Raw genomic sequence first — 57,671 nt, forward strand, 5'->3', positions numbered from 1 at the left:
CGGCGGCTTGGGTGGGCAGTCGTGTCTATGGGGTGGAAGGGCTATTTATCGGCATTGCGCTTGGCAATATTCTTGGTGGGCTACTGGGCTACTTGTTTGCGCTTCGTGAGAGGAAGTCGGTGTTGAAAGAAGGTTCTAGAATCCTAGGTCCTAGGTCCTAGAAAAAACAGATTACAGATTACAGAAAAGAACATCTCCCGCAATCAAAGAAAAAACCATTATTTATCAACAAGATAGCCACAATCACATCTAGGACCTAGGATCCTATAACCTAGGACCTTACTGTATTCCGTAAGCGAAGCGTTCCGTAATTTGTCATCCGTAACCCCTAACTCAATACAACAAAAAATGCCGTTTGCGATTAAGCAAACGGCATTCAATAATTGAGTTCAATACAAAGCGAATCGACTGCTTAGAATAACTCTTCTGCAACTTTGTAAAGGTCGTTGCGCACTGGACGCTTCATGTTTTCAATCGCATCAATAATATCGTGATGAACCAGTTGCTCTTTCATGATACCCACACAACGACCGCCGTGACCATCTTTCAATAGATGAACCGCGTAGTTACCCATACGAGAAGCGAGTACACGGTCAAACGCAGTCGGACGACCACCACGTTGGATGTGACCAAGTACCGTAGCACGCGTTTCACGACCCGTCGCTTCTTCAATGTCTTTAGCCAATTCATTCGCATCCATCATCAGTTCTGTCAGAGCGATGATCGCATGCTTCTTACCTTTTGATATGCCGTCTTGGATGTTGCTAATCAGCTTCTCTTTATCAAGACCTGTTTCTGGCGTGATAATGTACTCACAACCACCAGCGATAGCAGACATTAGTGTTAGATCACCACAGTGACGACCCATGATTTCAACAATAGAAATACGCTGGTGAGATGAAGAGGTATCACGCAGGCGGTCAATCGCATCAATCACCGTATTAAGTGCGGTTAGGTAACCGATAGTGTAATCCGTACCCGCAATGTCGTTGTCGATTGTACCCGGTAGGCCGACACATGGATAACCCATTTCGGTCAGTTTCTTCGCGCCCATGTAAGAACCGTCACCACCGATAACAACGAGTGCATCGATACCGTGTTTTTTCAAGTTCTCAATCGCTTTTTCACGCACCGCTACTTCTTTAAACTCAGGGAAACGTGCAGAGCCTAGGAAAGTACCACCTTTATTGATCACGTCCGAAACGCTAGAACGATCCAGCTTTTGGATACGATCTTCGTAAAGACCTAAGTAGCCATCGTATACACCGAAAACTTCCAATCCTTCAGACAGTGCTGTGCGAACCACACCACGAACTGCAGCGTTCATACCAGGTGCATCACCACCACTTGTTAAAACACCGATCTTCTTAATCATGCTCACCCTCGATCTTTGGCAATAATTTGTATAATTTTCTTCAAGGCCCCTTGTTAACAAGCAACCTGCATAATCCAGAACTGTGCGTTATGTTACATTTCCTCTGTAGGAATACCAATGAAAACGCACATATTTATGTAACTTTTCTACTTTTGTAACTTTGTATCCAAGCAACGTCTCAATGCTTGGTCCTGCGAGAATATGTGGGATATTACAGGTTATCTCAACAACTTCGTTGATTCACATCAGTATCACGATTCTTATAAAGCATTGATGGAAAGATAGTCAATAGATACCAAGATAGCCAATCAATAGCGGGTTTTCACCCACCAGGCTGCATTCGTTAGCATTTACCAATCTTGGACTTTCTGCTCTCTCTCTGGACCTAATATCACCGAAAATGGATCCTGATGAATCAGTATGTCCGCTTCCGGAAATAATGCTAATAAACTATCTTCGACTTTATCAGCAATCCGATGTGCTTCAATTAAACGTAAGTTATCATCCAACTCCAAGTGCAGCTGAATAAAGCGGGTCGGTCCTGACATTCTTGTGCGCAACTGGTGTACGCCAAGCACGCCCTCTACGCTCAAGCACTCAGTACGAATTTGCTCTAACTCGGTATCGGGTAGCTTTCTATCAAGTAAGGTCTGAGTTGCCTTACGCACCATTTTATATGCGCTAAAAAGAATAAAGATTCCGATACCAATCGCAAACACGGCATCGGCCTGCTTGACCCCAAAATAGCTCAGACCGAGTGCAACCATAATCGCGGCATTCATATACAGATCGGTTTGATAATGCAAAGAGTCTGCAGCAATGGCCTGGCTTCCGGTCATACGTACCACGTGTTTTTGGAACAGCACCAGACCAAAGGTCAAGATCATCGCGAACAAGGAGACATAAACGCCTAACTCCGGAGCCTGCAATTCATGAGGTCGGAAAAAGCGATCGACCCCATTGAGGATCAAAAAGACAGCGGAGCCGGAGATGAACATGGCTTGAGCAAGGGCGGCCAATGATTCGGCCTTACCATGACCAAAAGTATGCTCCCTATCCGCAGGTTGTAATGCATAACGAACCACAAACAAATTGACAACAGAGGCTGCTATATCAAGCATTGAGTCAATGAGGGAAGCCAGTAGACTGACCGATCCTGTTAGCCACCAAACAATGACTTTCACAATCAGGAGTAATGTCGCCACAATCGTCGCCATCCATGCGGCTGTCGTGACTAATCGCGTATATTGGTGTTTCATAATCAAAGAGTTAACTTAAACCATGTTTCGAGTATACCTTGTAAACGAGAGAATGAGTATGAAATAACCAGATCAAAAAAGGCAGCCTAACAAGCTGCCTCTCAATCTTACCTATTCACGTCATCGCTTATATCGCTAGTTCGCTTGACGTTTTTCCATACGTTTTTGCATTTTCTCACCGCATTCTTGCCGACGCTCATTTTGCAGTTTAACAAATTCTGCTTTTTGTTCCGGAGTCAGAACGCTAAGCATTTGATGTCTTTTTTCCAACATTCTGACTCGATGTTCAGTCTGTTTTTCTACCATTTCTTTTGCCAAAGCAGTCGCTTGTGCTTCATCAAAGTTGTCCGCTAGTAACAGTGATTGCATTTTTGCATGGAACGCCTGACGCTCTGCTCTACGCGTTTCACGGTCTGCTGAATTTTTTCCTTTTCGCTCGGCCCGGTTTGTATCACGCAGCGATTGTAGCTGATCTCTTTGCGCATCCGTCAAATCCAACTGACGCATAATGCCACGCTCCATACCTGGCCCACACTCGTCACGTGGGCCTTTATGGTGATCTTTACCGCCGTAGGCAAATACACTTGCAGTACCCAAAGTAAGTGGTAGAACAACGGCAGCTAATAGAAGTTTCTTGGTCGATTTCATAATTCATTCCTTACACAAGTTAGGCTTGCTTCTGGGCTGTTCTCCCAGTGCTTGAGTTTAGAATAAGACTTGTTAGGTAAAGTGGCGTATAGGCAGCGTAAAGAATCGTAAAGAGTGAGATTGGCACGCTTCGCTGCCCTCAATTCCAAGGTAATATAAGGTCAGTAGATAAATGATGACAGGGTCCCCTAATGGCACATATTCTTTTGATTGATGACGATGTAGAGCTAACCAGTTTACTTAAAGAAGTACTGAGCTTCGAAGGGTTCCAAGTCAGTGAAGCCAATGATGGCGAGGCCGGTTTAGCGGTACTGAATAGCGATATTGACTTGATTTTACTGGATGTCATGATGCCCAAACTGAACGGGATGGAAACGCTAAAACGCTTGCGTGAACATTGGGAAACACCAGTATTAATGCTCACCGCTAAGGGAGAAGAGATCGACCGCGTGATTGGCTTAGAGCTGGGCGCCGATGATTACTTACCCAAGCCTTTCAGTGACCGTGAATTACTCGCCCGTATTCGAGCTATCTTGCGTCGTACCAACACAACCGGTAAAGACAGCAAAACCAGCGACTGTATTGAGTACCAAGAGCTGCACCTCTACCCGGGTAAACAAGAGGCGTACTGCGATCAAGAATTGCTCGACCTAACCGCAACAGAGTTCGCTTTGTTGGCGCATTTTGTCCAACATCCGGGCCAAATACTCACCAAAGAAACTCTGAGTTTAGATGTGCTTGGCAAGCGGTTAGCGGCGTTTGATCGCGCTATCGATATGCATGTTTCGAATTTACGTAAAAAGCTCCCCGATCAAAAGAATGGAAAGCCGCGCATCAAAACATTACGCGGACGCGGCTACATGCTGCTTGAGGAGGACTAATGCCCCTGTCTCGTTTTAAACTGCCCAACGTCAACACCTTGTACGGACGTATTTTTGCCATTTTTTGGTTCACCATGTTACTGGTGCTGATCGCGGTATTATCTTTGCCCCATTTGGACCCACGTAAAGCGCACAACATTCCGGATGGGCCTTACCAACGTATTCTTCAACTGCGTGATGACGTTCAAAAAGAGTACCAGCAACAGACCAACCTTGAACACATTTTGTTGAGTATCGAAGGGCGCCGAGAACACAAACACGACCCGCGTCCACGGATATTTTTTTCTGATTATGATGGCAAAGTGTTAACCACGGACAATCGTAAAAATTTCCACCTTAGGGCGATGCAAAACTTTGTCTCTATCATCGAAGATAATCAACAACCAAAACAAAAGCTCTATGGTCGGTACATGATTGCAGGCCCAGTACCTATTACCTTAGCTGGTACCGACATCTTGATGTACGTCGGATTTAAATGGAACCAACCGCCCCCTTTTCTATTGCAACTTTTCGATCACCCCGTGCAGTTGTTGCTAGCTGTGATGTTGGTCAGTACCCCATTACTGTTATGGTTAGCTTGGGCATTAAGCCTGCCTGCTCGTCGGCTTGAAGCGGCCGCTCAGCGTGTCGCCAAGGGAGAATTTGTAACCGACCCCAATTTGGAAAAAGGCACGACAGAGTTTCGCCAAGCAGGTAGCAGCTTTAACCAAATGGTCGAAGCGGTGAATCAGATCATTTCCGGTCAGCAGCGTCTGCTTTCCGACATTTCTCATGAGTTACGCTCTCCACTGACCCGCTTAAGGATGGCGAGCGCCTTAGCGACACGTAAGCAAGGTGAAAGTCCTGAACTCGCACGAATTGATACAGAATCACAACGACTTGAACAAATGATCAGTGAGTTGCTTGCACTCTCTCGAATGCAAGCCAATAGCCATATGACTCGAGAAACCCAGCCAATTCAAAGTCTTTGGGAAGAGATCATTAAAGACAGCCAATTTGAAGCTGAACAGATGGGTAAACAATTGCGCTATTCCACTCTGCCCAAGGGTAGCATTTCGGGTAATCCCAAATTGCTCATGAGCGCAGTCGAAAACATCATTCGTAATGCTATTTATTATGGCAAGGATGAAGTGGAAGTTGCGATCAAAACACAAGGCAACACCTTATACATCACTGTCGACGATAATGGCGAAGGAGTTCCAGATAGTGAACTGGAAGCGATATTCCGCCCATTTTACCGAGTCTCCACCGCACGTGATCGACACTCTGGTGGTGCCGGGCTAGGGTTAACAATCACCGAAAGTGCCGTCCGTCAGCATAGTGGCACCATCAAAGCCAGCCGAAGCCCGTTAGGTGGACTGCGCGTCGCGATTGCTCTACCACTAGTCAAAGCAGGCAAATAATCCGACAAAAACACCCTTTAAAATGGTTCTCAATATTAATAGAAGAGATCCACAGTAAGCTCAGCCTTGCATTCGATGTGTGGGAGCACGCTTACTACATCAGTTATCAAAACTGTCGACCTGAGTATATCGACGCCTGGTTAACACCGTGAACTGGCGCGCCGTTGAAGAAGACTATGCTCGCGTGCTTACACCAAGGGTCTGTTAAATACTTAACCCCTCTTTTATACCCAAGTGGATCCACTTGGGTATATACTGCCCTTATCTTTTGACCAACTCTATTTCAATACCATGTTTGATATCGCTTTATACGAACCAGAAATTGCGCCGAATACCGGCAACATCATTCGACTATGCGCCAACTGCGGTGCCAATCTTCATCTTATTGAGCCATTAGGTTTTGATTTGGAAGAGAAGAAAGTTCGCCGTGCAGGGCTGGACTACCATGATTTAGCTCGAGTGACACGTCATAAAGATTTTCAGGCATTTGTAGAGTATTTGGAAAAAGAGAAACAAGGTCACTACCGCCTGTTTGCTTGCACCACCAAGACGACAGGTCACCATGTGGACGCACAATATCAAGCTGGCGATGTGCTATTGTTTGGGCCAGAAACGCGAGGCTTGCCCGCTGAGCTCATTGATAGTCTGCCAATGGAGCAACGGATTCGCATTCCAATGATGCCAGATGCGCGTAGTCTAAACCTATCGAATGCCGTCGCTATCATCGCTTTTGAAGCGTGGCGTCAAATGGGTTTTGACGGCGCGGTGTAGTGCATCAGCCCTTTGTGGTTAACCGCGAAAAACAGCCCCTGGAATATAAAAAGAGCGCTTTTGCGCTCTTTTTCGTTAAACCGAAACCACTGAATAGCCCTCAATGCAGCTTATTGTGGTCATCGTTGTCTTTATCTTTATCTTTACGCTCGTATTCTCCTTCGAACGTATTGCCATTATCAGAGTCCGAGTTAAACGGACCGCGACGAAATGGATCCTCCTCAAACGGTCCTTGATTAGAAAACCCGCCGTGAAAGCCACCACCTTGAACCGTTTTTACCACCATTTTACTCATTAAATATTTTGCAATGGCCGCACGTGGCGCAGGTAATAGCACCAGCATACCCAGCGCGTCTGTCATAAATCCTGGAGTAAGCAGTAGCACACCAGCGACCGCCAGCATAACCCCCTCAAAAATCTGCTGAGCCGGGATCTCACCTTTTTCCAGACGCCCCTGAACGGAAAGCAACGTTTGAATACCTTGGCTACGCACCAAAGATGCCCCTACCACAGCTGTCACCAGCACCAGAGCAATGGTCGTCCATAGGCCTAAAAAACCACCCACCTGGATAAATAAGCCGATTTCAATGATCGGAACGAAGATAAACGCCAATAATAAGATAGGAAACACACGCCCTCCTTTGTTTAATTTCAGTGTAATGGTAAACGCTCACTAAGCTCAAACGAATCGTTGTAAAAAGTCGTGTTCAACCTACCTTTCTTCATTCAAACACGTCTCATTTTATGACTCGACCGACCGATGAATTTTCTCAAAAATAAAACATTGATGGCATGACAAGTACCTCATTAGGGCATGCACCCATGCGCCTATTCATAACCTATTCACACTTTGCAAACTCTTGACGAAATAAAAGTGAAAAAGGTGAGCTAGTTACTGTTTTTAAAAATAGGGTGAAGTATGATTAGCGCTTAAGTCAGGACGGATTTTCCAGCCCCAAATTCTGATGAATGGATTCTTAAATACAGAAGTGGCTAATAAACGAATTTATATTAGAACTATCATCTAAGGATCCTACTATGGCTACCCTCTCTGATGCACCAAAGGCCGTCGCCCCAGCCACTCGTATTGAAGAAGATCTATTAGGTCAACGTCATGTCCCGGCCGATGCGTACTACGGTATTCATACTCTGCGCGCAATCGAAAACTTTAACATATCAAATGTCACCATCTCAGACGTACCGGAATTTGTTCGCGGTATGATCATGACAAAAAAAGCAGCCGCTTTGGCAAACAAAGAGTTAGGCGCTATTCCCAAAGATGTGGCGAACTACATCATCCAAGCGTGTGATGTCATCCTAAATACTGGCAAATGCATGGATCAGTTCCCATCTGACGTATTCCAAGGTGGTGCAGGCACTTCGGTAAATATGAATACCAATGAAGTCATTGCCAACCTTGCCCTTGAACTAATGGGCAAAGAGAAAGGCCAGTACGAATTCATTAACCCAAATGACCACGTTAATAAAAGCCAATCTACGAACTGTGCATACCCAACGGGTTTCCGTATCGCGGTATACAACAGTGTAAGTAAGCTCATTGAAGCCATTGAGTATCTGAAAGGCGCTTTTGAGCTCAAAGCCGTTGAATTCAAAGATGTATTAAAAATGGGTCGTACCCAGCTACAAGACGCAGTTCCAATGACCGTGGGACAAGAGTTCCACGCTTGGGCGGTGACATTAAATGAAGAAATTCGTGCCCTAGAGTACACATCAAAACTGCTACTAGAGATCAACTTGGGCGCAACTGCAATCGGTACTGGTCTGAATACACCAACGGGGTACCAAGCGCTTTCTGTAAAACATCTTGCTGAGGTTACGGGTCTGGATGTGGTCGCAGCTGAAGATCTCATCGAAGCCACTTCTGACTGTGGTGCCTACGTGATGACACACGGTGCGTTAAAACGCCTAGCGGTGAAATTGTCGAAAATCTGTAACGACCTACGTTTACTTTCTTCTGGCCCACGTGCTGGCCTCAACGAATTGAACCTACCAGAGATGCAAGCTGGCTCATCAATCATGCCGGCAAAAGTCAACCCAGTTATCCCTGAAGTCGTCAACCAAGTGTGCTTCAAAGTGCTAGGTAACGACAACACGGTATCATTCGCGGCAGAAGGCGGTCAGCTCCAGCTAAACGTGATGGAACCGGTGATTGCGCAAAGCATATTCGAGTCCATCTCTTTACTGCAAAATGCGTGTGTCAATCTGCGTGATAAGTGTATTGATGGCATCACAGTAAACAAAGAAGTTTGTGAGAACTACGTTTACAACTCTATCGGTATCGTTACTTACCTTAATCCATACATTGGTCACCACGAGGGTGACATCGTGGGTAAAGTGTGTGCTGAAACAGGTAAGAGCGTACGTGAAGTTGTTCTCGAACGTGGTTTGCTGACCGCTGAAGAGCTCGACGAAATCTTGTCCGTAGAAAACTTCATGCATCCAACCTATAAAGCAAAACGTTACGAATAACCAACTTGCTTAACAAGGGGCCATTTGGCCCCTTTTTCAATTATAACATTCCTTTTGAGCTTCAAATTGTCGGCTCATATTTCTATGGCTGTATATAAAAATAATCATATATCGATAAATAATCAAAAGAGGTAATAATCATGGTGGTCGTCGAACTATTTGTTGTTCTGCTCTTCATTTACTTGGGAGCAAGAATCGGTGGCATAGGTATTGGTCTCGCTGGTGGCGCAGGTGTCATCGCCCTCTCTTTAGTATTAGGAGTACCCACAAGCCAAACTTACATTCCAGTTGATGTGATTTTGATCATCATGTCCGTGATCACCGCGATTGCAGCAATGCAGGTCGCTGGAGGATTGGACTGGATGGTACAAGTCGCGGAAAACTTTTTACGTAAGCACCCTGAGCGCATCACTTTTTACGCTCCTATCGTGACCTTCTTCATGACATTGATGGCAGGCACCGGACATACTGCATTTTCCACTTTGCCCGTCATTGCTGAGGTGGCAAAGGGCCAAGGTGTTCGTCCTTCACGTCCATTGTCTATCGCTGTTGTGGCATCACAAATTGCGATTACAGCATCGCCAATTTCAGCAGCTGTGGTTGCCTTTGCTGCCATGCTGGCGCCATTTGGAGTAGATTATTTAACCTTACTGGCAGTGTGTATCCCAACCACCTTTATTGCTTGTATGGTCGGCGCATTTGTGGCGAACTTTATGGGCAAAGAGTTAAAAGACGATCCGGAATACCAACAGCGTTTAGAAAAAGGATTGATTAAGCTAAATACCGATAAGCAACGTGATATCCTGCCAACCGCGAAAAAAGCAACCTTTATCTTCTTGGGCGCGATTGCCTTTGTGGTGTGTTACGCAGCGGCGATTTCTGGTTCGGTAGGACTGATTGAGAACCCAGCTCTCGGCCGAAATGAAGCGATCATGACCGTGATGCTGGCGGCGGCGGCGGCAATCGTCATGAGCTGTAAGATTGATGCTGACAAAATTCCTAGCGCTGCCACATTCCGTTCAGGTATGACGGCTTGTGTGTGTGTACTGGGAGTTGCCTGGTTAGGCTCAACGTTTGTAAACGCACACGTTGACGGCATCAAAGAGATGGCTGGAGCACTACTGGCTGACTACCCTTGGATGCTGGCAATGGTGCTGTTCTTTGCATCAATGCTGCTTTACTCTCAAGGTGCGACAACCGTTGCATTAATGCCCGCCGCTTTAGCAATTGGCGTAGCGCCACTGACCGCGGTGGCATCTTTTGCTGCTGTCAGCGCTTTGTTCGTATTACCAACCTATCCAACGCTGTTGGCCGCAGTCGAAATGGACGATACTGGTTCAACACGTATTGGTAAGTATGTATTTAATCACCCGTTCTTCTTACCAGGAGTTGCGACCATTACTTCTGCCGTGGCACTCGGCTTCGCATTTGGTGGAGTATTGATCCACTAAATATGGCAATGGCATGTCTACGAGAAGAGAGCTTAGGCTCTCTTTTTTTATTTGTTCAAAAAAACTCAAAACACGTTTTTGATTTACATCAATATTAAGTTAGAAAATCAATCTTGCATTAAAATCGAGCGGAATGAATAAAATTCCATGATTTTATTCAAATGGTAAGTAAGAGCTGTTACTGGTTAACACTCAAAAATAAGAAAAGCATAGAAATCCGCTATTACCAACCAAATAACCTCAACGCTATCCCGACATATTCTTCACCAATAATAAGTCCACTAATTTTGTGAAGTTCCCCAAAGTCCGATGTTGTTTATAAATTTAAAATAGAGATAAATAACAGAAACAAAAACAAATAAAACACTCAATTTAATCCAGTAACTTAATTAATATTATTAGTCCCTGATTAACTTTTATTTATTAATGAATAAATAAAAGTAAGGAGAGCACTATGACTGCACAAACTGTACCTCATGAAGAAAAGAAAAGCGGCTTCTTTGCCAATTTTAAGTTTCCATCTGCTTACACCATTTTATTCATTCTTATCGCAATGGTTGCGTTATTGACATGGATTGTTCCTGCGGGTCAATACGATCGTGAAATGAACCCAGACTTAGGCCGCGAGGTCCCTGTTACGGGTACTTACCACTCTGTTGAAGGCAATCCTCAAGGCATTGTTGATGTACTGCTTGCACCTATCGACGGTTTCTATGACCACAACAGTTACGAAGCAGCCGCTATCGACGTTTCCTTGTTTATCCTAGTGATTGGCGGCTTCCTTGGCTTGGTCACCAAAACAGGAGCGATTGATGCGGGTATCGAGCGAGTTACCCATCGATTGGAAGGGCGTGAGGAAATGATGATTCCGATCCTAATGGCCCTTTTTGCCGCAGGGGGGACAGTTTATGGTATGGCGGAAGAATCTCTCCCATTCTACACCTTACTTGTCCCTGTGATGATGGCAGCGCGCTTTGATCCATTAGTCGCAGCAGCAACAGTATTGCTTGGTGCCGGTATCGGTACTCTAGGCTCAACTATCAACCCATTTGCGACCGTCATTGCGGCAAACGCAGCGGGGATTCCATTCACTGATGGTATCGTGTTACGTGTTGTGGCTCTGCTTATTGGCTGGGTTATCTGTGTAGCCTATGTGATGCGTTATGCTCGCATGGTGCGCAAAGACCAAACTAAATCTATCGTTTACGACAAATACGAAGAAAACAAAGCGCACTTTTTGGGCAACCAAACGGGTGAAAAGCTTGAGTTCACAGGGACTCGCAAGCTGATTTTAGCTATCTTTGCCGCTTCTTTCGGTGTGATGATTTACGGTGTCTCCGTAGCGGGCTGGTGGATGGCGGAGATCTCTGCCATGTTCTTAGCATCAACTATTATCATTGGTTTCGTGGCTCGAATGAGTGAAGAAGAGTTTACTTCAAGCTTTATTGATGGTGCTCGAGACCTACTTGGCGTCGCCCTGATCATTGGTATCGCGCGAGGTATCGTAGTGGTGATGGATCGCGGTATGATCACCGATACCATTCTGTTTTCCGCTGAGCAAATGGTGACAGGACTATCCTCAATAATATTCATTAACGTTATGTTTTTCCTTGAGGTTTTACTGTCATTCCTAGTCCCTTCAAGCTCCGGTTTAGCAGTATTGACCATGCCAATCATGGCGCCTTTAGCTGACTTTGCTGGTGTTGGTCGTGACCTTGTTGTCACCGCGTATCAATCCGCTTCTGGGTTGGTTAACTTAGTGACACCAACGTCTGCCGTGGTCATGGGTGGTCTCGCTATCGCACGGGTTCCTTATGTACGTTACGTAAAATGGGTCGCACCATTACTTGGCATTCTATTACTGTTCTGTGTCGCTGTACTCAGCGTAGGTGCTCTACTGTAATATTTGTCACCGTACACCCTTTCCTTTCAAAAGCCGCCTTGTGCGGCTTTTTTATTTTGCTGTCATTGCCGATCAATTTTGACGATTCAATACCTATATCCACAGCAATACCAACCGTCTTAGATTCTCCCACTAGAGCAATCGCCAATGCTCACTATTTGAGGACTCTAACTGATGATTCAGAGTCGCCCCTAGAGGTTATTAGCAGAGAGGTAAGCCGGTTGAATAAATAAACATCCTAAGTTCATTTTGCTATTAACTGAATCCAAAACACATTTTTCTATTGATAATAAAAACCTTTTAAATACTGACAATATACTCAAGTGATCTCAAGGTGCAGGATTCAGAGCTGTATCAACGAGTTCAGATTGAGATAAATAACGGGAAGTTACTTGAGTATACAATCAACACCAAGTTCCTGAACAAACAATTATTAAATTTAAGACACTTTAGTACAAAAACATGTTAAATCGTTCATCTTTTTTTAATTCAAACAATAGTAAATAATGTGATCCAAGTTTCATTTATTATCAAAAACTTTGTTATTAATTTATTAAATCGAGGTGTGAAATAAATTATCTAGATAATACGAATGCATAAGTCCAACTATTTGACCTTCATATCAATATAATTACAATGCATAGACTTCCTGCTAGTTTCACTTTATCCATAACATAAGTCTATTTTATGAATAATATTCCAAAATATTCAGATTTTTAGAAAATTCACAAGAGTTCAACAAGTGAATAGATATTGTTAAAACCCTTGAAAACACTGGCTTTGAGCATAAAAAATGAAGTGTGACTGACCTCAGAGTTTCCTTTCTAAATAGGCGTAATATTAATTTCAACGAAACGAATTAACTTATTTAATTCACCTCCTGTTCCCTTAAAATTAATTATTAGTTTATTTTAAAACTAATAGAAAAATATAGAGAGATATGATCATGAGTAACTTATATGTAGGTTCTGAAATCGGTCAATTACGTCGCGTTCTCGTTCATCGTCCAAGACGCGCTCTCACTCACCTAACTCCTTCAAACTGTCACGAATTACTCTTTGATGACGTGCTTGCGGTAGAGCGTGCAGGTAAAGAACACGACGTGTTCACTCAAACTCTACGTGACCAAGGTGTCGAAGTGCTGCTTCTCACAGATTTGCTAGCTGATACGCTTGCGGTTCCAGAAGCAAAAGATTGGCTGCTGAATACTCAAGTTTCGGAATATCGTTTAGGCAAAACGTTCGCCAATGACGTGCGTTGCTACTTAGGCGATTTACCAAATCTTGAGTTAGCCAAAATCCTAACCGGTGGTCTTGCATTTGGCGAAATGCCAATGCAATCCTCTTCAATGATGCAAGGCATGCACTCACCATGCGACTTCATTATTGAGCCGCTCCCTAACCACCTATTTACACGTGATACTTCTTGCTGGGTTTACGGTGGCGTGTCTATCAACCCAATGGCGAAACCCGCTCGTCAACGTGAAACCAACCACGTTCGCGCCATCTACCGCTGGCATCCAACTTTCGCAGGCCAAGACTTCGTCAAGTACTTTGGCAATGACGAAAACATTAACTACGACAACTCCACCATTGAAGGCGGCGATGTACTGGTTATTGGTAAAGGCGCAGTGCTTATCGGTATGTCTGAACGTACGACGGCTCAAGGTGTGGAACATCTAGCATCGAACCTATTCAAACATGGTCAAGCAAAACAAGTGATTGCCATGGAGCTACCAAAACACCGCTCATGCATGCACTTGGATACCGTAATGACTCACATGCGTGAAGATACCTTCTCGGTTTACCCTGAAGTGGTGCGTAAAGACGTGAAATGCTGGAGCCTAACTGGTGATAACTCTGGCGCGGTCAACGTAAAAGAAGAAGGCTACTTTGTTCACGCAATCGAAAAAGCACTAGGCGTCGACCAGCTCAACCTCATCACAACCGGTGGTGATAACTTCCATGCCGAGCGTGAGCAGTGGAATGATGCCAACAACGTTCTCACTGTAAAACCAGGTGTCGTTATCGGTTATGAAGGTAACACGTACACCAACGAAAAATACGACAAAGCCGGTATTACGGTACTGCCAATTCCTGGTGATGAGCTTGGTCGTGGTCGTGGTGGTGCGCGCTGTATGAGCTGCCCAATTGAACGTGATGGTATCTAAATTGTGACGAACAGAGGCAGAAGTGCCTGAGACTTCTGCCTCCCAGCTGAGAGATAAGAATAATGAAAAAACAAACAGTAGTCGTAGCACTTGGTGGAAATGCCCTACTTCGTCGCGGTCAGCCATTAGAAGCGGACGTTCAACGCCAAAATATTGAAGTTGCTGTCAAAACCATTTCCGAGATCGCACAAGAGTACAACGTGGTTTTGGTTCACGGTAACGGTCCACAAGTCGGCCTTCTTGCCTTGCAAGGTTTAGAGTACAAAAAAGTCGCACCATACCCATTGGACGTTCTAGGTAGCGAAACGCAAGGCATGATCGGTTACATGCTAATGCAAGAGTTCAAAAACCAGTTACCGAATGTCAACGTGACTTGCATGCTGACACAAATGACGGTCGATCCAAAAGACCCTGCATTTATCGACCCAACCAAACCCATTGGTCCGGTGTACGAAGAAGCAGAAGCACGTGAAATGGCTGAAAAATACCATTGGGTCATTAAACCAGATGGCAAGCACTTCCGTCGCGTTGTGCCTAGTCCACAACCAACAGGCATCATCGAGCATGAAGCCATCACTAAGCTCATCGACGAAGGTCACTTGGTGATTTGTACGGGCGGTGGCGGCATTCCCGTCAAGCGTGAAAATGGCAAGCTAGTGGGTGTAGAAGCCGTGATCGACAAAGACATGTCAGCGGCGTTCCTAGCCAAACAAATCGATGCCGAAGCACTGCTTATCCTGACAGACGCGGATGCGGTTTACTTAGACTGGGGTCAACCGACTCAACATGCACTGCGCAGTACAACGCCGTCGGAGCTCGCACAATACCAATTTGACGAAGGTTCGATGGGACCAAAAATCGAAGCGTCATGCGAGTTCATCAAACAAGGTGGAAAAGTGGTTGGCATTGGCTCTCTAGAAGACGGCTTGCAGATCCTACGCGGCACAGCAGGCACCAACATCCTTAAAGACTAACAACAAGCTTAGAAGCGAACAGCAAGCTTAAAGACGAACATCAATATTCAGGTTATGCCTGATAACGGACATAACCAAACCAAATCACTGACTAATTTCATGCGCTTTCTTGCTGATTTACTTTGAAATCAGTTTACCCTGCACTCAGGAAAGCGCTAAACGATAAGAAGGAAAACATCATGGCTTTCAATCTACGTAACCGCAACTTCCTAAAACTATTAGACTTTACTCCACGTGAAATTCAACACTTGCTTGATCTTTCAGTGGAACTGAAAAAAGCGAAATACAATGGTTATGAGCAACCTCGCCTAAAAGGCAAAAACATTGCTCTGATTTTCGAGAAAACCTCAACTCGTACTCGCTGCGCATTTGAAGTTGCCGCGTTTGACCAAGGTGCTCAAGTTTCTTACTTAGGCCCATCAGGCTCTCAAATTGGTCACAAAGAGTCAATGAAAGACACCGCTCGCGTTCTAGGTCGCATGTACGATGGCATTGAGTATCGAGGTTTTGGTCAAGAGATCGTTGAAGAGCTTGGCGCATACGCTGGCGTGCCTGTTTGGAACGGTCTAACTGATGAATTCCACCCAACGCAAATCTTGGCGGATTTCCTTACTATGATGGAGCACGGCCGTGGTAAACAACTGCATGAAATGAAGTTCGCTTACCTAGGTGATGCACGCAACAATATGGGTAACTCACTCATGGTGGGAGCTGCGAAAATGGGCATGGACATTCGCCTTGTTGCGCCAAAATCCTTCTGGCCAGAAGAGTCTCTTGTCGCACAATGTCTGGATATTGCCGAAGAAACCGGTGCAAAAATCACCCTGACCGAAGACGTGCAAGAAGGCATTCAAGGTTGTGACTACCTTTACACCGATGTTTGGGTATCCATGGGCGAAGCAAAAGAAGCATGGGCAGAGCGTATCAACCTGATGATGCCTTACCAAGTCAACATGGACATGCTAAAAGCAACCGGTAACCCGCATGTAAAATTCATGCATTGTCTACCTGCTTTCCATGGTGAAGACACTACGGTTGGTAAGCAACTTGCACAAGAATACCCACAACTAAAAGATGGTGTCGAAGTGACGGATGAAGTGGTCGAGTCTAAACACTCTATCGTCTTCGATGAAGCAGAAAACCGCATGCACACCATCAAAGCAATCATGGTAGCGACACTAGGAGACTAATCGAATCTGACATTCGAACTCTGAGTGAGCAATGAAAACCTCGCGATAGGTTCTGCAGGGAATGCGGGTTGCAGGAAGAGAGATCCTCGAAACTCTCTGAATAAAACCCGCATTTTTTTTCATCCAAAAGCATCCCAAACGGCCGCGGTATCGCCACCAGCCAAGTGTTTACAACGTCCGCAAAAAAGAAGACAAAAAACGCCATCTTCGCATAAAAATCCATTTTTTGGATACTTTGAACAAACCCTTGCAAGGCGTTATTTTGTCCGTATAATCCTTCGCAATTTATCTTTGGAGAGCAAAATGAAATTGTCATTGACTATGCATCGCGAATATTTTTCGCACCCTGGCTCAGGGACGTTCGCTGTTTCATTTTCTCCAACCATCTTTTTGGAAGCCTCCTATTTTTAGGGGGCTTTTTTTTGTCTGTCATTTACGACGAGGAAACACCATCATGGCGCATTCGTTATTTAACAAGCACATAATTTCCATCCCAGAGCTCAGCCGTGAAGAACTTGAGCTTATCGTTGATACAGCAGCACGATTAAAAGCCGAACCAAACCCTGAACTGCTAAAAAACAAAGTCGTCGCAAGCTGCTTTTTTGAACCATCGACACGTACACGCCTTTCCTTCGAAACGGCGGTTCAGCGTTTAGGCGGCACGGTGATCGGTTTTGATAATGGTGGTAATACATCACTGGCGAAAAAAGGGGAAACACTGGCTGACTCAGTACAAGTGATTTCATCATACGTGGATGCGTTTGTGATGCGTCATCCTCAAGAAGGCGCGGCTCGATTGGCGTCTGAGTTTTCCAACGGCGTCCCTATAGTCAACGGCGGCGACGGCGCGAACCAACACCCAACACAAACGTTGCTTGACCTGTTTTCTATTTACGAAACGCAAGGCACGTTGGACAACCTCAACGTAGCATTTGTTGGCGATTTAAAATACGGCCGAACCGTGCACTCCCTGACACAAGCGTTAGCAAAATTCGACAATGTACGTTTCTTCTTTATCGCACCTGATGCTCTGGCGATGCCTGATTACATTTGTGAAGAACTGGAAGACGCGGGAATCACGTTCAGTATGCACAGCAACATTGAAGAAGTCGCTCCAGAACTCGACATTCTCTATATGACGCGTGTTCAAAAAGAACGTTTTGACGAATCGGAGTACGCGCACATTAAATCCGCGTTCATCCTAACTGCCGACACACTGAAAGGCGCTCGTGACAATATGAAAGTATTGCACCCTCTTCCTCGTGTTGATGAGATCACCACCGATGTTGATAAGACCAAACACGCTTACTACTTCGAGCAAGCCGAAAACGGCGTATACGCTCGCGAAGCCTTACTCGCACTTGTTCTTAACCAAACCATTTAATTCGCAGGAGAGATATCATGGTAAAAGAAACTCAACTACAAGTAGAAGCGATTCGCAACGGTTCTGTGATTGACCATATCCCTGCCAACATCGGGATTAAGATCTTAAAACTGTTTAAAATGCATAAATCCAACCAACGCATCACAATTGGGCTGAACTTGCCGTCATCTGCACTGGGCGCAAAAGATCTGATAAAGATAGAGAACATTTATCTGACGAAAGAGCAAGCAAACCAACTGGCACTTTATGCTCCGAAAGCAACCGTGAACCAAATCGAAGAGTATAAAGTCGTTAGTAAACTCAATCTCACTTTGCCTGAGTTCATTGAAAGTGTGTTTGTGTGCCCGAACAGTAACTGTATTTCGCACGGCGAGCCAGTTGAAAGTAAGTTTAAAGTGCAGCAAAAACAGGACAATGTGCACCTTAAATGCCATTACTGTGAAAAGGTATTCTCACGCGAGATCATGGCAGAAGTTCGCTAAGATTTTCTCAACACGATAAAGCGCGTATCAAATGGGCATTTCTTCTCATTTGCGAGATAATGCCCATCTCAATAATAAGAATAATAAACTACACTTTACGGACAAAACTTCAGCTTAACTTCAAAAAAACAGCACATAACCAAAATAAGATATCGAACAAGAGATTTATTCAGCAATTTTACCTTGACCACAAAATGACGATATTTTTGGTGATAGACTCATTTTTCATAATAAAAGCCAAACAAGCGATGCCCCTCGTTAATGCACCATGGTGAATAGGGAAAACGTTGTAGAGGTAGAACAGGCAGATAATGGAAGATTGTATGCCTTAGTTGCATGGACGATTTGTTGTTACGTCAAGTTAAGGAGTTCCAATGAGTGAAACTCTAGCCCCAACTACAGTAGATTACGCAGAAGACAAAAAGCTAACTGATGCTTGTAAGCAGTTGCTGCAACAGCAAAGCTTTTCTACCCAAAACTCGCTGCGCGAAGCGCTGGTCGATATAGGCTTTAAAGGCATTAGTCAATCCACGGTTTCTCGTTTGCTGTCCCAGTTGGGCGTCGTAAAGGTACAAAATGCCTGTGGTAAAAAAGTGTATTGCATTACCGTAGAGACAGCGCCAGTGCGAGTCGAGTCATCGATTTCATCACAAATTGAGTTTATAACCCATAACCAAGCAATGGTAGTGGTAAAAACTCATCCGGGCAGCGCGCAGTTGGTCGCTCGTCTGGTGGATATTGACCCACACCAAGAAATCTTAGGCACCGTTGGCGGCAATGATACCGTGCTGGTGATCCCAAAAGATATCAACCATATTGACGCTTGTGAACGAGTAGTAAAAGCACGCCTGGGCTTCGCCTGATACTCACAGCCCAGCTAGATACTGCGGGTATGGATAATTCACTCTTAGCTCCAACATAAGCGGAGACGTTTTCTGTTTCTCCGCTTATCGGTGGTTCACATCGTTCATAACATCGATTATTTTTTAACGTCACCGAAACTTCTTGCCCCTTTCTTCTGTCTTTATGAGTTAAGATGAAAAAAATTAACTCAAGTGATGTCTTTTATGCGCTTTGTCTTTACCTTCATAATCCTCTGTTTTTCCATTATCTCTATGCCGGCGTTCGCCCTTTTTGGCAATACGAATTCCGCGTTGAACTTTGAAAGCAAAGACCGATTTGTTCCGGTTGATGAAGCATTCCCGTTGAACTCCTTCCAACAGGGCAATCGTGTACTGATCGACTGGCAAGTGAAACCTGACTACTACCTCTATCAAGAACGTATTTCTATCACTGGGGAGCATGTTACGGTTGATGACATCACGATGCGCGATGGGGAACCCTATACCGATGAGTTTTTTGGTGAGGTAAACATCTATACAGACCCCCTTTTTGTCGAAGTATCGCTGTCAAACTATCAACAAGGAGCACGTCTATTGGTCCAATACCAAGGGTGTGCAAAAGCAGGGTTCTGTTACCCGCCGGAAACCCGCGAGATCTCAATCAGTGCGTTTTCCGCCTCTCAAAATGATAGTAACGCAGTCAAGGCGGCTTCTACGACAACAAGCGCGGCACAACCAAACGCAGAACCTAGCAGTCCCGAACAATCAAATCAAAGTGCACTATCCTCAAAACGCACCTCGGTTCCAGTCACAGAACAAGACAGTCTGGCTGCCAACTTAGCCGATAACTGGTGGACACCATTGCTGTTCCTCGCTTTGGGGATTGGTCTGGCATTCACCCCCTGCGTTCTACCAATGTATCCTATTCTCACCAGCATCGTGCTGGGCAGCGGAAAATTAAGTCAACGCCGTGCGCTCGGCTTGTCTCTTGTCTACGTACAAGGTATGGCTCTGACATACACCTTATTAGGGCTCGTTGTTGCGTCTGCAGGAATGCAGTTTCAAGCGGCCATGCAGCACCCTTATGTTCTGATTGGTTTAAGTGTCATGTTCGTTGCGTTAGCGATGTCGATGTTTGGTTTATACTCATTGCAACTGCCCGCAAACTTACAAACTTGGCTGAACAATCTCAGTAATAAACAGCAAGGCGGTAGTAGCGCTGGTGTTTTCGCGATGGGTGCAATTTCGGGACTGGTCTGTTCTCCATGTACCACTGCACCGCTTTCTGGTGCCCTGTTATATGTCGCGCAGAGTGGCGATCTGCTTACTGGTGGTATTGCTTTGTATGCGCTGGCAATGGGGATGGGAATTCCACTCATTTTAGTCGCCGTGTTTGGTAATAAGCTACTGCCAAAAGCAGGTGGATGGATGGACCGCGTTAAGACCTTGTTTGGTTTCATTTTACTCGCGGCGCCAATCTTCTTGCTTGAGCGACTTTTACCAGAAATATGGTCAACGACACTTTGGTCTGTTCTGGGTATCGCTGCCTTTGGTTGGCTATATCATGTCAAAAACACTCTGGAGTTTGGCGGCTGGAAACAAAGTGCGGTGGGAATCATTGCGGTACTTGGTTTGTTGACTTCCGCTCAGCCCATGCTGAACTACTGGTTTGGTCACGGCGAAACCCAATCGCAATCGGTGACAATCAGCTTTACGCGTATTGCAAACGTCTCTGAGCTAGAACAGCAATTAGCCCTCGCAAAACAAGCGGGTAAACCAGTCATGCTCGACTTTTATGCCGACTGGTGTGTGGCATGTAAAGAGTTCGAAAAGTATACCTTCCACCAGCCAGATGTAGAGGCGAAACTGCAAAACTTTGTGTTACTGCAAGCGGACGTGACAAAAAGTGAACCACAAGACATCGAACTACTGAAACGCATGAGTGTGCTTGGCTTGCCGACCATCGAGTTTTGGAATAGTAACGGTGAGCATATTTCAAACGCACGCATCACAGGCTTTATGCAGGCGGAACCTTTTTTAGAGCACATTAACCAGTTCTAATATTCAAACGCCAGTGACGAGATCACGTATCACTGGCGTTATCGACTGCACACTTCTGATCTAGAACCTATCAACTATATGCAATATCACTAATAAAAGTCGATTTGGTTCAGACTTTTAGCGAATAAATATTGTTCGTTACCGCAAAGCTGGACAATAATAAATTTAACGAAATAGTCAAAAGTGTTTAACGTCATGGATTCGACCTACACCATCATCATCGCAGATGATCATCCCCTTTTTCGCAATGCGCTATTCCAATCCGTTCATATGGCGGTCAGTGGTGCTAACCTTCTTGAAGCCGATTCACTTGATGCCCTACTTGCCTTACTAGAAAGAGAAGAAGAGCCAGATTTGGTGTTGTTGGATCTCAAGATGCCAGGGGCGAACGGCATGTCAGGTTTAATTCACTTACGTGCTGAGTATCCTGATTTACCCGTCGTGGTGGTGTCAGCTAGCGAAGAGCCCGCCATCGTGACCCAAGTAAAAAGCCATGGTGCGTTTGGCTTTATTCCGAAGTCCAGTGACATGCGTGAGCTCGTTAATGCGATCAATCAGGTGCTTAGCGGTGATCCCTACTTCCCCGAAGGGCTAATAACTAATAACGCGGCTTGTCATGATCTCGCCGAGAAGATTGCAACACTCACCCCACAGCAATATAAAGTATTAGGCATGTTGTCCGATGGCTTGCTGAACAAACAGATCGCTTATGAACTCAATGTTTCAGAAGCCACCATCAAAGCCCATATGACCGCAATTTTCCGCAAGTTAGGCGTCAAAAACCGCACCCAAGCGGTCATTATGTTGACTGAAATGAACAGCTAAAGCTTAGTTTTCTTCATCCGCGGTTTCTTTCTCACTCGGTAGGCGTAACCCTACCTTGGTGACTTGTTGATCGACTACGTCTGCAATGATCCAGTGCAGGCCTTGCCATTCGAATTGGTCCCCTAAGACTGGCGTCGAGCCCAACTGCTCTTCCACCAAGCTTTTGAGTGTTTTATCGAGCCCATTATCTCCCAAATCAAGACCATACATCATCGCAACATCGGACAACTTGGCTTCGATATCCAAAAAGAAATCACCAAAGAATCGGCTCAGTGACGCTTTTTCTGGCGCTTCACTAAACAGTAGGCTCAACGCATTCAAATCTTTCTCTTGCGCAAACACACAAAGGGTATCGTCCTCTTTAAGCTTGGTACTACCAGAAGGATGCAAGAGCTCCTGATGCCGGAATACCGCGGCAATACGGGTTCCTTCAGGCATAGATAAACTGCGGATCGGTTCGCCAATACACCACTTATCGGCTTTCAACTTATAGATAAACAGTTCCCACTCACTGGTTGGATACACCTCCACCCCAATACGAGAAATGGGCTCAGGTTTAGAAGGTAGTTCCACTTTCGCGAGAGACATTGCTTTGGTCAGTGTGCCACCTTGGACAATCAATGACACCATGACCACGAAGAAGGCTAAGTTGAAGTACAGTTGCGCATCTGGCAGACCCGCCATCATCGGAAATACGGCTAAAATAATTGGCACCGCACCGCGTAACCCCACCCACGAAACAAACCACTTTTCACGCGCAGTAAAACTTCTAAACGGCAATAGACCTATCCAAACGGAGAGAGGACGCGCAAACAGAATCATCCCGAAAGCAAGCGCCAAGCCAGGCAGCGCAATAGACAGTAAATTGGACGGGGTCACAAGCAGCCCCAAGACGAGGAACATACCAATTTGTGCTAACCACGTCATACCATCGAGGACGTGGAGGATAGAGTGGCGACTGCGTGTTGGACGGTTGCCTAACAGCAGGCCCACTAAATAAATGGACAGGATCCCGCTTCCCCCTAATTTGTTGGAGAGAGCAAAAATCAGTAATCCCCCACTGACGGTCAAAATCGAGTACAGGCCATCCGGCAGTTGATTACGGTTGATGATTTTCCATAATACCCAGCCACCAGCAAACCCCAACAATGCACCAATGCCAAATTGTTTCGCAAAGCTCAATGCCAAAAAGCCTGCGCTCAGCGTTGTTCCCTGACTCGATAAAATCGCAATCAAAGTCACGGTTAGAAAAACAGCCATGGGATCATTAGTGCCTGATTCTATCTCCAGTGTCGACCCAACACGCTCATTCAAACTGCGCCCCTTTAGTAAGGAGAATACCGCCGCAGCATCGGTCGATCCGACGATGGCTCCGACAAGAATACCTTGCAGCAGATCGAGGTCAAATAACCAGCTCGCCATCAAGCCGGTTAAAATAGTGGTTATGGCTACGCCTAAGGTCGCCAATAAAACGGAAGGCCAGAGCGCTACCCGGAAACTGGCTGCTCGGGTACGCATCCCCCCATCAAGAAGAATGATCGCTAAAGCAAGGTTACTGACCAGATAAGCAACGGAATAGTTATCAAACAGAATGCCGCCCAATCCATCCTCTCCAGCGAGCATTCCTACTACTAGAAAGACGAGCAAAATCGGGATTCCGAGCTTAGAAGACACAGGACTTAAAAGCACGCTCAGTGCAATCAACAGTGCACCGATAAGAAAAAAACTGTTAATAGTGTTTGCGTCCATCCCTACCCTCATTCAATTGAAAACTCGTTAGTTTCAGGGCTATTGTGCATCAAAACACGCAATGATCCGAAAAGTTTATCGCTATCAACGTGGTTCTCAGCTGAAAAAAAGGGGACGCCAACCACAATAAATCACACGAAATATCATTTCATCTTAGACTTTTGGCTAATTTAACACCTTTTTAACATCAACAAATGACCTCAATTATCACCTAACCAACCAATATACGAGCATTTTGTCACTTTAAAGCCCCGACTAAAGTTGAAAAGAGTTCTTGCCAACACCTTGCTAATGTACATATTGAAACATTTTTTTAACAACAATACCGTTATCAACAATACCGATCGTAAGGAGACGGCAATGGCATTTGAAAACGAAGAAAAAGCCAAAGCCTATTGGGACAAAAACGTGAAGCTCATGATTGGCCTAATGGTCATCTGGTTCGTGGTGTCCTTCGGCTGTGGCATTCTATTTGTCGATGTACTCAATCAATTTCAATTAGGCGGGTACAAACTCGGCTTCTGGTTTGCTCAACAAGGCTCCATCTATGCCTTCCTGGGTATTATTTTCTATTACGCATGGAAGATGCGCCAAATCGACCGTGAATTCGGCGTAGACGATGAGTAAGGAGTCACTCAGATGGATTTGAAAACTATTACCTACTTGGTGGTTGGTGCAACGTTTATTCTCTACATCGGGATCGCCATTTGGGCACGTGCTGGATCGACCAAAGAGTTCTACGTCGCAGGCGGTGGTGTGAACCCAATTGCCAACGGTATGGCAACCGCCGCTGACTGGATGTCTGCTGCTTCGTTTATCTCTATGGCTGGTCTGATTGCCTTCATGGGCTACGGTGGTTCCGTATTCTTGATGGGTTGGACTGGTGGTTATGTACTTCTTGCTCTGCTACTTGCACCTTACCTACGTAAGTTCGGTAAATTTACCGTGCCAGAGTTTGTTGGCGAACGTTTCTACTCAAACACAGCCCGTATCGTGGCAGTTATCTGTCTGATTATCGCATCGGTGACTTACGTTATTGGTCAGATGAAAGGTGTGGGCGTAGCATTTGGTCGCTTCTTAGAAGTGGATTACTCAACCGGTCTATTGATTGGTATGTGTATCGTATTTATGTACGCAGTACTAGGCGGCATGAAAGGTATTACATACACGCAGATTGCTCAGTATTGCGTACTCATTCTTGCTTACACTATCCCTGCAATCTTCATCTCTCTGCAACTCACTGGTAACCCTATTCCACAAATTGGCCTAGGGAGTACTATGACCGGAACCGATGTCTATCTGCTCGACCGGCTTGACCAAGTGGTGACCGAACTCGGATTTAGTGAATACACCACCCAAGTCCGTGGCGACACGCTTAATATGTTTGTCTACACCATGTCACTGATGATTGGTACTGCGGGTCTACCACACGTAATCATCCGTTTCTTTACGGTACCTAAGGTACGTGATGCTCGTACATCAGCAGGCTGGGCACTGATTTTCATCGCGATTCTTTACACCACTGCACCTGCTGTATCAGCGATGGCTCGTCTGAACCTAATGGATACGGTAAACCCTGCACCAGGTCAGCACTTAGCATATGACGAACGTCCTGATTGGTTCAAAAACTGGGAAACAACCGGACTACTCGGCTTTGACGATAAGAACGGTGACGGCAACATCCAATACACCTCCGATGCCGCAACCAACGAACTACGCGTTGATAACGACATCATGGTATTGGCAAACCCAGAAATAGCTAAATTACCAAACTGGGTTATTGCACTCGTTGCAGCAGGTGGTTTGGCGGCAGCATTGTCTACCGCAGCAGGTCTGCTACTGGCGATTTCCTCGGCCATATCACATGATTTGATAAAAGGGGTTATTAATCCAAATATCTCCGAGAAGAAAGAGCTGCTCGCCAGTCGGATATCGATGGCAGTCGCAATTGCCGCTGCAGGTTATCTGGGCTTGAACCCGCCAGGGTTTGCCGCTGGTACCGTGGCCCTAGCGTTTGGTCTGGCAGCCTCATCCATCTTCCCAGCATTGATGATGGGTATCTTCAGCAAGAACATTAATAAAGAAGGGGCAATTGCGGGTATGATTGCCGGTATCAGTATCACACTGTTCTACGTATTCCAGCATAAAGGCATTCTATTTGTCTCTGACTGGACCTATTTAGAAAGCTGGGGTAGTAACTGGTTCCTAGGCATTGAGCCAAACGCATTCGGTGCAATTGGTGCTCTATTTAACTTCATAGTGGCATTCTTAGTATCGAAAGTAACTGCGGAAACACCACAAGAAGTCAAAGATCTGGTTGAACACGTTCGTGTCCCTGTTGGTGCAGGCCAAGCAGTCGACCACTAAAATATAACGCAACCCACAAAAGCCCCATATGGGGCTTTTTTATTCCAAGTTTTCGGTTACCGTATTCGTAACCTGTTGTTGCAAGGAAGCCAAGATGTTCAAAAATAAGCATTTAATTATTGCTCTGCTGATTGCCCCTGTCCTCTCTTTGATCGCCTATTTCGGCACTGATATCGCATTAAGTGAAAAACCGCATGCGGCAGTAGAAGGTGAGAGTTATAAGCTAGTTAGCAAATCCAACTGTCGTTACACCAGCGGCTTGTGCGATATGGAAAATGGGGACTTTAAAGTGAAGTTCCGTTCCGAGAGTCTGACTGACAACACACTCGACCTGTCGTTGCATTCTGCTTTCCCTCTTGAAGGCGTGAAACTGTCAGTCGTCAAGGACCAAGAAAAAGATGGGCAACCCGTTGATATGATCTCTGCCGATCAAACGGGACAAAGCTGGTACATTACCTTGCCAAGACCTGCATCAGAAGAAAGTTGGTTAAGAGTCGCTATTCAAGCAGAAGGCACGCTTTATTATGGTGAAACGCAAACCGCATTCATCAAATACGAAACCCTGTTTACGGAAGACCAATAGCGCCCTTGGATAAAAATCACCGTTCATTTTAAGCCGATGTTTATTCCTAAGCGTCGGCTTTTTACCCTCATTCCACGAATAATTCATCTATGGTTGGTATAACACCTTTTGGTAACAAACAGGATGCCCCATGACAACCAACTTCCGTATTGAAACCGACAGTATGGGCGAAGTAAAAGTCCCCGAAAACGCTTTGTATCAAGCCCAAACTCAGCGTGCTGTAAACAACTTTGCCTTTAGCCGTCACACGATGCCAACCGAGTTTATCCAAGCCTTAGCCCGCATAAAGCAAAGCGCAGCACTCACCAATGCTCAGCTCGGTCTACTTGAACAAGATATTGCCAACGCCATCGCTGACGCAGCGCAGACCATTATTGATGGGCAACACCTCACACAATTTCCGGTAGATGTGTTTCAAACCGGGTCTGGCACCAGCTCCAATATGAACGCAAACGAAGTCATTGCGACGCTGGCCTCTGAAATTCTAGGCACCTCAATAAGCCCAAATGATGACGTCAATATGGGGCAAAGCAGTAATGATGTGGTCCCCACGGCTATTCAGTTAAGTTCGACATTGGCGGTTGAAACAAGATTACTGCCTGCTCTTAATCATTTAAGTGAGACGCTCCAATCTAAACAGCAAGCGCTCAAAGACGTAGTCAAAACCGGCCGGACACATTTGATGGATGCTATGCCGATAACCTTTGCCCAAGAACTGAGCGGCTGGCAATATCAAATTGAGCACGCTATGCAAGCCATTGAACACACTTTGCCAACAGTGAAAGCTTTGGCACAAGGTGGAACTGCGGTTGGTACTGGGATCAATGCGGATCCACGCTTTGCCCAGTTGTTTGCAACGAATTTAAGCCAGGCGACAAAAATACAATTCACTGCCAGTGATAATTTCTTTTTTAATCTCAGCAGTCAGGATGCGATCATTGCGTTGTCCGGACAGCTCAAAACCGCCGCAGTTGCGATCATGAAGATCGCCAATGATCTTCGCTGGATGAACTCGGGGCCCTTAGCTGGGATAGGGGAAATTGAGTTGCAAGGATTACAACCAGGTTCTTCTATCATGCCTGGCAAGGTAAACCCCGTCATTCCAGAGGCTGCGGCCATGGCCTCAGCACAAGTAATAGGTAATGATGCAACGATTACGATTGCAGGCCAATCAGGTAACTTTCAGCTTAATGTAATGCTGCCAGTCATTGCGCACAACGTATTGGAAAGTATTGAGTTATTGTCGAATAGTGCCGTAGCGTTAGCTGACAAAGCGATAGCAACGTTTGAAGTCAGACAAGACAATCTTGATGTTGCACTCGCGAAAAATCCTATTTTAGTCACTGCGCTCAACCCGGTTATTGGTTACTTGAAAGCGGCAGAAGTAGCCAAGAAAGCTTACCAACAAGGGCGTGCGATCATCGATGTGGCGGAAGAGGAAACCGATTTAGACCGCGCGACGCTAGAGCGGTTACTTGATCCGGCTAAATTAACTCTAGGAGGGATGGCGGAATAAATGCCCGGCGAGTAAAGAGACCTCGTCGCGGAGGTCTCTTTTGACTCACTAGTAACTGACCGCTACGCAACTCGATTTAACACTGAACGTAACTTCAATGGTTTGACTGGCTTAGCAATAAAGCTAAAGCCGTTTGCTTTAATACCATCCAACATATCGTTGGTGCGGTCTGCACTGATGATCACCCCTTCAAAAGTGTTCCCTAAGCGCAGCCGACACTGCTGCAATACTTCCAAACCAGTGCGTCCATTATCGAGCCGATAATCAGAAAAAATAACATCAGGTACCCAACCATCTTCTAGGGCATGCAGACTTTCCATTAAATCGATGGCCACTCGTGTGTCACACCCCCAGCGAGAGAGTAAATTCTCCATCCCGACCAAGATATCAGGCTCATTATCAACACACAAAATTCTCAAATGGCTTAACTCTGATTGAGTTGGGCTCACAGCCTGAACTGGCCGCGGCTGGACATTCTCGGCTTTATCCAGCGTGATCGAGAACACACTGCCTCGACCCAGCCAAGAACGCATAGAAATCTCATGCTCCAGAACTTGTGCAATCCCTTTGGAAATCGCCAGTCCCAGACCTAAGCCTTGATCCGAGCGTACTTGTGTGCCGCGGTTAAACTCTTCAAAGATCTCCTGCTGCTTATCTTCAGCAATGCCCATGCCGTTATCCCACACATCAATGCGCACCTGTCCTTTCACCCGACGCACACCCAATGCGACTTTGCCCTTCGGGCTGTAACGAAACGCATTGGTGAGAAAGTTTTGCACCACACGACGCAACAGTTTTGGATCCGATTTCACCATAAGCGAAGATGGGATCATGGTGAACTCGATCCCCTGCTGTTTGGCTAACGCGCTGAACTCTGCATTCAGGTTCGCCAACACGTCATTCACCGCAAAACTTTGCACATGTACTTCCAGCTTGCCCGATTCCAAACGGGAAATATCCAGCAAGTCGCCAATCAAATCTTCTGCTGCTCCGAGTGCACTTTCAATGTGCGAGGAGAGCTTTCTCGTTTCACTATCTTTGGCGACTTCAGAAAGAGAGGAGGCAAATAGTCTTGCCGCATTAAGGGGTTGCATTAAGTCATGGCTGACGGCAGCAAGGAAGCGAGATTTGGATTTCGACTCTAGGTCAGAACGCTGCGTCGCGGCGACCAGTTGTTTATTCAGTTGTTCAAGCTCTCGAGTACGCACTCGTACACGCTCTTCCAACGTCTCATTCGCTTCTTTCAGTGCTTGTTCTGCATCGCGGAAAACCGTGATGTCCGTAAAACTCATCACAAAACCACCACCAGGCATTGGGTTACCTTGGACTTCTATGACTCTACCATCAGGGCGTACGCGGGAGGAGGTATGTCGGGTACCTTGCTCTAGGTGATACACACGGCGGCGAACATGGTCTTCCGGATCGCCTGGACCGCATAAACCGCACTCCGCATTGTGCCTGATAACCTCTGCGATGGGCCTTCCTACTTGAATCAGTCCCGGGGGGAACTCAAACAACTCCAGATAACGCTGGTTCCATGCCACCAGCCGCAGCTGTTTGTCCACTACAGCAATACCCTGGCCGATGTGTTCTATCGCCCCCTGCAATAATCCACGGCTGAAATCGTACAGCTCAGAGGCCTCATCCACGATGGTCGCCACCTCTTCTAACTGCATGTTTCTGCCCTGCAAGGCAGAAGTAAGTACTAACTTAGCAGAAGAGGCACCAAACACCCCAGCCAATACTCGTTCGGTATGGCGAATCAATGTTGAAGGGGCTTGCTGGTTGGGCATCAACTCCTCGCGCTGCTGAGACCAATATGCTTGAAAGGCCACTTTGACTCGAGGTCGACCAACAAAGCGTGACGCGAGCATTTCCAACTCAGCAACAGTCACACGGCTTTGGTATAGGCTGATATTTTCACTTTCTGGTAACGGCGTGCCAACGAAAGCGGCAGATTGTAAGCGCTCACTTAGACTTGGTCTCGTCACCAAAGAAACGACAACAAAACAGAGCATATTTACCAACACGCTAAGAATCATGCCCCAGTCTGATATAGAAACATCTAAGTTAGCGATCACTTCAGGAGGGGTGATCATCCAAATCAGCAAGTTATTACTCGCATTACCAGCCAGCAAATCCGTTTGTGTCATCAATGTGATCAACCACAGGGCAAAGCCGACGGCAAGACCAACATACACACCTTTCTTATTCGCTTGACGCCAATACATGCCTCCAATCAAAGCTGGTGCAAATTGCGTGATCGCGGCAAACGAGAGAAAACCGATCGCAGAGAGTGAGTGAATCGAGCCCAAAGCTTGATAAAAGCCCCATGCACCAATCAATAAAATTAGAATCAGCGCACGACGAATCAACACCAACAGTTCAGAAAAATGCTGATGACTACGCTGCGCTAAACGCATACGCCGTAAAATCAGCGGCATCACCAAATCATTCGACACCATAATCGCCAAAGCGATCGTAGAGACGATCACCATACCGCTCGCAGCAGAGGTTCCACCAAGGAAAGCCAGTAAAGCCACCTCACTCGCCCCTACCGACATGGGTAAACTGATCACATAAGTGTCGGGTGAAGTGCCACTCAATAAGCCTTGCCCTACCCACGCAATCGGCAAAACAAAAACGCCCATAAGAACCAAATAAAGTGGGAACAACCAGCGTGCGACATGCAAGTCTTGCGCGCGTTCGTTTTCGACCACCATGGTATGAAATTGACGTGGCAAGCAGACGATAGCCAACATGGTCAATACGGTGTGAATGAGGATGGTGGGAATATTCGGCGCTTGATAAGTCTCCACGGCAATGTCGACCAAACTAAAGCCTTCTGAATTCAGCGCTAGCCAAACAATAAACACCCCTACGACTAAAAACGCGAATAGTTTGACGATCGATTCAAACGCAATCGCCATCATCATTCCACGGTGATGCTCCGTGTTGTCAATGTGCCGTGTACCGAACAGCATGGTAAAAATGGCTAACGCACCGACGACAAACCACGAAACACTGTGATTCTGATAACCGAAGTCTGTCGCTAACGTTGGTGATATCACCTCCAGCCCCATGGTGATACCACGCAATTGCAAAGCGATATAGGGAAGAATACCGACCACTGCGATCAGCGTAACCACCACGGCCAAGCCCTGTGACTTGCCATATCGAGCACCAATAAAGTCGGCAATCGACGTAATATGTTCACGCTTGGCGATTAAGATGAGACGGGCAAGTAAGCGCCAACCAATCGTAAATACAAGAATCGGTGCGATATAGATAGGTAAGAAAGACCAAGGGTTACTACTCGCCTGACCAACAGTGCCGTAGAAGGTCCACGAAGTACAATACACCGCAATGGATAGGCTGTAGATCCACGGTCGCCAACGCGCAAGCCAGCGTTTCTGAATGTCGCCGTACCAAGCGATAATAAATAAAGTCCCCAAGTACGCTAGAGAAACGGGAACCACCAACCATCCTTGCATCCGATATCCTTTCTTACAGAAATAAAAAACCTCTCCATAAGGGAGAGGTTTCATTTAACACTGCTTTTACAATGGAGACAAAGGTTAGTTCTTAACCGTTGTCACAGAAGTTTAATTCTGTGTTTCAAGTGCATTATCAGACAAGTCAACAGCATGGGTAGCTGGCTGTTGTGGTTCCAATTTAATAAATAGGGCGATCAATCCCATTGCCGCCATGGCCCAGAAAACCGCAGCTCCCCAGTGTTCATATCCCCAGCCACTTAGCACCGTCATCAACGCGATAAATGCGCCTAGAGGGATCGCATTGTACAACGCTTGCAATGCCACCATTTTATTCTCTTCGGAGTTTTGAATGTATTGAATCGCGGCAATGTGCGCGGCAGCAAACGTCACCCCATGCAATAACTGCACAATGACTAAAGCAACAATCGAGGTAGTTCCAGCCGTTATCCCCCAGCGCATCATCACACCACAAGCCGCAACAACAAACATGGTACGTAAAGACCATCCGGCAAACAGTCGCTTGCTCATCGCGAATACAGCAACTTCAGCAGCCACCCCTAAGCTCCACAGATAACCGATCACGTCTTCCGAATGGCCTGCCGTCTTCCAGTGAATAGCACTAAAACCGTAGTAGGCCGCATGACTGCCTTGAATCAGTGAAGCTAACACTAAAAATTTGATAACTGGCTTATCGGTTAACAACGTTGATAGTTTTGGTCGTTCTGCATGCTGGCTTCCAAGCGTGACAGGCATTGGGTTAGTATTTCGCATCGCAAACAATAACGAGACCAATATACCTACAATGGCGGTATACAAGATCATATCTGACCCAAACTCAGCCACTAAGTATCCCACCACCGTCGAGCCACCGATGAACGCCAGCGACCCCCATAAACGCGTTCGACCGTAGTCCAGCATTTTAAGGCGGGCGTAGTAATTCGCCATTGCGTCGGACAAGGGCACCACGGGACCACAACACAAATTAAACAGTACTGTTGCTAACGCCATTAACCAAAAATTGCCGCCCGTGAAAAAGTGGAAGCCAACAAAAATAAGGGCAGCAAAGCTTAGCCAACGTAAAGTGGGCATGAGACGTTCAACCCGATGAATTCGGGGCGTAATAACTAAATTCGCGACACAACGCGTCGCCAACCCCAAACCAACCAGTAAACCGATGTCAGTTGGAGAGACACCTTGCTCTTTAAACCACAAAGACCAAAATGGCAGATAAACACCATAAGCAAAAAAGAACCCGAGAAAATACTGGGAAATCCAGCCATACGGAGAAGGTTTCAACATTATTATTATCCTAGTTTAAACACCAACGTTCTATACTCAAGTAACGTGCAGGTGCTTGAGTATACCCGTGGATTATTGATCGCAAAGCGTGGGAGAAAAAGGGAAGAATAAGCAACTTACCGTTTCCTCGATAGAGCGCAAATTCTCACCAAATAACATATTGAGAAAAGAAAGAGGTGCGTTAGACCAAAGTCGTCTGGCTTACGGGAAGAAATTTGTCAGACTTAGAGTGTATTCTTCCCAACATTAGGTGCACACATGCCTGATAAATTTAATATGCAGTCTCCCCCATTCGATCGTCTAACCCATCAACAACAGACTCGACTGCGTTCGTCTCTCGATGTGGCCTATTATCGTGCCAGAGATGTCATTTTATCTAGCGGGCAAACCAATCCTCATTTGCACATCCTGATAAAAGGCGCGGTAGAAGAACGTTCCAAAGACCAAACCGAGGTTTTCGCGCACTACGCTAACGACGATATGTTTGATGTCCGCTCTCAATTTGAAGACAATGTTCGTCACCAATATGTCGCGCTCGAAGACACCCTGTCGTACTTGCTGCCCAAAAACGTGTTTATAGAGCTTTATAACGAGAACGGACAGTTTGCCGCTTACTTTGATAACAACTTATCAAAACGCCAAGCACTGATAGAAGCCGCCCAGCAACAGCAAAACCTAGCCGAGTTTATTCTTACCAAAGTCGATCGCAGTATTTATCACCCTCCGATGATCCTTGCACCGGAAACGCCGATTAATCAAGTCACTCAAACCCTTAAAGAAAACAGTATTGATGCCGCTTTAGTGACAATCCCTCCAAACGACCCAAGGCTAGAACAATGGCCGTCAGCACACCCGTATGCCATTGTTACGCGTACCAACATGCTCCACTCGGTGATGTTAGACGGTTGTGCAGTCACCACACCTGTCGGCGAAATTGCAACCTTCCCGGTTTATCATGTCGATGATGGTGATTTTCTGTTTAATGCCATGATCACCATGACACGTAACCGCATGAAGCGTCTCATGGTATGCGATGGCAACCAAGCTGTCGGCATGTTGGATATGACGCAGATTCTCAGTGCCTTTTCTACGCACTCTCACGTTCTCACACTGAGTATTGCCCGAGCCAGCAGCGTAGAAGAGTTAGTCCTCGCTTCAAATCGACAACGCCAATTGGTAGAAAGCTTGTTAAAAAATGGCATACGGACGCGCTTTATTATGGAACTGATTTCCGCAGTCAACGAACAAATCATTGAAAAGGCCTTTGAGTTAATCGTCCCCCCAGCGCTGCACAAACACTGCTGCTTAATTGTGTTAGGTTCCGAAGGACGTGGCGAACAAATTCTTAAGACCGACCAGGACAACGCGCTGATTTTGGAAAATGGACTGGAATGGCCCCAATGCACTCAGATCATGCAAGCCTTTACTCACACGTTACAGCAATTGGGTTATCCACTCTGCCCGGGTAAAGTCATGGTCAACAACCCGAAATGGGTGAAAACACAGCACAATTGGATAACCACCTTAGATCGCTGGATTGAGAAAGCTCAGCCTGAACAGATCATGGACTTAGCCATATTCAGTGATGCTCACGCTGTGGCTGGCAACCGAGAGTTATTGACCCCCATCACCGAACATCTCAGAGACACGATGAAGGACCGCATGCTGGTATTGTCCGATTTCACTCGTCCTGCTCTTCAGTTCTCTGTCCCCTTAACGCTGTTTGGTAACGTAAAAAGTGCCAAGGATGGGTTAGACATCAAACGAGGAGGCATTTTCCCGATTGTTCATGGTATTCGCACTCTGTCATTAGAGTATGCCATTGAGGAAAAGAACACCTTCGAGCGTATCGAGGCCTTGAGAAACAAACACATTTTAGAGCCAGAAACTGCGGATAACTTAAGCGAAGCGCTCAAACAATTTTTTAAAATTCGTCTCAGTCAACAACTCGGTAAGCAAGAAGCGCTCAACAACATTGACATCAAACAGCTGGATAGAACAGAACGTGACCTACTGCGCCACAGTTTGCATGTTGTGAAGAAGTTTAAACAGTTCCTTGGCTTCCACTATCAAATTCGTGATTAGGCCTGTTGTTCTGCATATATAAGGGATACGAATATGAACTGGCTGCAACGCAGATATTGGCATTATAGGCTGAAAGGCTCTCCCCATCAGTCACTATTTGGTGCGCCTAACAAAACGGAGTTCGTTTCTCTTGACTGTGAAACCACCAGCTTAGATCCCAATCGAGCCGAGTTGGTTACTATCGCAGCGACGAAAATCATCGATAACCGCATTATCACCAGTCAACCATTCGAAGTTCGTTTACGTGCGCCTCAGTCTCTCGATTCTGGCTCGGTGAAAATCCATCGAATTCGCCACCAAGATTTAGCCGATGGCATCAGTGAAAAAGAAGCCCTATTAAAATTATTAGACTTCATTGGAAACCGCCCGTTAGTGGGATATCACATTCGCTATGATAAAAAAATATTAGATTTGGCCTGTCAGCGACAATTGGGCTTTCCACTGCCGAACTCGCTGATTGAAGTCAGCCAGATCTATCATGATAAGCTGGAAAGGCACTTACCCAATGCCTATTTCGACTTAAGCTTGGATGCAATTTGTAAACACCTAGAGCTCCCCATTCAGGATAAGCACGACGCGTTGCAAGATGCCATTTCTGCGGCATTGGTTTTTGTCCGTCTTACCAAAGGTGACTTACCCAATATCACCGCACCTTATCGCTAACAAGTATTGATATAGCTCTCATAATATCGCTTGTTTGAGAGATTTTCCTGCGTACTCGTCACTCTCATCCTAAAGTCTAATTGTAGAAATACGCGCCGTGACTAACAGTTATACGCACAGCGTCGCTATTAAGACGATGACCAAATTTGAAAGTAATAAACAGCCCTACAAATATAAAGAATCAACATATTGCGTAGCCCAACATGTTACGTAGTTTGATGTAAGGCCGAGAATGAAAGGCACAAGGAGAGAAGCCATGAGCGAAGCCCACGTTTATCCGGTAAAAGAAAACATTAAAACTCATACACACGCGGATAATGATACCTACTTAGCCATGTATCAGCAGTCGGTGAACGATCCAGAAGGCTTTTGGAGCGAACATGGCAAAATTGTTGATTGGATTAAACCTTTCACCAAAGTTAAGAGCACGTCTTTCGACACAGGCCATGTCGACATTCGCTGGTTTGAAGACGGCACACTCAATGTCTCTGCCAACTGTATTGACCGCCATCTAGCAGAGCACGGTGACGATGTAGCCATCATATGGGAAGGCGATGACCCAACAGATGATAAAACACTAACCTTCAATGAACTGCACAAAGAAGTGTGTAAATTCTCCAACGCGCTTAAAGAACAAGGGGTGCGTAAAGGTGATGTGGTATGTCTATACATGCCAATGGTCCCGGAAGCGGCTATCGCAATGCTCGCATGTACGCGCATTGGTGCGGTTCATACCGTCGTGTTTGGTGGCTTCTCACCTGAGGCGCTATCTGGCCGAATTATCGATTCAGATGCAAAAGTGGTCATCACTGCCGATGAAGGGGTTCGTGGTGGGCGTGCAGTACCATTGAAAAAGAACGTTGACGAGGCCCTGACTAACCCTGATGTAAAAACCATCAGCAAAGTGATCGTTCTGAAGCGTACCGGTGGTGATGTAGAATGGCATGATCATCGTGATGTTTGGTGGCATGAAGCAACATCAAAAGTATCTGATGTTTGCCCGCCAGAAGCGATGAACGCAGAAGATCCGCTCTTCATTCTCTACACGTCAGGCTCAACCGGTAAACCTAAAGGCGTATTACATACAACAGGTGGCTACTTGGTTTATGCGGCCATGACGTTCAAATACGTTTTTGACTACCAACCAGGTGAAACCTTCTGGTGTACAGCAGATGTAGGCTGGATTACCGGTCACACATACCTTGTCTATGGTCCACTGGCGAATGGTGCGAAAACCATCTTGTTCGAAGGGGTGCCAAACTATCCAAATACAAGCCGCATGAGTGAAGTTGTTGACAAGCATCAGGTGAATATTCTCTACACGGCACCAACTGCAATTCGCGCACTGATGGCGAAAGGGGATGAAGCAGTAGACGGCACGACTCGTGACAGTCTGCGTATCATGGGTTCTGTCGGTGAGCCAATCAACCCTGAAGCATGGGAGTGGTACTACAAAACTATCGGTAATGAAAAATCACCAATTGTTGATACTTGGTGGCAAACGGAAACAGGTGGCATCCTAATCACACCATTGCCAGGAGCCACTGATCTTAAACCGGGCTCTGCGACTCGCCCATTCTTCGGTGTACAACCAGCACTGGTTGATAACATTGGGAATGTGATTGAAGGTGCGAGCGAAGGCAACTTAGTGATTCTCGATTCATGGCCTGGTCAAATGCGTACGGTCTACGGTGACCATGAACGCTTTGAACAAACCTACTTCTCCACATTCAAAGGCATGTACTTTACAGGTGATGGTGCTCGACGTGATGAAGATGGTTACTATTGGATTACAGGTCGTGTGGATGATGTACTGAACGTCTCAGGCCACCGAATGGGTACAGCGGAGATCGAATCCGCACTTGTTGCACACCATAAAATTGCTGAGGCCGCGATCGTGGGTATTCCACATGACATTAAAGGTCAGGCGATCTACGCTTACATCACGTTGAATGATGGTGAATTTCCATCAGCAGAGTTACACAAGGAAGTAAAAGATTGGGTTAGGAAGGAAATCGGTCCAATCGCAACACCAGATGTGCTGCATTGGACAGACTCATTACCGAAGACACGTTCAGGCAAAATTATGCGTCGTATCTTGCGCAAGATTGCCACCGGAGATACCAGTAATCTAGGCGATACTTCCACCCTGGCAGATCCAAGCGTAGTGGACAAGCTTATCGCGGAGAAGGCTGAACTCGTATAAGTTGCAACTTCGTTTCAAGCTCTTCATTTCAAAACCGCCAATCTACATGGCGGTTTTTTAACTTTTGCGACAAAATACCCTCAAAAGGTGAATGGCAATTATGTTATTTTTGTTAACCCGGTTACAGAAATCAGGTAGCACATTAGGAGATTAGACCAGTAAATTGCTGCTAATTGCTATGAATTAGCTATAATCTTGGTCGATTTCTTAAAATTTGCTCGGTTTTAACAAAAAAATCGTGCTGAATTATCGTATATATAGGAACATAAGCGTTCCACTCACGATAAGGGAAGATAGCCACACAATGTCAGCAAAATCACGAATTCTTGTTCTAAATGGACCAAATATCAACCTGTTAGGTCTCCGAGAACCAACACATTACGGTACAAGTACTTTAGCACAAATCGTTGATACCTTAACTGAACAAGCTCATCAGGCAGGTATAGAGCTCGATCATCTACAATCAAATCGTGAATACGAACTGATTGAAGCCATTCATGCCTCCTATGATAACGTTGATTTCATCATCATTAATCCAGCAGCTTTCACTCATACGAGTGTCGCACTGAGAGATGCATTACTTGGCGTGGCTATACCATTTATCGAAGTACACCTTTCAAACGTGCATGCACGTGAGCCGTTTCGCCATCATTCTTATCTGTCTGATAAAGCAGAAGGCGTAATTTGCGGCTTAGGCGCGCAAGGTTATGAATTCGCTTTGTCTGCAGCGATAGCTAAGCTGCAATCAAAGTAACCCTGACACTCTGCAACCTGAAAAGGTTGTCTTAATCACAAGATAAAAGAGAAAGTAAACATGGATATTCGTAAAATAAAGAAGCTAATTGAGTTAGTTGAAGAGTCTGGCATCGCTGAGCTAGAGATTTCTGAAGGTGAAGAATCTGTGCGCATCAGTCGTCATGGTGCACCAGCGCCAGCGCCTATGCATTACGCAGCTGCGCCAGTAGCAGCGCCTGCAGCAGCACCGGCACCTGTAGCAGAAGCACCAACTACAACGGAGGCACCAGCAGCAGCTCCAGCTGGTCACCAAGTTCTTTCTCCAATGGTCGGTACTTTCTATCGCTCTCCAAGTCCTGACGCCGGTGCATTTATAGAAGTTGGTCAGCAAGTTAGCGAAGGCGATACACTGTGTATCGTTGAAGCAATGAAAATGATGAACCAAATTGAAGCGGACAAATCTGGCGTTGTAAAAGCAATTCTTGCTGAAGACGGACAACCAGTTGAATTCGACCAACCTCTTGTTGTAATCGAATAAGCGGGGCTTGCCTTATGCTAGATAAAGTAGTCATCGCGAACCGAGGTGAAATTGCACTTCGTATACTTCGCGCTTGTAAAGAGTTAGGTATTAAGACCGTTGCTGTTCACTCAACAGCTGACCGTGATCTTAAGCACGTGCTACTCGCAGACGAAACCGTATGTATCGGTCCTGCTCGTGGTATCGACAGCTACCTAAATATTCCACGTATTATCTCTGCGGCAGAAGTCACAGGGGCAGTGGCAATCCACCCAGGTTACGGCTTCTTGTCTGAAAACGCAGATTTTGCAGAACAAGTTGAGCGCAGTGGCTTCATCTTTGTTGGACCAAAAGCAGAAACTATCCGCTTGATGGGTGACAAAGTGTCAGCGATAAACGCAATGAAAAAAGCGGGCGTTCCTTGTGTACCAGGTTCTGACGGCCCACTAGACAATGATGAAGAGAAAAACAAAGCGTTTGCTAAACGCATTGGTTACCCAGTCATCATCAAAGCGTCAGGCGGTGGCGGCGGTCGTGGTATGCGTGTTGTACGTTCTGAAAAAGAGCTAGTACAAGCTATTGCTATGACACGTGCAGAAGCAAAAGCAGCGTTTAACAACGATATGGTTTACATGGAAAAATTCCTAGAAAACCCTCGTCACGTTGAAGTTCAGGTCATTGCTGACGGCCAAGGTGGTGCTATCCACCTTGGCGAGCGTGACTGTTCAATGCAGCGTCGCCATCAGAAAGTTGTGGAAGAAGCGCCGGCACCAGGTATTACCGAAGAAATGCGTAAGTACATCGGTGAGCGTTGTACTCGTGCATGTATCGAAATCGGTTACCGCGGCGCAGGTACGTTCGAATTCCTATACGAAAACGGTGAGTTCTACTTCATCGAAATGAACACTCGTATTCAGGTAGAGCACCCAGTAACAGAAATGGTAACGGGTATCGACCTAATCAAAGAGCAGTTACGTGTTGCTGCAGGCCAGCCTCTGTCATTCACTCAGGATGACATTAAGATCCGCGGCCATGCAATTGAGTGTCGTATCAACGCAGAAGATCCAGAACGCTTCCTACCATCACCAGGTAAGATTGAACGCTTCCACTCTCCGGGTGGCATGGGCGTACGTTGGGAATCGCACATCTACACGGGTTACTCAGTACCTCCTCATTACGATTCAATGATTGGTAAGCTGATCACTTACGGTGAGAACCGTGATGTAGCGATTGCGCGAATGAAAAACGCACTTGGTGAGATGATCATCGAAGGCATTAAAACTAACGTGCCACTACAAGTGGCAATCATGAATGATGAGAACTTCCAGCACGGCGGTGCCAACATTCATTACCTAGAGAAGAAACTAGGCCTACAATAAGCCTTGTTAAACTTCTGACAAATGCCCACATCTGTGGGCATTTTTGTTTTGTATAGTATCTATACTCAAACAAATCGCAGAGTTCTGGTAAACTCTGCGCCACTTAATCTACTGTAAGAGCCAAACCAATGCCTTGGATTCAAATCAAACTCAACGCGACGAATGAAAACGCTGAGCAAATCGGTGACATGCTAATGGAAGAAACGGGTGCCCTATCAGTAACGTTTCTAGACGCACAGGATACACCTGTATTCGAACCATTACCTGGCGAGACCCGCTTATGGGGTGATACTGACATCCTGGCACTCTATGATGCAGAAGCGGATACAAGCTTTATCATCAGCCACATTCAAGCGAGCAACATGCTTACAAAAGATTTTGCTTATAAGGTAGAGCAACTGGAAGACAAAGACTGGGAACGCGAATGGATGGAAAACTTCCACCCAATGAAGTTTGGCCAGCGTTTGTGGATTTGCCCGAGTTGGCGTGAAGTTCCAGAACCAGAAGCGGTGAACGTCATGCTAGATCCCGGCCTTGCGTTTGGTACAGGCACCCATCCAACCACCGCTCTTTGTCTTGAGTGGTTAGAAGGTCTTGACCTCTCCGGTAAAACCGTTATCGACTTTGGTTGTGGTTCAGGAATTCTAGCCATCGCAGCAATTAAGCTCGGTGCTGAAAAGGTGATTGGGATCGATATTGATCCGCAAGCTTTACAAGCCTCTCGTGATAACGCGGAACGAAATGGTGTCGCTGATCAATTACACGTCTATCTCCCTCAAAATCAGCCACAAGGCCTTAGCGCAGATGTCGTTGTCGCAAACATCCTTGCAGGTCCATTGCGCGAATTGGCCGCTGTCATCAAGAGCCTGGTCAAACCCAACGGTCATCTTGCCATGTCTGGTGTTTTAGATACCCAAGCAGAAGACGTCGCGAATTACTATCGTGATCAGTTGCACATCGATCCTATCGTTGAGCAAAACGAATGGTGCCGCATATCTGGCCGCAAGCAAGGCTAAATAAGGTTTTTTATACTAATTGTTTGAAAATTATACAATTTACAAAAACATTTTGTAAATGCTCAAATATTAGTCTTTTCACGCAGTGAAAAAATGCGTAAAATGCGCGCCCTTGCTAGTACAGAACTGTGTGACGTTTTGAAAATCGGAAACTACCAACTTAAGAACAATCTAATCGTAGCCCCAATGGCTGGTGTAACGGATAGACCGTTCCGTGAGTTATGTCTTCGTTATGGTGCTGGAATGGCTGTCAGCGAAATGATGTCCGCTAATCCAAAACTATGGAAAACGTCAAAGTCGAAACAACGTATGGTACATGAAGGCGAATCGGGCGTTCGCTCAGTACAAATTGCAGGTTCCGATCCACAGCTTATGGCGGATGCAGCTCAATTCAGTGTTGAAAACGGTGCGCAAATCATCGATATCAACATGGGTTGCCCGGCAAAGAAAGTGAATAAAAAGCTAGCGGGCTCTGCACTGCTTCAATACCCAAATCTTATCGAAGAGATATTAAAAGCGGTAGTGAACTCAGTGAACGTTCCTGTAACGTTAAAGACCCGCACTGGCTGGGATACAGCAAACAAGAACTGTGTCCAAATCGCTAAATTAGCCGAAGACTGCGGCGTACAAGCTCTTGCTCTGCATGGCAGAACAAAGGCATGTATGTACAAAGGTGAGGCCGAATACGACAGCATTAAAGCGGCAAAAGAGGCCATATCAATTCCGGTTATCGCGAACGGTGATATCGATAGTCCGGAGAAGGCCAAGTTTGTACTGGAGTATACCGGTGCGGACGCTTTAATGATTGGACGTCCTGCCCAAGGCCGTCCTTGGATTTTCCAAGAAATCCATCACTATTTGGAAAACGGCACCACAATGGATGAGCTTCCTCCAGAGGAGGTGAAAACCATTATGCTTGGTCATGTAAATGCTCTACATGAATTTTATGGAGAGTACTTAGGTCCACGTATCGTGCGAAAGCACGTAGGTTGGTACCTCAAAGAACATGAGCAAGCAAGTGAGTTTCGCCGTACCTTCAACGCTATCGATGTAGCAACGCTGCAAATCGAAGCGCTAGAAGGTTATTTTGATAACGTTGCATCATAATTAAGAGAAGAGCTAGACCGAATATGTTCGAACAAAATCTGACTTCAGAAGCATTAACAGTAACTACAGTAACGTCACAAGACCAGATTACTCAGAAGCCTTTACGTGACTCTGTTAAAGCATCTCTTAAAAACTACCTTGCTCAACTAAATGGCCAGGAAGTAACAGAACTATACGAATTAGTTCTAGCTGAAGTAGAACAGCCACTACTAGATACAATCATGCAGTACACTCGCGGCAATCAAACACGTGCAGCGACTATGATGGGTATCAACCGCGGTACTCTTCGCAAGAAACTAAAAAAATACGGCATGAACTAAGACCGGATTTTTAAAGTATTAGAATTAGCCGTTACTTATTTATGTAAGTAGCGGCTTTTCTTTATCGGCTGTCTCATATTGAAAGTGTTCACATGTTGAGGACGAGAGTGACAAATCACTTATAAGTAGTGATAGCCACCTTATTAACGATGAAACCCACCTAAAAAGACCATCAAGCGACTTTGTATAACAAGAGATACATACCCTAAAGTTATTCGCTTATCGAGCCACGTGAGCCTTACACCCCCCTATAAATTCAGGTCTGTTACCTACCTTCAACTATCCCAAGACATTTCCCTTTGTCACTGTAATTGCCGCCGGATAAAGTTTATTAAAATTTGGTGCAAATAAAGCGTCATATATCCTTATGTATCATCTTCCATAAATGGTAAAGAGGGGGGCTTCAAAGAAAGATAATAAATAACCATGTCGTATTGAGTGCTATAGATCTCAATGGAGGACATATAGCGATCTCGCGCAAGAGTTATAGAAAAATAACTCATTGATTCGATTTGTGTTCAAGTGGAGTGGCACACGAGCAAGAAGCATTAAACTGTAGGGGACAACACGTAAAAGTGCCCTATCGCTCCGTATAAGTGTTGGAGTGGCTGGGGTTGCACACAACCGGGACTCATTCGTCCAAAGGACGAAACATGCTCACATGAACGCAAAAAAGCCCCAGTCTTTCGACTGAGGCTTCGTATAAGTGGCGGAGTGGACGGGACTCGAACCCGCGACCCCCGGCGTGACAGGCCGGTATTCTAACCAACTGAACTACCACTCCGCAGTGGTATTTTTTACTAAATAAAGTCTTATGGTTAGCTCGCTTTATTTAGTTTTGCCTTTAGATTTTTCAAAATCTAAAAACAAGGAAGCAAGCCTGGCGATGTCCTACTCTCACATGGGGAAACCCCACACTACCATCGGCGCTATTTTGTTTCACTTCTGAGTTCGGAATGGAGTCAGGTGGGTCCAAAACGCTATGGTCGCCAAGCAAATTCGGTTTAAACTCGCTGCTTAAGCAAGTTTAATAATCTGGAAAGCTGTTTGTATTTCTCGTTATCACACATTCAATGTTCTTTCATTGAGCCCATCAAAACCCCTTGGGTGTTGTATGGTTAAGCCTCACGGGCAATTAGTATCAGTTAGCTCAACGCCTCACAACGCTTACACACCTGACCTATCAACGTCGTAGTCTACGACAACCCTTTAGGATACTTAAAGTATCAGGGAGAACTCATCTCAAGGCTCGCTTCCCGCTTAGATGCTTTCAGCGGTTATCAATTCCGAACTTAGCTACCGGGCAATGCGTCTGGCGACACAACCCGAACACCAGAGGTTCGTCCACTCCGGTCCTCTCGTACTAGGAGCAGCCCCTTTCAATTCTCCAACGCCCACGGCAGATAGGGACCGAACTGTCTCACGACGTTCTAAACCCAGCTCGCGTACCACTTTAAATGGCGAACAGCCATACCCTTGGGACCGACTTCAGCCCCAGGATGTGATGAGCCGACATCGAGGTGCCAAACACCGCCGTCGATATGAACTCTTGGGCGGTATCAGCCTGTTATCCCCGGAGTACCTTTTATCCGTTGAGCGATGGCCCTTCCATTCAGAACCACCGGATCACTATGACCTGCTTTCGCACCTGCTCGAATTGTCATTCTCGCAGTCAAGCGGGCTTATGCCATTGCACTAACCTCACGATGTCCAACCGTGATTAGCCCACCTTCGTGCTCCTCCGTTACTCTTTGGGAGGAGACCGCCCCAGTCAAACTACCCACCAGGCACTGTCCTCATCCCCGATGAGGGGACCAAGTTAGAACATCAACACTACAAGGGTGGTATTTCAAGGTCGGCTCCACCAACACTGGCGTGCTGGTTTCAAAGCCTCCCACCTATCCTACACATGTAGGGTCAATGTTCAGTGCCAAGCTGTAGTAAAGGTTCACGGGGTCTTTCCGTCTAGCCGCGGGTACACTGCATCTTCACAGCGATTTCAATTTCACTGAGTCTCGGGTGGAGACAGCGTGGCCATCATTACGCCATTCGTGCAGGTCGGAACTTACCCGACAAGGAATTTCGCTACCTTAGGACCGTTATAGTTACGGCCGCCGTTTACCGGGGCTTCGATCAAGAGCTTCGACCGAAGTCTAACCCCATCAATTAACCTTCCGGCACCGGGCAGGCGTCACACCGTATACGTCATCTTACGATTTTGCACAGTGCTGTGTTTTTAATAAACAGTTGCAGCCACCTGGTATCTGCGACTCCTAGTAGCTCCATCCGCAAGGGACTTCACCGCCAGGAGCGTACCTTCTCCCGAAGTTACGGTACCATTTTGCCTAGTTCCTTCACCCGAGTTCTCTCAAGCGCCTTGGTATTCTCTACCCGACCACCTGTGTCGGTTTGGGGTACGATTCCAACTTATCTGAAGCTTAGAGGCTTTTCCTGGAAGCATGGCATCAATGACTTCACATCCGTAGATGCTCGACGTCGTGTCTCAGCCTTAGAAAGAGCCGGATTTACCTAACTCTTAAGCCTACGCACTTGAACCTGGACAACCGTCGCCAGGCCCACCTAGCCTTCTCCGTCCCCCCATCGCAATAAGTTGAAGTACGGGAATATTAACCCGTTTCCCATCGACTACGCCTTTCGGCCTCGCCTTAGGGGTCGACTTACCCTGCCCCGATTAACGTTGGACAGGAACCCTTGGTCTTCCGGCGAGGGGGTTTTTCACCCCCTTTATCGTTACTCATGTCAGCATTCGCACTTCTGATACGTCCAGCATGCGTTACCACACACCTTCAACCGCTTACAGAACGCTCCCCTACCCAATGTGCAAAAGCACATTGCCGCAGCTTCGGTTTACTACTTAGCCCCGTTACATCTTCCGCGCAGGCCGACTCGACCAGTGAGCTATTACGCTTTCTTTAAATGATGGCTGCTTCTAAGCCAACATCCTGGCTGTCTGAGCCTTCCCACATCGTTTCCCACTTAGTAGTAATTTGGGACCTTAGCTGGCGGTCTGGGTTGTTTCCCTCTCCACGACGGACGTTAGCACCCGCCGTGTGTCTCCCGGATAGTACTTACTGGTATTCGGAGTTTGCAAAGGGTTGGTAAGTCGGGATGACCCCCTAGCCTTAACAGTGCTCTACCCCCAGTAGTATTCGTCCGAGGCGCTACCTAAATAGCTTTCGGGGAGAACCAGCTATCTCCAGGTTTGATTGGCCTTTCACCCCTAGCCACAAGTCATCCGCTAATTTTTCAACATTAGTCGGTTCGGTCCTCCAGTTGATGTTACTCAACCTTCAACCTGCCCATGGCTAGATCACCTGGTTTCGGGTCTATATCCAGAGACTGAACGCCCAGTTAAGACTCGGTTTCCCTACGGCTCCCCTAGATGGTTAACCTTGCCACTGAATATAAGTCGCTGACCCATTATACAAAAGGTACGCAGTCACACCACGAAGGTGCTCCTACTGCTTGTACGTACACGGTTTCAGGTTCTATTTCACTCCCCTCACAGGGGTTCTTTTCGCCTTTCCCTCACGGTACTGGTTCACTATCGGTCAGTCAGTAGTATTTAGCCTTGGAGGATGGTCCCCCCATATTCAGACAGGATATCACGTGTCCCGCCCTACTCGATTTCACTGAATGTGCGTTGTCAACTACGGGGCTATCACCCTGTATCGCCGGACTTTCCAGACCGTTCGTCTAACGCATATAAAGCTTAAGGGCTAGTCCAATTTCGCTCGCCGCTACTTTCGGAATCTCGGTTGATTTCTTTTCCTCGGGGTACTTAGATGTTTCAGTTCCCCCGGTTCGCCTCGTTATGCTATGTATTCACATAACGATACTTACTTATGTAAGTGGGTTTCCCCATTCGGAAATCCCAGACTCAAGTGGCTTTTACTGCCTAATCTGGGCTTATCGCAAGTTAATACGTCCTTCATCGCCTCTGACTGCCAAGGCATCCACCGTGTACGCTTAGTCACTTAACCATACAACCCGAAGAAGTTTCGAATTGACGTTAAACAACCAAAGTTGTCTCTCATTATTTGAATGAGCGAGAGACAGTTCGATTTTGCCGGACTCAAATATGAACAACATCTAAATATGTTGTTCCCAAGAACACTTGAATGTGTTTTTAGTTGTATTCCCTTAGGAATACTTTGAGAACTTTACAAACAACAATAAATTGTTGTTTTGTCAGCTTTCCAAATTGTTAAAGAGCGAGATTTTCTGATGAAAACCATTTTTAAAAGCACTATCACTAATGCGCTTAAAGATGGTGGAGCTATGCGGGATCGAACCGCAGACCTCCTGCGTGCAAGGCAGGCGCTCTCCCAGCTGAGCTATAGCCCCATCAGGTGTCGATACTGTCGCCAACCCCTTAAAAGGAATTGGTGGGTCTGAGTGGACTCGAACCACCGACCTCTCGCTTATCAGGCGAACGCTCTAACCACCTGAGCTACAGACCCAGTATCGTCTCTTAAACTTTATAAACCGTATCAATCTGTGTGGACACTCATCACGATAATCATCGTATAAGGAGGTGATCCAGCGCCAGGTTCCCCTAGCGCTACCTTGTTACGACTTCACCCCAGTCATGAACCACAAAGTGGTAAGCGTCCCCCCGAAGGTTAAACTACCTACTTCTTTTGCAGCCCACTCCCATGGTGTGACGGGCGGTGTGTACAAGGCCCGGGAACGTATTCACCGTGGCATTCTGATCCACGATTACTAGCGATTCCGACTTCATGGAGTCGAGTTGCAGACTCCAATCCGGACTACGACGCACTTTTTGGGATTCGCTCACTCTCGCAAGTTGGCTGCCCTCTGTATGCGCCATTGTAGCACGTGTGTAGCCCTACTCGTAAGGGCCATGATGACTTGACGTCGTCCCCACCTTCCTCCGGTTTATCACCGGCAGTCTCCCTGGAGTTCCCGACATGACTCGCTGGCAAACAAGGATAAGGGTTGCGCTCGTTGCGGGACTTAACCCAACATTTCACAACACGAGCTGACGACAGCCATGCAGCACCTGTCTCAGAGTTCCCGAAGGCACCAATCCATCTCTGGAAAGTTCTCTGGATGTCAAGAGTAGGTAAGGTTCTTCGCGTTGCATCGAATTAAACCACATGCTCCACCGCTTGTGCGGGCCCCCGTCAATTCATTTGAGTTTTAATCTTGCGACCGTACTCCCCAGGCGGTCTACTTAACGCGTTAGCTCCGAAAGCCACGGCTCAAGGCCACAACCTCCAAGTAGACATCGTTTACGGCGTGGACTACCAGGGTATCTAATCCTGTTTGCTCCCCACGCTTTCGCATCTGAGTGTCAGTATCTGTCCAGGGGGCCGCCTTCGCCACCGGTATTCCTTCAGATCTCTACGCATTTCACCGCTACACCTGAAATTCTACCCCCCTCTACAGTACTCTAGTCTGCCAGTTTCAAATGCTATTCCGAGGTTGAGCCCCGGGCTTTCACATCTGACTTAACAAACCACCTGCATGCGCTTTACGCCCAGTAATTCCGATTAACGCTCGCACCCTCCGTATTACCGCGGCTGCTGGCACGGAGTTAGCCGGTGCTTCTTCTGCAGCTAACGTCAAAGATATGCGCTATTAACACACACCCCTTCCTCACTGCTGAAAGTACTTTACAACCCGAAGGCCTTCTTCATACACGCGGCATGGCTGCATCAGGCTTGCGCCCATTGTGCAATATTCCCCACTGCTGCCTCCCGTAGGAGTCTGGACCGTGTCTCAGTTCCAGTGTGGCTGATCATCCTCTCAGACCAGCTAGGGATCGTCGCCTTGGTGAGCCCTTACCTCACCAACTAGCTAATCCCACCTAGGCATATCCTGACGCGAGAGGCCCGAAGGTCCCCCTCTTTGGCCCGAAGGCATCATGCGGTATTAGCCATCGTTTCCAATGGTTATCCCCCACATCAGGGCAATTTCCTAGGCATTACTCACCCGTCCGCCGCTCGACGCCGTTCACGTTCCCCGAAGGGTCAGTGAACTCGTTTCCGCTCGACTTGCATGTGTTAGGCCTGCCGCCAGCGTTCAATCTGAGCCATGATCAAACTCTTCAATTTAAAGTTTTTTCGGCTCAATGAATACTGACTTCAAAACTACTAATGTAATTTTAAAGCTATTATCGTTCCAACAGAACGATAATGAATTGACTGTGCTGAATCCGAAGATTCAATGGTCACTTCGTATCATTGAAACCTAATTTGAAACCGAAGTTTCTAATTGGATTATCATCAACGAGTGCCCACACAGATTGATAGGTCTATATTGTTAAAGAGCTTGGCTTTCAGTGCCTTAGCACTTAAGCGAGGTGCGTATAATACGCTCTACACTTTGAAAGTCAACATAAAATTCTAACTTTATTTAGAACCTTATGGTGACTTGCTTACATTGTAAGCAAGTGCGCTATTTTGTCTTCACTTTTTAAAAAAGTGAAAATAAATAAGAGCCTGGCGATGTCCTACTCTCACATGGGGAAACCCCACACTACCATCGGCGCTACTTTGTTTCACTTCTGAGTTCGGAATGGAATCAGGTGGGTCCAAAACGCTATGGTCGCCAAGCAAATTCGGGTTAAACTCACTGCTTAAGCAAGTTTAATAATCTGGAAAGCTGTTTTGTATTTCTCGTTATCACACATTCAATGTTCTTTCATTGAGTCCATCAAAACCCCTTGGGTGTTGTATGGTTAAGCCTCACGGGCAATTAGTATCAGTTAGCTCAACGCCTCACAACGCTTACACACCTGACCTATCAACGTCGTAGTCTACGACAACCCTTTAGGATACTTAAAGTATCAGGGAGAACTCATCTCAAGGCTCGCTTCCCGCTTAGATGCTTTCAGCGGTTATCAATTCCGAACTTAGCTACCGGGCAATGCGTCTGGCGACACAACCCGAACACCAGAGGTTCGTCCACTCCGGTCCTCTCGTACTAGGAGCAGCCCCTTTCAATTCTCCAACGCCCACGGCAGATAGGGACCGAACTGTCTCACGACGTTCTAAACCCAGCTCGCGTACCACTTTAAATGGCGAACAGCCATACCCTTGGGACCGACTTCAGCCCCAGGATGTGATGAGCCGACATCGAGGTGCCAAACACCGCCGTCGATATGAACTCTTGGGCGGTATCAGCCTGTTATCCCCGGAGTACCTTTTATCCGTTGAGCGATGGCCCTTCCATTCAGAACCACCGGATCACTATGACCTGCTTTCGCACCTGCTCGAATTGTCATTCTCGCAGTCAAGCGGGCTTATGCCATTGCACTAACCTCACGATGTCCAACCGTGATTAGCCCACCTTCGTGCTCCTCCGTTACTCTTTGGGAGGAGACCGCCCCAGTCAAACTACCCACCAGGCACTGTCCTCATCCCCGATAAGGGGACCAAGTTAGAACATCAACACTACAAGGGTGGTATTTCAAGGTCGGCTCCACCAACACTGGCGTGCTGGTTTCAAAGCCTCCCACCTATCCTACACATGTAGGGTCAATGTTCAGTGCCAAGCTGTAGTAAAGGTTCACGGGGTCTTTCCGTCTAGCCGCGGGTACACTGCATCTTCACAGCGATTTCAATTTCACTGAGTCTCGGGTGGAGACAGCGTGGCCATCATTACGCCATTCGTGCAGGTCGGAACTTACCCGACAAGGAATTTCGCTACCTTAGGACCGTTATAGTTACGGCCGCCGTTTACCGGGGCTTCGATCAAGAGCTTCGACCAAAGTCTAACCCCATCAATTAACCTTCCGGCACCGGGCAGGCGTCACACCGTATACGTCATCTTACGATTTTGCACAGTGCTGTGTTTTTAATAAACAGTTGCAGCCACCTGGTATCTGCGACTCCTAGTAGCTCCATCCGCAAGGGACTTCACCGCCAGGAGCGTACCTTCTCCCGAAGTTACGGTACCATTTTGCCTAGTTCCTTCACCCGAGTTCTCTCAAGCGCCTTGGTATTCTCTACCCGACCACCTGTGTCGGTTTGGGGTACGATTCCAACTTATCTGAAGCTTAGAGGCTTTTCCTGGAAGCATGGCATCAATGACTTCACATCCGTAGATGCTCGACGTCGTGTCTCAGCCTTAAAAAGAGCCGGATTTACCTAACTCTTAAGCCTACGCACTTGAACCTGGACAACCGTCGCCAGGCCCACCTAGCCTTCTCCGTCCCCCCATCGCAATAAGTTGAAGTACGGGAATATTAACCCGTTTCCCATCGACTACGCCTTTCGGCCTCGCCTTAGGGGTCGACTTACCCTGCCCCGATTAACGTTGGACAGGAACCCTTGGTCTTCCGGCGAGGGGGTTTTTCACCCCCTTTATCGTTACTCATGTCAGCATTCGCACTTCTGATACGTCCAGCATGCGTTACCACACACCTTCAACCGCTTACAGAACGCTCCCCTACCCAATATACAAAAGTATATTGCCGCAGCTTCGGTTTACTACTTAGCCCCGTTACATCTTCCGCGCAGGCCGACTCGACCAGTGAGCTATTACGCTTTCTTTAAATGATGGCTGCTTCTAAGCCAACATCCTGGCTGTCTGAGCCTTCCCACATCGTTTCCCACTTAGTAGTAATTTGGGACCTTAGCTGGCGGTCTGGGTTGTTTCCCTCTCCACGACGGACGTTAGCACCCGCCGTGTGTCTCCCGGATAGTACTTACTGGTATTCGGAGTTTGCAAAGGGTTGGTAAGTCGGGATGACCCCCTAGCCTTAACAGTGCTCTACCCCCAGTAGTATTCGTCCGAGGCGCTACCTAAATAGCTTTCGGGGAGAACCAGCTATCTCCAGGTTTGATTGGCCTTTCACCCCTAGCCACAAGTCATCCGCTAATTTTTCAACATTAGTCGGTTCGGTCCTCCAGTTGATGTTACTCAACCTTCAACCTGCCCATGGCTAGATCACCTGGTTTCGGGTCTATATCCAGAGACTGAACGCCCAGTTAAGACTCGGTTTCCCTACGGCTCCCCTAGATGGTTAACCTTGCCACTGAATATAAGTCGCTGACCCATTATACAAAAGGTACGCAGTCACACCACGAAGGTGCTCCTACTGCTTGTACGTACACGGTTTCAGGTTCTATTTCACTCCCCTCACAGGGGTTCTTTTCGCCTTTCCCTCACGGTACTGGTTCACTATCGGTCAGTCAGTAGTATTTAGCCTTGGAGGATGGTCCCCCCATATTCAGACAGGATATCACGTGTCCCGCCCTACTCGATTTCACTGAATGTGCGTTGTCAACTACGGGGCTATCACCCTGTATCGCCGGACTTTCCAGACCGTTCGTCTAACGCATATAAAGCTTAAGGGCTAGTCCAATTTCGCTCGCCGCTACTTTCGGAATCTCGGTTGATTTCTTTTCCTCGGGGTACTTAGATGTTTCAGTTCCCCCGGTTCGCCTCGTTATGCTATGTATTCACATAACGATACTTACTTATGTAAGTGGGTTTCCCCATTCGGAAATCCCAGACTCAAGTGGCTTTTACTGCCTAATCTGGGCTTATCGCAAGTTAATACGTCCTTCATCGCCTCTGACTGCCAAGGCATCCACCGTGTACGCTTAGTCACTTAACCATACAACCCGAAGAAGTTTCGAATTGACGTTAAACAACCAAAGTTTGTCTCTCATTATTTGAATGAGCGAGAGACATTTCGATTTTGCCGGACTCAAATATGAACAACATCTAAAGATGTTATTCCCAAGAACACTTGAATGTGTTTTTAGTTGTATTCCCTTAGGAATACTTTGAGAACTTTACAAACAACAATAAATTGTTGTTTTGTCAGCTTTCCAAATTGTTAAAGAGCATAGTTAGCCCCAAGCTTGCGCTTGTGAACTATCAATCTGTGTGGACACTCATCACGATAATCATCGTATAAGGAGGTGATCCAGCGCCAGGTTCCCCTAGCGCTACCTTGTTACGACTTCACCCCAGTCATGAACCACAAAGTGGTAAGCGTCCCCCCGAAGGTTAAACTACCTACTTCTTTTGCAGCCCACTCCCATGGTGTGACGGGCGGTGTGTACAAGGCCCGGGAACGTATTCACCGTGGCATTCTGATCCACGATTACTAGCGATTCCGACTTCATGGAGTCGAGTTGCAGACTCCAATCCGGACTACGACGCACTTTTTGGGATTCGCTCACTCTCGCAAGTTGGCCGCCCTCTGTATGCGCCATTGTAGCACGTGTGTAGCCCTACTCGTAAGGGCCATGATGACTTGACGTCGTCCCCACCTTCCTCCGGTTTATCACCGGCAGTCTCCCTGGAGTTCCCGACATTACTCGCTGGCAAACAAGGATAAGGGTTGCGCTCGTTGCGGGACTTAACCCAACATTTCACAACACGAGCTGACGACAGCCATGCAGCACCTGTCTCAGAGTTCCCGAAGGCACCAATCCATCTCTGGAAAGTTCTCTGGATGTCAAGAGTAGGTAAGGTTCTTCGCGTTGCATCGAATTAAACCACATGCTCCACCGCTTGTGCGGGCCCCCGTCAATTCATTTGAGTTTTAATCTTGCGACCGTACTCCCCAGGCGGTCTACTTAACGCGTTAGCTCCGAAAGCCACGGCTCAAGGCCACAACCTCCAAGTAGACATCGTTTACGGCGTGGACTACCAGGGTATCTAATCCTGTTTGCTCCCCACGCTTTCGCATCTGAGTGTCAGTATCTGTCCAGGGGGCCGCCTTCGCCACCGGTATTCCTTCAGATCTCTACGCATTTCACCGCTACACCTGAAATTCTACCCCCCTCTACAGTACTCTAGTCTGCCAGTTTCAAATGCTATTCCGAGGTTGAGCCCCGGGCTTTCACATCTGACTTAACAAACCACCTGCATGCGCTTTACGCCCAGTAATTCCGATTAACGCTCGCACCCTCCGTATTACCGCGGCTGCTGGCACGGAGTTAGCCGGTGCTTCTTCTGCAGCTAACGTCAAAGATATGCGCTATTAACACACACCCCTTCCTCACTGCTGAAAGTACTTTACAACCCGAAGGCCTTCTTCATACACGCGGCATGGCTGCATCAGGCTTGCGCCCATTGTGCAATATTCCCCACTGCTGCCTCCCGTAGGAGTCTGGACCGTGTCTCAGTTCCAGTGTGGCTGATCATCCTCTCAGACCAGCTAGGGATCGTCGCCTTGGTGAGCCCTTACCTCACCAACTAGCTAATCCCACCTAGGCATATCCTGACGCGAGAGGCCCGAAGGTCCCCCTCTTTGGCCCGAAGGCATCATGCGGTATTAGCCATCGTTTCCAATGGTTATCCCCCACATCAGGGCAATTTCCTAGGCATTACTCACCCGTCCGCCGCTCGACGCCGTTCACGTCCCCCGAAGGTTCAGTTAACTCGTTTCCGCTCGACTTGCATGTGTTAGGCCTGCCGCCAGCGTTCAATCTGAGCCATGATCAAACTCTTCAATTTAAAGTTTTGTTCGGCTCAATGAATACTGACTTCAAAACTACTAATGTAATTTTAAAGCTATTATCGTTCCAACAGAACGATAATGAATTGACTGTGCTGAATCCGAAGATTCAATGGTCACTTCGTATCATTGAAACCTAATTTGAAACCGAAGTTTCTAATTGGATTATCATCAACGAGTGCCCACACAGATTGATAGGTTCTTATTTTTAAAGAGCTATTCTGACTTACTCGATGCTTTCGCATCTCGCTGTCAGGGGTGCGTATCTTACGCTTCCCGTTTTAAGAGTCAAGGTTTATTTTAAATAATCTTTTTCTCTCATTCCGACTCGCTATGTGACTCTCGCCTCACTCCGTGTCGGTGGATGCGCAGTATAGGGAGTTGAGAAATTAGCACAAGCGTTTTTTTCAAAAAAAAAACCAACCGAGCAAATAACAACCAATCCGTCTAAAAAGGTGGCAATACAAGCCGCTCAGAGCATTAATTTGGCTCACCAGCCTTTCCTCTATAGTTAACAGGGATAATTAACAGGTCTTAATCTACTGTGGAATTGGGCTGGCGTTACTTAATGTAAAGGTCACTTGAGAGGACAACTATTCCAGAGCAGCTAAAATGGAACAATGACTGGCGTCATCATTAATATGCCCACAACATGCATCGTTGATCTTCTTAAGCGCTAAACGAATCTTTGTTAGCTGATGAATTTTCTCATCGATAAGCTCTAACTTGGCTGTAGTGATTGCTTTCACTTCGGCGCAGCTGTGCTCTGTCGCTTCGAGTTTGATTTCCAATAGATCTTTAATCTCATCCAAGCTCAATCCAAGCTGTTTAGCCTTAAGAATAAAGTGAACCTGTTTTTGATTTTCCTCATTATAGAGGCGATAACCAGATTCACTTCGCTTAGCAGGTCGAATCAATTCATTTTTTTCGTAGAAACGCAATGTATCAGCCGTTACACCACAGCGTTTTGCTAACTCACCTATCTGAAACATAACTTCCTCTATTAACTATCTCGTTACTTTTGAAGTCAAAGTTAGAGATTTTTGCAATTATTTTTGAGATGCCAAACGATTGCGCGAGCTTTTTTGTAATAAATTAGTTAGAATACGCGCCATCAAATGCTGGAGACTGTTTTAGACAGAAACATCATAAAAGGTCTTTACCAAAACTGGCCAATATTTTACCCATATGAGGTAAAAACAAGTTCATTTTTGGCAAACATCTTTAACTCCCGTGAATTTGAGGAAAATGGAAGCATGAACAACGCTCGCCCTATTCGCCGTGCGCTAATCAGCGTATCAGACAAAACAGGTATTGTTGAGTTTGCACAAGCTCTTGCTGAGCGCGGTGTCGATATCCTATCTACTGGTGGTACAGCTCGTCTACTAGCTGAACAAGGCATTGCAGTAACTGAAGTATCTGACTACACAGGTTTCCCAGAAATGATGGACGGCCGCGTCAAAACGCTTCACCCGAAAGTTCATGGTGGTGTGCTAGGTCGCCGCGGTCAAGATGATGACGTGATGGAAAAGCACGGCATTAACCCAATCGATATGGTTGTCGTTAACCTATACCCATTCGCTGAAACCGTTGCTAAAGACAGTTGCACTCTGGCTGACGCAGTAGAAAACATTGACATCGGCGGCCCAACCATGGTCCGCTCTGCTGCGAAAAACCACAAAGACGTAACCATCGTTGTTAATGCTCACGATTACGATCGCGTAATTGCTGAAATGGATTCTAACGACAAGTCTCTTACTTTAGAAACACGTTTCGACCTTGCCATTGCCGCATTTGAACATACTGCTTCCTACGATGGCATGATTGCTAACTACTTCGGCACTATGGTTCCATCTTATGGCGAGAACAAAGAAGGCGACGAAGAGTCAAAGTTCCCTCGCACTTTCAACCAGCAGTTCGAAAAGAAACAAGATATGCGCTACGGTGAAAACAGCCACCAGGCAGCTGCATTCTACGTAGAATCTAATCCAGAAGAAGCATCGGTTTCAACTGCACGCCAAATCCAAGGCAAAGCCCTTTCTTACAACAACATCGCGGACACCGATGCAGCACTTGAGTGTGTCAAAGAGTTCGACGAGCCAGCATGTGTGATAGTAAAACACGCGAACCCATGTGGCGTTGCTCTAGGTAAGGATATTCTAGAAGCATATAACCGTGCTTACCAAACAGACCCAACATCAGCGTTCGGTGGCATCATCGCATTCAACCAGGAATTAGATGCAGAAACAGCAAAAGCTATCGTAGAGCGTCAATTCGTTGAGGTAATTATCGCACCTTCTGTGTCTGCAGCCGCCGTCGAAGTGGTTGCAGCCAAGAAAAACGTTCGACTACTTGAGTGTGGCGAATGGACGACTAAAACGACTGGCTTCGATATTAAACGTGTAAACGGTGGTCTACTGGTTCAAGACCGTGATCAAGGTATGGTGAGTTTGGATGACCTTAAAGTGGTATCTAAACGTCAACCAACTGAAGAAGAGCTAAAAGATGCTCTATTCTGCTGGAAAGTCGCGAAGTTTGTAAAATCCAATGCGATTGTTTACGCAAAAGGCGATATGACAATTGGTGTTGGTGCGGGCCAAATGAGCCGCGTGTATTCAGCAAAAATTGCAGGCATTAAGGCTGCAGATGAAGGTTTAGAAGTTGCAGGCAGCGTAATGGCCTCAGATGCATTCTTCCCATTCCGTGACGGTATTGATGCAGCAGCGGAAGCGGGCATAAAATGTGTGATTCAACCGGGTGGTTCTATGCGTGATGATGAAGTTATCGCAGCAGCAGACGAGCATAATATGGCGATGATCTTTACTGGCATGCGTCACTTCCGCCACTAAGTACAGGTTACTATGCCCAACGGGCTGTTGATCGCCCTGCCACCAGCGCAGGGCCCAATAAAGAATGATTGTTTAAGGATAGTATCATGCAAGTTCTAGTAATCGGCGCAGGTGGCCGTGAACACGCACTCGGTTGGAAAGCCGCTCAAAATCCAGATGTTACCACTGTATTCGTGGCACCAGGTAACGCAGGTACAGCGC

Annotated in this window: 39 protein-coding genes, 3 tRNA genes, 6 rRNA genes and 1 pseudogene (2 of these 49 only partly in view); 32 read left to right on the forward strand and 17 right to left on the reverse strand. The window is 46.5% G+C overall.

Annotated elements, in window-relative coordinates:
• A protein-coding gene (locus tag ONE56_RS12510; RefSeq protein ID WP_423839955.1) for an MATE family efflux transporter crosses the window boundary here: on the forward strand, positions 1-161 show its 3' end. Its footprint begins 1,234 nt before the window's first position; the window shows 161 of its 1,395 coding nt (coding positions 1,235-1,395); its start codon lies beyond the left edge, outside the window; it ends in the stop codon at positions 159-161.
• A 251-nt stretch (positions 162-412) separates the two neighbouring features.
• Here ONE56_RS12510 and pfkA read toward each other — a convergent pair whose 3' ends face one another.
• From pfkA to ONE56_RS12525, 3 genes are all read right to left on the reverse strand, one after another.
• A complete protein-coding gene (gene pfkA / locus ONE56_RS12515) occupies positions 413-1,375 on the reverse strand; it encodes a 6-phosphofructokinase (RefSeq protein WP_041154969.1) in 963 nt (320 codons plus the stop codon).
• Positions 1,376-1,725: 350 nt separating this feature from the next.
• Positions 1,726-2,634, reverse strand: a complete 909-nt coding sequence (gene fieF, locus ONE56_RS12520; RefSeq protein WP_423839956.1) for a CDF family cation-efflux transporter FieF — start codon at positions 2,632-2,634, stop codon at positions 1,726-1,728.
• A gap of 135 nt (positions 2,635-2,769) precedes the next feature.
• Complete coding sequence (locus ONE56_RS12525) at positions 2,770-3,282, reverse strand: CpxP family protein (RefSeq protein ID WP_041154967.1); 513 nt, start codon at positions 3,280-3,282, stop codon at positions 2,770-2,772.
• 191 nt (positions 3,283-3,473) lie between these two features.
• On the opposite strand from ONE56_RS12525, the gene ONE56_RS12530 reads away from it, so the two are divergent.
• The 4 genes and pseudogenes from ONE56_RS12530 to trmL all read left to right on the forward strand — a co-directional run bounded on the left by ONE56_RS12530 (position 3,474) and on the right by trmL (position 6,337).
• On the forward strand, positions 3,474-4,163 hold the full coding sequence (locus tag ONE56_RS12530) for a response regulator (RefSeq protein ID WP_041154966.1): 690 nt from the start codon (positions 3,474-3,476) through the stop codon (positions 4,161-4,163).
• A complete protein-coding gene (gene cpxA, locus ONE56_RS12535) occupies positions 4,163-5,566 on the forward strand; it encodes an envelope stress sensor histidine kinase CpxA (RefSeq protein ID WP_423839957.1) in 1,404 nt (467 codons plus the stop codon). The genes ONE56_RS12530 and cpxA overlap by 1 nt, the downstream gene beginning before the upstream one ends.
• 65 nt (positions 5,567-5,631) lie before the next feature.
• A pseudogene (locus ONE56_RS12540) lies at positions 5,632-5,774 on the forward strand (Fe-Mn family superoxide dismutase); the annotation flags it as partial.
• An 83-nt stretch (positions 5,775-5,857) separates the two neighbouring features.
• Positions 5,858-6,337 carry a tRNA (uridine(34)/cytosine(34)/5-carboxymethylaminomethyluridine(34)-2'-O)-methyltransferase TrmL gene (gene trmL / locus ONE56_RS12545; RefSeq protein WP_041155029.1) on the forward strand — a complete coding sequence of 160 codons (480 nt, stop codon included), beginning with the start codon at positions 5,858-5,860 and terminating at the stop codon, positions 6,335-6,337.
• 100 nt (positions 6,338-6,437) lie between these two features.
• Here the strand turns inward: trmL and ONE56_RS12550 are convergent, their stop codons facing one another.
• Positions 6,438-6,968, reverse strand: coding sequence for an FxsA family protein (locus ONE56_RS12550; RefSeq protein ID WP_423839958.1), 531 nt, complete (start codon positions 6,966-6,968; stop codon positions 6,438-6,440).
• A 407-nt stretch (positions 6,969-7,375) separates the two neighbouring features.
• On the opposite strand from ONE56_RS12550, the gene aspA reads away from it, so the two are divergent.
• From aspA to ONE56_RS12610, 12 genes are all read left to right on the forward strand, one after another.
• Entirely contained in the window at positions 7,376-8,827 is a 1,452-nt protein-coding gene (gene aspA / locus ONE56_RS12555; protein ID WP_041154963.1) for an aspartate ammonia-lyase, read from the forward strand.
• Between the two features lie 140 nt (positions 8,828-8,967).
• On the forward strand, positions 8,968-10,278 hold the full coding sequence (locus tag ONE56_RS12560; RefSeq protein ID WP_041154962.1) for an anaerobic C4-dicarboxylate transporter: 1,311 nt from the start codon (positions 8,968-8,970) through the stop codon (positions 10,276-10,278).
• Positions 10,279-10,732: 454 nt separating this feature from the next.
• Positions 10,733-12,181: a YfcC family protein gene (locus ONE56_RS12565; protein WP_331438782.1), complete on the forward strand. Its 1,449-nt coding sequence runs from the start codon at positions 10,733-10,735 to the stop codon at positions 12,179-12,181.
• Between the two features lie 946 nt (positions 12,182-13,127).
• Positions 13,128-14,351, forward strand: coding sequence for an arginine deiminase (gene arcA, locus ONE56_RS12570; RefSeq protein WP_041155028.1), 1,224 nt, complete (start codon positions 13,128-13,130; stop codon positions 14,349-14,351).
• A 62-nt stretch (positions 14,352-14,413) separates the two neighbouring features.
• Complete coding sequence (gene arcC / locus ONE56_RS12575; RefSeq protein WP_041154960.1) at positions 14,414-15,325, forward strand: carbamate kinase; 912 nt, start codon at positions 14,414-14,416, stop codon at positions 15,323-15,325.
• Positions 15,326-15,504: 179 nt separating this feature from the next.
• On the forward strand, positions 15,505-16,515 hold the full coding sequence (locus tag ONE56_RS12580) for an ornithine carbamoyltransferase (RefSeq protein ID WP_041154959.1): 1,011 nt from the start codon (positions 15,505-15,507) through the stop codon (positions 16,513-16,515).
• A gap of 454 nt (positions 16,516-16,969) precedes the next feature.
• Positions 16,970-17,899, forward strand: a complete 930-nt coding sequence (gene pyrB, locus ONE56_RS12585) for an aspartate carbamoyltransferase (protein ID WP_041154957.1) — start codon at positions 16,970-16,972, stop codon at positions 17,897-17,899.
• Positions 17,900-17,916: 17 nt separating this feature from the next.
• A complete protein-coding gene (gene pyrI / locus ONE56_RS12590) occupies positions 17,917-18,381 on the forward strand; it encodes an aspartate carbamoyltransferase regulatory subunit (protein WP_331438784.1) in 465 nt (154 codons plus the stop codon).
• Between the two features lie 374 nt (positions 18,382-18,755).
• On the forward strand, positions 18,756-19,244 hold the full coding sequence (locus tag ONE56_RS12595) for an arginine repressor (protein WP_041154954.1): 489 nt from the start codon (positions 18,756-18,758) through the stop codon (positions 19,242-19,244).
• A gap of 173 nt (positions 19,245-19,417) precedes the next feature.
• Complete coding sequence (locus ONE56_RS12600) at positions 19,418-19,546, forward strand: hypothetical protein (RefSeq protein ID WP_423840514.1); 129 nt, start codon at positions 19,418-19,420, stop codon at positions 19,544-19,546.
• A complete protein-coding gene (locus tag ONE56_RS12605) occupies positions 19,497-21,284 on the forward strand; it encodes a protein-disulfide reductase DsbD (protein ID WP_423840511.1) in 1,788 nt (595 codons plus the stop codon). The genes ONE56_RS12600 and ONE56_RS12605 overlap by 50 nt, the downstream gene beginning before the upstream one ends.
• Before the next feature lie 195 nt (positions 21,285-21,479).
• A complete protein-coding gene (locus ONE56_RS12610; protein WP_415679471.1) occupies positions 21,480-22,109 on the forward strand; it encodes a response regulator transcription factor in 630 nt (209 codons plus the stop codon).
• Positions 22,110-22,112: 3 nt separating this feature from the next.
• On the opposite strand, the gene ONE56_RS12615 is transcribed toward ONE56_RS12610, so the two are convergent.
• Positions 22,113-23,858 (reverse strand): potassium/proton antiporter, encoded by a 1,746-nt coding sequence (locus ONE56_RS12615; RefSeq protein ID WP_331438787.1) that lies wholly within the window; start codon positions 23,856-23,858, stop codon positions 22,113-22,115.
• A 360-nt stretch (positions 23,859-24,218) separates the two neighbouring features.
• On the opposite strand from ONE56_RS12615, the gene ONE56_RS12620 reads away from it, so the two are divergent.
• The 4 genes from ONE56_RS12620 (at position 24,219) to ONE56_RS12635 (ending at position 28,324) form a co-directional block, all read left to right on the forward strand.
• Positions 24,219-24,485, forward strand: coding sequence for a DUF4212 domain-containing protein (locus ONE56_RS12620; RefSeq protein ID WP_041154953.1), 267 nt, complete (start codon positions 24,219-24,221; stop codon positions 24,483-24,485).
• 12 nt (positions 24,486-24,497) lie between these two features.
• A complete protein-coding gene (locus tag ONE56_RS12625) occupies positions 24,498-26,225 on the forward strand; it encodes a sodium:solute symporter family protein (RefSeq protein ID WP_041154952.1) in 1,728 nt (575 codons plus the stop codon).
• 94 nt (positions 26,226-26,319) lie between these two features.
• Positions 26,320-26,808, forward strand: coding sequence for a hypothetical protein (locus ONE56_RS12630; protein ID WP_041154951.1), 489 nt, complete (start codon positions 26,320-26,322; stop codon positions 26,806-26,808).
• A 130-nt stretch (positions 26,809-26,938) separates the two neighbouring features.
• Positions 26,939-28,324: a class II fumarate hydratase gene (locus ONE56_RS12635; protein WP_423839959.1), complete on the forward strand. Its 1,386-nt coding sequence runs from the start codon at positions 26,939-26,941 to the stop codon at positions 28,322-28,324.
• A gap of 62 nt (positions 28,325-28,386) precedes the next feature.
• On the opposite strand, the gene ONE56_RS12640 is transcribed toward ONE56_RS12635, so the two are convergent.
• Both ONE56_RS12640 and ONE56_RS12645 read right to left on the reverse strand, forming a co-directional pair.
• Positions 28,387-31,818, reverse strand: coding sequence for a hybrid sensor histidine kinase/response regulator (locus ONE56_RS12640; protein WP_041154950.1), 3,432 nt, complete (start codon positions 31,816-31,818; stop codon positions 28,387-28,389).
• Positions 31,819-31,929: 111 nt separating this feature from the next.
• The gene (locus ONE56_RS12645) at positions 31,930-33,120 is read right to left on the reverse strand and encodes a 3-phenylpropionate MFS transporter (protein ID WP_423839960.1); all 1,191 of its coding nucleotides are present in this window, start codon (positions 33,118-33,120) and stop codon (positions 31,930-31,932) included.
• Between the two features lie 258 nt (positions 33,121-33,378).
• Here ONE56_RS12645 and ONE56_RS12650 point away from each other — a divergent pair, with 258 nt between their 5' ends.
• The 9 genes from ONE56_RS12650 to fis all read left to right on the forward strand — a co-directional run bounded on the left by ONE56_RS12650 (position 33,379) and on the right by fis (position 43,148).
• On the forward strand, positions 33,379-35,205 hold the full coding sequence (locus ONE56_RS12650) for a DUF294 nucleotidyltransferase-like domain-containing protein (protein WP_423839961.1): 1,827 nt from the start codon (positions 33,379-33,381) through the stop codon (positions 35,203-35,205).
• 33 nt (positions 35,206-35,238) lie between these two features.
• Positions 35,239-35,868, forward strand: coding sequence for a 3'-5' exonuclease (locus ONE56_RS12655; protein ID WP_041154947.1), 630 nt, complete (start codon positions 35,239-35,241; stop codon positions 35,866-35,868).
• A 256-nt stretch (positions 35,869-36,124) separates the two neighbouring features.
• Positions 36,125-38,074 (forward strand): acetate--CoA ligase, encoded by a 1,950-nt coding sequence (gene acs / locus ONE56_RS12660; protein WP_423839962.1) that lies wholly within the window; start codon positions 36,125-36,127, stop codon positions 38,072-38,074.
• Positions 38,075-38,378: 304 nt separating this feature from the next.
• Positions 38,379-38,828 carry a type II 3-dehydroquinate dehydratase gene (gene aroQ / locus ONE56_RS12665; RefSeq protein ID WP_041154946.1) on the forward strand — a complete coding sequence of 150 codons (450 nt, stop codon included), beginning with the start codon at positions 38,379-38,381 and terminating at the stop codon, positions 38,826-38,828.
• A gap of 60 nt (positions 38,829-38,888) precedes the next feature.
• Positions 38,889-39,347 (forward strand): acetyl-CoA carboxylase biotin carboxyl carrier protein, encoded by a 459-nt coding sequence (gene accB, locus ONE56_RS12670; RefSeq protein ID WP_041154945.1) that lies wholly within the window; start codon positions 38,889-38,891, stop codon positions 39,345-39,347.
• A 14-nt stretch (positions 39,348-39,361) separates the two neighbouring features.
• Positions 39,362-40,705: an acetyl-CoA carboxylase biotin carboxylase subunit gene (gene accC / locus ONE56_RS12675; RefSeq protein ID WP_331438794.1), complete on the forward strand. Its 1,344-nt coding sequence runs from the start codon at positions 39,362-39,364 to the stop codon at positions 40,703-40,705.
• Positions 40,706-40,833: 128 nt separating this feature from the next.
• A complete protein-coding gene (gene prmA, locus ONE56_RS12680) occupies positions 40,834-41,721 on the forward strand; it encodes a 50S ribosomal protein L11 methyltransferase (RefSeq protein WP_331438795.1) in 888 nt (295 codons plus the stop codon).
• Between the two features lie 138 nt (positions 41,722-41,859).
• Positions 41,860-42,828 carry a tRNA dihydrouridine synthase DusB gene (gene dusB, locus ONE56_RS12685; protein WP_041155025.1) on the forward strand — a complete coding sequence of 323 codons (969 nt, stop codon included), beginning with the start codon at positions 41,860-41,862 and terminating at the stop codon, positions 42,826-42,828.
• A gap of 23 nt (positions 42,829-42,851) precedes the next feature.
• The gene (gene fis / locus ONE56_RS12690; RefSeq protein WP_000462885.1) at positions 42,852-43,148 is read left to right on the forward strand and encodes a DNA-binding transcriptional regulator Fis; all 297 of its coding nucleotides are present in this window, start codon (positions 42,852-42,854) and stop codon (positions 43,146-43,148) included.
• A 707-nt stretch (positions 43,149-43,855) separates the two neighbouring features.
• Here fis and ONE56_RS12695 read toward each other — a convergent pair.
• The 10 genes from ONE56_RS12695 to zntR all read right to left on the reverse strand — a co-directional run bounded on the left by ONE56_RS12695 (position 43,856) and on the right by zntR (position 55,613).
• Positions 43,856-43,932: transfer RNA gene (locus ONE56_RS12695), tRNA-Asp, on the reverse strand.
• A 94-nt stretch (positions 43,933-44,026) separates the two neighbouring features.
• Positions 44,027-44,142: ribosomal RNA gene (gene rrf / locus ONE56_RS12700) — 5S ribosomal RNA — on the reverse strand.
• 120 nt (positions 44,143-44,262) lie between these two features.
• Positions 44,263-47,152, reverse strand: a 23S ribosomal RNA gene (locus ONE56_RS12705).
• Between the two features lie 288 nt (positions 47,153-47,440).
• Positions 47,441-47,516 (reverse strand) — tRNA-Ala (locus tag ONE56_RS12710).
• Positions 47,517-47,555: 39 nt separating this feature from the next.
• A tRNA-Ile gene (locus tag ONE56_RS12715) sits at positions 47,556-47,632 on the reverse strand.
• A 67-nt stretch (positions 47,633-47,699) separates the two neighbouring features.
• A 16S ribosomal RNA gene (locus tag ONE56_RS12720) occupies positions 47,700-49,252 on the reverse strand.
• A 385-nt stretch (positions 49,253-49,637) separates the two neighbouring features.
• A 5S ribosomal RNA gene (gene rrf / locus ONE56_RS12725) occupies positions 49,638-49,753 on the reverse strand.
• 121 nt (positions 49,754-49,874) lie between these two features.
• Positions 49,875-52,764, reverse strand: a 23S ribosomal RNA gene (locus ONE56_RS12730).
• Positions 52,765-53,067: 303 nt separating this feature from the next.
• Positions 53,068-54,620: ribosomal RNA gene (locus tag ONE56_RS12735) — 16S ribosomal RNA — on the reverse strand.
• The 16S, 23S and 5S rRNA genes sit together here with 3 tRNA genes alongside, the layout of an rRNA operon.
• Positions 54,621-55,214: 594 nt before the next feature.
• The gene (gene zntR / locus ONE56_RS12740; RefSeq protein WP_041155699.1) at positions 55,215-55,613 is read right to left on the reverse strand and encodes a Zn(2+)-responsive transcriptional regulator; all 399 of its coding nucleotides are present in this window, start codon (positions 55,611-55,613) and stop codon (positions 55,215-55,217) included.
• A gap of 264 nt (positions 55,614-55,877) precedes the next feature.
• On the opposite strand from zntR, the gene purH reads away from it, so the two are divergent.
• Both purH and purD read left to right on the forward strand, forming a co-directional pair.
• On the forward strand, positions 55,878-57,470 hold the full coding sequence (purH, locus tag ONE56_RS12745; RefSeq protein WP_041155710.1) for a bifunctional phosphoribosylaminoimidazolecarboxamide formyltransferase/IMP cyclohydrolase: 1,593 nt from the start codon (positions 55,878-55,880) through the stop codon (positions 57,468-57,470).
• Positions 57,471-57,556: 86 nt separating this feature from the next.
• Positions 57,557-57,671, forward strand: the start of a protein-coding gene (gene purD / locus ONE56_RS12750) for a phosphoribosylamine--glycine ligase (RefSeq protein WP_331439257.1). Its footprint extends 1,175 nt past the window's final position; only the first 115 of its 1,290 coding nucleotides appear in the window; it begins with the start codon at positions 57,557-57,559; the stop codon falls past the right edge of the window.

This window comes from Vibrio mytili, assembly GCF_049563345.1.
Lineage (GTDB): Bacteria > Pseudomonadota > Gammaproteobacteria > Enterobacterales > Vibrionaceae > Vibrio > Vibrio mytili.

Excerpts from the sequence above, each read along its gene's own strand:
- ONE56_RS12525 (WP_041154967.1), bottom strand. The coding sequence starts at position 3,282 with ATGAAATCGACCAAGAAACTTCTATTAGCTGCCGTTGTTCTACCACTT.
- fieF (WP_423839956.1), bottom strand. The coding sequence starts at position 2,634 with ATGAAACACCAATATACGCGATTAGTCACGACAGCCGCATGGATGGCG.
- ONE56_RS12620 (WP_041154953.1), top strand. The coding sequence starts at position 24,219 with ATGGCATTTGAAAACGAAGAAAAAGCCAAAGCCTATTGGGACAAAAAC.
- purH (WP_041155710.1), top strand. The coding sequence starts at position 55,878 with ATGAACAACGCTCGCCCTATTCGCCGTGCGCTAATCAGCGTATCAGAC.
- accB (WP_041154945.1), top strand. The coding sequence starts at position 38,889 with ATGGATATTCGTAAAATAAAGAAGCTAATTGAGTTAGTTGAAGAGTCT.
- acs (WP_423839962.1), top strand. The coding sequence starts at position 36,125 with ATGAGCGAAGCCCACGTTTATCCGGTAAAAGAAAACATTAAAACTCAT.
- ONE56_RS12635 (WP_423839959.1), top strand. The coding sequence starts at position 26,939 with ATGACAACCAACTTCCGTATTGAAACCGACAGTATGGGCGAAGTAAAA.
- pyrI (WP_331438784.1), top strand. The coding sequence starts at position 17,917 with ATGGTAAAAGAAACTCAACTACAAGTAGAAGCGATTCGCAACGGTTCT.
- prmA (WP_331438795.1), top strand. The coding sequence starts at position 40,834 with ATGCCTTGGATTCAAATCAAACTCAACGCGACGAATGAAAACGCTGAG.
- ONE56_RS12645 (WP_423839960.1), bottom strand. The coding sequence starts at position 33,120 with ATGTTGAAACCTTCTCCGTATGGCTGGATTTCCCAGTATTTTCTCGGG.
- arcC (WP_041154960.1), top strand. The coding sequence starts at position 14,414 with ATGAAAAAACAAACAGTAGTCGTAGCACTTGGTGGAAATGCCCTACTT.
- ONE56_RS12560 (WP_041154962.1), top strand. The coding sequence starts at position 8,968 with ATGGTGGTCGTCGAACTATTTGTTGTTCTGCTCTTCATTTACTTGGGA.
- ONE56_RS12650 (WP_423839961.1), top strand. The coding sequence starts at position 33,379 with ATGCCTGATAAATTTAATATGCAGTCTCCCCCATTCGATCGTCTAACC.
- ONE56_RS12625 (WP_041154952.1), top strand. The coding sequence starts at position 24,498 with ATGGATTTGAAAACTATTACCTACTTGGTGGTTGGTGCAACGTTTATT.
- aroQ (WP_041154946.1), top strand. The coding sequence starts at position 38,379 with ATGTCAGCAAAATCACGAATTCTTGTTCTAAATGGACCAAATATCAAC.
- fis (WP_000462885.1), top strand. The coding sequence starts at position 42,852 with ATGTTCGAACAAAATCTGACTTCAGAAGCATTAACAGTAACTACAGTA.
- ONE56_RS12610 (WP_415679471.1), top strand. The coding sequence starts at position 21,480 with ATGGATTCGACCTACACCATCATCATCGCAGATGATCATCCCCTTTTT.
- ONE56_RS12615 (WP_331438787.1), bottom strand. The coding sequence starts at position 23,858 with ATGGACGCAAACACTATTAACAGTTTTTTTCTTATCGGTGCACTGTTG.
- ONE56_RS12605 (WP_423840511.1), top strand. The coding sequence starts at position 19,497 with ATGCCGGCGTTCGCCCTTTTTGGCAATACGAATTCCGCGTTGAACTTT.
- ONE56_RS12595 (WP_041154954.1), top strand. The coding sequence starts at position 18,756 with ATGAGTGAAACTCTAGCCCCAACTACAGTAGATTACGCAGAAGACAAA.
- arcA (WP_041155028.1), top strand. The coding sequence starts at position 13,128 with ATGAGTAACTTATATGTAGGTTCTGAAATCGGTCAATTACGTCGCGTT.
- aspA (WP_041154963.1), top strand. The coding sequence starts at position 7,376 with ATGGCTACCCTCTCTGATGCACCAAAGGCCGTCGCCCCAGCCACTCGT.
- accC (WP_331438794.1), top strand. The coding sequence starts at position 39,362 with ATGCTAGATAAAGTAGTCATCGCGAACCGAGGTGAAATTGCACTTCGT.
- zntR (WP_041155699.1), bottom strand. The coding sequence starts at position 55,613 with ATGTTTCAGATAGGTGAGTTAGCAAAACGCTGTGGTGTAACGGCTGAT.
- ONE56_RS12565 (WP_331438782.1), top strand. The coding sequence starts at position 10,733 with ATGACTGCACAAACTGTACCTCATGAAGAAAAGAAAAGCGGCTTCTTT.
- ONE56_RS12640 (WP_041154950.1), bottom strand. The coding sequence starts at position 31,818 with ATGCAAGGATGGTTGGTGGTTCCCGTTTCTCTAGCGTACTTGGGGACT.
- pfkA (WP_041154969.1), bottom strand. The coding sequence starts at position 1,375 with ATGATTAAGAAGATCGGTGTTTTAACAAGTGGTGGTGATGCACCTGGT.
- ONE56_RS12530 (WP_041154966.1), top strand. The coding sequence starts at position 3,474 with ATGGCACATATTCTTTTGATTGATGACGATGTAGAGCTAACCAGTTTA.
- cpxA (WP_423839957.1), top strand. The coding sequence starts at position 4,163 with ATGCCCCTGTCTCGTTTTAAACTGCCCAACGTCAACACCTTGTACGGA.
- pyrB (WP_041154957.1), top strand. The coding sequence starts at position 16,970 with ATGGCGCATTCGTTATTTAACAAGCACATAATTTCCATCCCAGAGCTC.
- ONE56_RS12600 (WP_423840514.1), top strand. The coding sequence starts at position 19,418 with ATGAAAAAAATTAACTCAAGTGATGTCTTTTATGCGCTTTGTCTTTAC.
- trmL (WP_041155029.1), top strand. The coding sequence starts at position 5,858 with ATGTTTGATATCGCTTTATACGAACCAGAAATTGCGCCGAATACCGGC.
- ONE56_RS12580 (WP_041154959.1), top strand. The coding sequence starts at position 15,505 with ATGGCTTTCAATCTACGTAACCGCAACTTCCTAAAACTATTAGACTTT.
- ONE56_RS12630 (WP_041154951.1), top strand. The coding sequence starts at position 26,320 with ATGTTCAAAAATAAGCATTTAATTATTGCTCTGCTGATTGCCCCTGTC.
- ONE56_RS12655 (WP_041154947.1), top strand. The coding sequence starts at position 35,239 with ATGAACTGGCTGCAACGCAGATATTGGCATTATAGGCTGAAAGGCTCT.